General features: G+C 72.0%; 52 protein-coding genes and 1 riboswitch (2 of these 53 running past the window's edge). Of the genes, 23 read left to right on the plus strand and 29 right to left on the minus strand.

From position 1 onward, the window contains the following. Together FF100_RS02655 and FF100_RS02660 are read right to left on the minus strand one after the other, a co-directional pair. Positions 1-580, minus strand: the 5' portion of a protein-coding gene (locus FF100_RS02655) for a hypothetical protein (RefSeq protein ID WP_139033994.1). The gene continues 404 nt to the left of window position 1, outside the view; the window shows 580 of its 984 coding nt (coding positions 1-580); its start codon is at positions 578-580; its stop codon lies beyond the left edge, outside the window. Then, positions 567-1,940: an MBOAT family O-acyltransferase gene (locus FF100_RS02660; RefSeq protein ID WP_139033995.1), complete on the minus strand. Its 1,374-nt coding sequence runs from the start codon at positions 1,938-1,940 to the stop codon at positions 567-569. Before FF100_RS02660 ends, FF100_RS02655 begins: the two co-directional genes overlap by 14 nt. A 365-nt stretch (positions 1,941-2,305) precedes the next feature. On the opposite strand from FF100_RS02660, the gene FF100_RS02665 reads away from it, so the two are divergent. Then, on the plus strand, positions 2,306-2,806 hold the full coding sequence (locus tag FF100_RS02665; RefSeq protein WP_246101882.1) for a Ros/MucR family transcriptional regulator: 501 nt from the start codon (positions 2,306-2,308) through the stop codon (positions 2,804-2,806). A gap of 93 nt (positions 2,807-2,899) precedes the next feature. Here FF100_RS02665 and FF100_RS02670 read toward each other — a convergent pair whose 3' ends face one another. Both FF100_RS02670 and FF100_RS02675 read right to left on the minus strand, forming a co-directional pair. Continuing rightward, complete coding sequence (locus tag FF100_RS02670) at positions 2,900-3,901, minus strand: helix-turn-helix domain-containing protein (RefSeq protein WP_139033996.1); 1,002 nt, start codon at positions 3,899-3,901, stop codon at positions 2,900-2,902. 16 nt (positions 3,902-3,917) lie between these two features. Next, positions 3,918-5,228 (minus strand): MFS transporter, encoded by a 1,311-nt coding sequence (locus FF100_RS02675; protein ID WP_139033997.1) that lies wholly within the window; start codon positions 5,226-5,228, stop codon positions 3,918-3,920. Between the two features lie 308 nt (positions 5,229-5,536). Here FF100_RS02675 and speB point away from each other — a divergent pair, with 308 nt between their 5' ends. After that, on the plus strand, positions 5,537-6,577 hold the full coding sequence (speB, locus tag FF100_RS02680; protein WP_139033998.1) for an agmatinase: 1,041 nt from the start codon (positions 5,537-5,539) through the stop codon (positions 6,575-6,577). 24 nt (positions 6,578-6,601) lie between these two features. Here speB and FF100_RS02685 read toward each other — a convergent pair whose 3' ends face one another. Beyond that, positions 6,602-7,537, minus strand: coding sequence for an SMP-30/gluconolactonase/LRE family protein (locus FF100_RS02685; protein ID WP_139033999.1), 936 nt, complete (start codon positions 7,535-7,537; stop codon positions 6,602-6,604). Between the two features lie 202 nt (positions 7,538-7,739). On the opposite strand from FF100_RS02685, the gene FF100_RS02690 reads away from it, so the two are divergent. The 5 genes from FF100_RS02690 (at position 7,740) to FF100_RS02710 (ending at position 13,819) form a co-directional block, all read left to right on the plus strand. Continuing rightward, complete coding sequence (locus FF100_RS02690; RefSeq protein ID WP_139034000.1) at positions 7,740-8,573, plus strand: NAD-dependent epimerase/dehydratase family protein; 834 nt, start codon at positions 7,740-7,742, stop codon at positions 8,571-8,573. 268 nt (positions 8,574-8,841) lie between these two features. Beyond that, positions 8,842-9,798, plus strand: coding sequence for a TAXI family TRAP transporter solute-binding subunit (locus tag FF100_RS02695; RefSeq protein ID WP_139034001.1), 957 nt, complete (start codon positions 8,842-8,844; stop codon positions 9,796-9,798). A gap of 91 nt (positions 9,799-9,889) precedes the next feature. Then, positions 9,890-10,095: riboswitch (cobalamin riboswitch) on the plus strand. 126 nt (positions 10,096-10,221) lie between these two features. Then, positions 10,222-12,417, plus strand: coding sequence for a TonB-dependent siderophore receptor (locus FF100_RS02700; RefSeq protein WP_139034002.1), 2,196 nt, complete (start codon positions 10,222-10,224; stop codon positions 12,415-12,417). After that, positions 12,417-12,674: a hypothetical protein gene (locus FF100_RS02705; protein WP_139034003.1), complete on the plus strand. Its 258-nt coding sequence runs from the start codon at positions 12,417-12,419 to the stop codon at positions 12,672-12,674. The genes FF100_RS02700 and FF100_RS02705 overlap by 1 nt, the downstream gene beginning before the upstream one ends. Further along, the gene (locus tag FF100_RS02710) at positions 12,671-13,819 is read left to right on the plus strand and encodes an acetyltransferase domain-containing protein (RefSeq protein WP_281287242.1); all 1,149 of its coding nucleotides are present in this window, start codon (positions 12,671-12,673) and stop codon (positions 13,817-13,819) included. The genes FF100_RS02705 and FF100_RS02710 overlap by 4 nt, the downstream gene beginning before the upstream one ends. A 101-nt stretch (positions 13,820-13,920) precedes the next feature. Here FF100_RS02710 and FF100_RS37700 read toward each other — a convergent pair whose 3' ends face one another. Next, a complete protein-coding gene (locus tag FF100_RS37700; RefSeq protein WP_246101883.1) occupies positions 13,921-14,184 on the minus strand; it encodes a DUF2490 domain-containing protein in 264 nt (87 codons plus the stop codon). Between the two features lie 658 nt (positions 14,185-14,842). Here FF100_RS37700 and FF100_RS02720 point away from each other — a divergent pair. Then, on the plus strand, positions 14,843-15,088 hold the full coding sequence (locus FF100_RS02720; RefSeq protein WP_139034004.1) for a hypothetical protein: 246 nt from the start codon (positions 14,843-14,845) through the stop codon (positions 15,086-15,088). A gap of 62 nt (positions 15,089-15,150) precedes the next feature. On the opposite strand, the gene FF100_RS02725 is transcribed toward FF100_RS02720, so the two are convergent. The 14 genes from FF100_RS02725 to FF100_RS02790 form a co-directional block, all read right to left on the minus strand. Beyond that, positions 15,151-15,348 (minus strand): hypothetical protein, encoded by a 198-nt coding sequence (locus tag FF100_RS02725; RefSeq protein ID WP_139034005.1) that lies wholly within the window; start codon positions 15,346-15,348, stop codon positions 15,151-15,153. A 65-nt stretch (positions 15,349-15,413) separates the two neighbouring features. Beyond that, a complete protein-coding gene (locus FF100_RS02730) occupies positions 15,414-15,797 on the minus strand; it encodes a DUF6481 family protein (RefSeq protein WP_171070020.1) in 384 nt (127 codons plus the stop codon). A 4-nt stretch (positions 15,798-15,801) separates the two neighbouring features. Then, the gene (locus tag FF100_RS02735) at positions 15,802-16,023 is read right to left on the minus strand and encodes a hypothetical protein (RefSeq protein WP_139034006.1); all 222 of its coding nucleotides are present in this window, start codon (positions 16,021-16,023) and stop codon (positions 15,802-15,804) included. Positions 16,024-16,110: 87 nt separating this feature from the next. Further along, positions 16,111-16,320, minus strand: coding sequence for a cold-shock protein (locus FF100_RS02740; RefSeq protein WP_139034007.1), 210 nt, complete (start codon positions 16,318-16,320; stop codon positions 16,111-16,113). Between the two features lie 67 nt (positions 16,321-16,387). After that, complete coding sequence (locus tag FF100_RS02745; RefSeq protein ID WP_139034009.1) at positions 16,388-16,624, minus strand: hypothetical protein; 237 nt, start codon at positions 16,622-16,624, stop codon at positions 16,388-16,390. Between the two features lie 85 nt (positions 16,625-16,709). Then, the gene (locus FF100_RS02750; protein ID WP_139034010.1) at positions 16,710-18,092 is read right to left on the minus strand and encodes a TAXI family TRAP transporter solute-binding subunit; all 1,383 of its coding nucleotides are present in this window, start codon (positions 18,090-18,092) and stop codon (positions 16,710-16,712) included. Between the two features lie 15 nt (positions 18,093-18,107). Then, positions 18,108-19,034 (minus strand): DMT family transporter, encoded by a 927-nt coding sequence (locus FF100_RS02755; RefSeq protein WP_246101884.1) that lies wholly within the window; start codon positions 19,032-19,034, stop codon positions 18,108-18,110. 47 nt (positions 19,035-19,081) lie between these two features. Further along, positions 19,082-20,353 carry an arsenic transporter gene (locus tag FF100_RS02760; RefSeq protein ID WP_139034011.1) on the minus strand — a complete coding sequence of 424 codons (1,272 nt, stop codon included), beginning with the start codon at positions 20,351-20,353 and terminating at the stop codon, positions 19,082-19,084. Between the two features lie 166 nt (positions 20,354-20,519). Beyond that, positions 20,520-21,611 carry a metallophosphoesterase family protein gene (locus tag FF100_RS02765; protein WP_139034012.1) on the minus strand — a complete coding sequence of 364 codons (1,092 nt, stop codon included), beginning with the start codon at positions 21,609-21,611 and terminating at the stop codon, positions 20,520-20,522. A gap of 10 nt (positions 21,612-21,621) precedes the next feature. Beyond that, complete coding sequence (locus FF100_RS02770; protein WP_139034013.1) at positions 21,622-22,947, minus strand: MFS transporter; 1,326 nt, start codon at positions 22,945-22,947, stop codon at positions 21,622-21,624. Between the two features lie 101 nt (positions 22,948-23,048). Beyond that, positions 23,049-23,828, minus strand: coding sequence for a hypothetical protein (locus FF100_RS02775; protein WP_139034014.1), 780 nt, complete (start codon positions 23,826-23,828; stop codon positions 23,049-23,051). A gap of 123 nt (positions 23,829-23,951) precedes the next feature. Beyond that, on the minus strand, positions 23,952-25,343 hold the full coding sequence (locus FF100_RS02780) for a sigma-54-dependent transcriptional regulator (RefSeq protein WP_139034015.1): 1,392 nt from the start codon (positions 25,341-25,343) through the stop codon (positions 23,952-23,954). Further along, positions 25,319-26,821 carry a sensor histidine kinase gene (locus FF100_RS02785; protein WP_139034016.1) on the minus strand — a complete coding sequence of 501 codons (1,503 nt, stop codon included), beginning with the start codon at positions 26,819-26,821 and terminating at the stop codon, positions 25,319-25,321. The genes FF100_RS02780 and FF100_RS02785 overlap by 25 nt, the downstream gene beginning before the upstream one ends. Before the next feature lie 577 nt (positions 26,822-27,398). Continuing rightward, positions 27,399-27,755: a cupin domain-containing protein gene (locus FF100_RS02790; RefSeq protein WP_139034017.1), complete on the minus strand. Its 357-nt coding sequence runs from the start codon at positions 27,753-27,755 to the stop codon at positions 27,399-27,401. Positions 27,756-28,083: 328 nt separating this feature from the next. On the opposite strand from FF100_RS02790, the gene FF100_RS02795 reads away from it, so the two are divergent. The 11 genes from FF100_RS02795 to nikR all read left to right on the plus strand — a co-directional run bounded on the left by FF100_RS02795 (position 28,084) and on the right by nikR (position 39,476). Further along, positions 28,084-28,953 (plus strand): GNAT family N-acetyltransferase, encoded by an 870-nt coding sequence (locus FF100_RS02795; protein WP_139034019.1) that lies wholly within the window; start codon positions 28,084-28,086, stop codon positions 28,951-28,953. Positions 28,954-28,984: 31 nt separating this feature from the next. Beyond that, positions 28,985-29,872 (plus strand): GNAT family N-acetyltransferase, encoded by an 888-nt coding sequence (locus tag FF100_RS02800; protein ID WP_246101885.1) that lies wholly within the window; start codon positions 28,985-28,987, stop codon positions 29,870-29,872. Between the two features lie 167 nt (positions 29,873-30,039). Further along, a complete protein-coding gene (locus tag FF100_RS02805; RefSeq protein ID WP_139034020.1) occupies positions 30,040-31,317 on the plus strand; it encodes an NAD(P)/FAD-dependent oxidoreductase in 1,278 nt (425 codons plus the stop codon). After that, entirely contained in the window at positions 31,314-32,771 is a 1,458-nt protein-coding gene (locus FF100_RS02810; protein WP_139034021.1) for an aldehyde dehydrogenase family protein, read from the plus strand. Before FF100_RS02805 ends, FF100_RS02810 begins: the two co-directional genes overlap by 4 nt. Before the next feature lie 13 nt (positions 32,772-32,784). Further along, complete coding sequence (locus FF100_RS02815; RefSeq protein WP_139034022.1) at positions 32,785-33,738, plus strand: ornithine cyclodeaminase family protein; 954 nt, start codon at positions 32,785-32,787, stop codon at positions 33,736-33,738. 357 nt (positions 33,739-34,095) lie between these two features. After that, positions 34,096-35,676, plus strand: a complete 1,581-nt coding sequence (gene nikA / locus FF100_RS02820) for a nickel ABC transporter substrate-binding protein (protein ID WP_139034024.1) — start codon at positions 34,096-34,098, stop codon at positions 35,674-35,676. Further along, the gene (gene nikB, locus FF100_RS02825; RefSeq protein ID WP_139034025.1) at positions 35,676-36,617 is read left to right on the plus strand and encodes a nickel ABC transporter permease subunit NikB; all 942 of its coding nucleotides are present in this window, start codon (positions 35,676-35,678) and stop codon (positions 36,615-36,617) included. Before nikA ends, nikB begins: the two co-directional genes overlap by 1 nt. Continuing rightward, positions 36,614-37,453, plus strand: coding sequence for a nickel ABC transporter permease subunit NikC (gene nikC, locus FF100_RS02830; protein WP_139034026.1), 840 nt, complete (start codon positions 36,614-36,616; stop codon positions 37,451-37,453). Before nikB ends, nikC begins: the two co-directional genes overlap by 4 nt. After that, positions 37,450-38,226, plus strand: a complete 777-nt coding sequence (locus FF100_RS02835) for an ATP-binding cassette domain-containing protein (RefSeq protein ID WP_139034027.1) — start codon at positions 37,450-37,452, stop codon at positions 38,224-38,226. Before nikC ends, FF100_RS02835 begins: the two co-directional genes overlap by 4 nt. Beyond that, the gene (locus FF100_RS02840; RefSeq protein ID WP_139034028.1) at positions 38,223-39,011 is read left to right on the plus strand and encodes an ATP-binding cassette domain-containing protein; all 789 of its coding nucleotides are present in this window, start codon (positions 38,223-38,225) and stop codon (positions 39,009-39,011) included. The genes FF100_RS02835 and FF100_RS02840 overlap by 4 nt, the downstream gene beginning before the upstream one ends. 3 nt (positions 39,012-39,014) lie before the next feature. Next, positions 39,015-39,476, plus strand: a complete 462-nt coding sequence (gene nikR, locus FF100_RS02845; RefSeq protein ID WP_139034029.1) for a nickel-responsive transcriptional regulator NikR — start codon at positions 39,015-39,017, stop codon at positions 39,474-39,476. A gap of 264 nt (positions 39,477-39,740) precedes the next feature. Here nikR and FF100_RS02850 read toward each other — a convergent pair whose 3' ends face one another. From FF100_RS02850 to FF100_RS02885, 7 genes are all read right to left on the minus strand, one after another. Then, positions 39,741-40,586 (minus strand): metallophosphoesterase family protein, encoded by an 846-nt coding sequence (locus FF100_RS02850; RefSeq protein ID WP_139034030.1) that lies wholly within the window; start codon positions 40,584-40,586, stop codon positions 39,741-39,743. 87 nt (positions 40,587-40,673) lie between these two features. Then, a complete protein-coding gene (locus FF100_RS02855; protein ID WP_246101886.1) occupies positions 40,674-41,516 on the minus strand; it encodes a diacylglycerol/lipid kinase family protein in 843 nt (280 codons plus the stop codon). 367 nt (positions 41,517-41,883) lie between these two features. Beyond that, entirely contained in the window at positions 41,884-44,085 is a 2,202-nt protein-coding gene (locus FF100_RS02860) for a 3-hydroxyacyl-CoA dehydrogenase NAD-binding domain-containing protein (RefSeq protein ID WP_139034031.1), read from the minus strand. Positions 44,086-44,107: 22 nt separating this feature from the next. After that, the gene (locus FF100_RS02870; protein ID WP_246101887.1) at positions 44,108-44,629 is read right to left on the minus strand and encodes a hypothetical protein; all 522 of its coding nucleotides are present in this window, start codon (positions 44,627-44,629) and stop codon (positions 44,108-44,110) included. After that, complete coding sequence (locus FF100_RS02875) at positions 44,626-45,834, minus strand: acetyl-CoA C-acetyltransferase (RefSeq protein ID WP_139034032.1); 1,209 nt, start codon at positions 45,832-45,834, stop codon at positions 44,626-44,628. Before FF100_RS02875 ends, FF100_RS02870 begins: the two co-directional genes overlap by 4 nt. Positions 45,835-46,170: 336 nt before the next feature. Beyond that, positions 46,171-47,964: an acyl-CoA dehydrogenase C-terminal domain-containing protein gene (locus FF100_RS02880; protein WP_139034033.1), complete on the minus strand. Its 1,794-nt coding sequence runs from the start codon at positions 47,962-47,964 to the stop codon at positions 46,171-46,173. A 201-nt stretch (positions 47,965-48,165) separates the two neighbouring features. Continuing rightward, positions 48,166-48,624 (minus strand): MerR family transcriptional regulator, encoded by a 459-nt coding sequence (locus tag FF100_RS02885; RefSeq protein WP_139034034.1) that lies wholly within the window; start codon positions 48,622-48,624, stop codon positions 48,166-48,168. 488 nt (positions 48,625-49,112) lie between these two features. Between FF100_RS02885 and FF100_RS02890 the strand changes: the two genes are divergently transcribed. From FF100_RS02890 to FF100_RS02905, 4 genes are all read left to right on the plus strand, one after another. Further along, entirely contained in the window at positions 49,113-52,541 is a 3,429-nt protein-coding gene (locus tag FF100_RS02890; protein ID WP_139034035.1) for an SEL1-like repeat protein, read from the plus strand. Between the two features lie 142 nt (positions 52,542-52,683). Then, the gene (locus FF100_RS02895) at positions 52,684-53,607 is read left to right on the plus strand and encodes a sulfite exporter TauE/SafE family protein (RefSeq protein WP_139034036.1); all 924 of its coding nucleotides are present in this window, start codon (positions 52,684-52,686) and stop codon (positions 53,605-53,607) included. Further along, positions 53,607-54,404, plus strand: a complete 798-nt coding sequence (locus tag FF100_RS02900) for a TIGR02186 family protein (protein WP_139034037.1) — start codon at positions 53,607-53,609, stop codon at positions 54,402-54,404. Before FF100_RS02895 ends, FF100_RS02900 begins: the two co-directional genes overlap by 1 nt. Continuing rightward, a complete protein-coding gene (locus tag FF100_RS02905) occupies positions 54,404-54,853 on the plus strand; it encodes a DUF3429 domain-containing protein (RefSeq protein WP_139034038.1) in 450 nt (149 codons plus the stop codon). The genes FF100_RS02900 and FF100_RS02905 overlap by 1 nt, the downstream gene beginning before the upstream one ends. A gap of 11 nt (positions 54,854-54,864) precedes the next feature. Here the strand turns inward: FF100_RS02905 and FF100_RS02910 are convergent, their stop codons facing one another. Then, a complete protein-coding gene (locus tag FF100_RS02910) occupies positions 54,865-55,308 on the minus strand; it encodes a GNAT family N-acetyltransferase (protein WP_205824742.1) in 444 nt (147 codons plus the stop codon). 289 nt (positions 55,309-55,597) lie between these two features. Continuing rightward, on the minus strand, positions 55,598-56,283 hold the 3' portion of the coding sequence (gene pdeM / locus FF100_RS02915) for a ligase-associated DNA damage response endonuclease PdeM (protein WP_139034039.1). Its footprint extends 28 nt past the window's final position; 686 of the gene's 714 nt are visible here — the last part of the coding sequence; the start codon falls outside the window, past its right edge — the gene reads right to left on this strand; its stop codon occupies positions 55,598-55,600.

Genomic DNA, 56,283 nt, shown 5'->3' on the forward strand with positions numbered 1-56,283 from the left:
TGCGGAACCCCGCATAGGTCCAGGCGCCCGGATCGTCGCCGCCCTCGACCGCGGCGAGCCGGCTGTCGGAGAGCGCGTAGCGGCCGAGCACGCTGCCCATCAGCGCGGTGAGCCGGCCGCTCGGGGTCGCCAGCGCCTCGTCGAGATGGACCGGAACGGTGGGCCGCGAGAACATGTAGTAGTCGAGGCCGAGCGTCGCCCGGGCCGGGGCCCGCGAGGCCACCAAAGCGGCGATCACCGGCAGTTCCGTGGCGATGACCGCCGAGATGCCGGCGTTGAAGACCCGGTCCGCGGCCACGGCGGTGACGTCGGCGGGGTCGAGGCCGTGATAGACCGTCGAGCTGCCCAGGAAGACGAGGTCGTAGCGGCGCGTCAGCGCCTGCAGCACCTTGGCCCGGCGGGTCTGGCGGTCGAGGAGGCGGCTGTTGCCGCCGGTCACCTGGCGCCAGGGCGGGTCGTCGCGGAAGATCCAGTAGGCGTCGAACCCGATCACGCGTCCCGCCACCCCGGCGACGAGGAGCGCCAGGAACGCCGCCGTCAGGGCAAGGAAGCGGCGCGACGTGGCCTCAGAAGCGGGCATAGAGGAAGGCCTGGTTGGCGTCGTTGCCGACCTGGAGCAGGATCGCGGTGAGCAGAAGGGCGGTGGCGGCCGCGGCCCAGGCCCGCGGCACCAGGCGCTCCACCGCCTCGCGGGCGGTGGGGCCGACCATCGCCAGGCCTGCGGCTCCGGCGGCGAGCGGCCAGAAGCCGGCCGAGCCCCCCGCCGCGTCGCTGCCGAAGCCGAGGAGCCCGCGATAGATCGCCAGCGCCGTGGCGAAGTCCGGCGCCCGGAACGGCACCCAGGCCAGGCACACGAAGGCGAGGGTCGCGGCGAGGCCCGCCGCCGCCGGCATCGCGAGGCCAGCCCGGCGCCAGAGCAGGTGAAGACCGAGCGCGACCCCGTGCGCCGCCCCCCAGGCGACGAAGGTCAGCCCCGCCCCGTGCCACAGCCCGCCGAGCGCCATGGTGGCGAACAAGGCCAGGAGCTGGCGCGGCAGCCCGTGCCGGCTGCCGCCGAAGGGGATGTAGAGGTAGTCGCGCAGGAACGACGACAGGGTGATGTGCCAGCGCCGCCAGAAATCCTGGATCGACACCGCCCGGTACGGCGCCCGGAAATTGTCCGGCAGCACGATGCCGAACAGGAGTGCGAGACCGAGCGCCATGTCGGTGTAGCCCGAGAAGTCGAAGTAGAGCTGGAGCGCGTAACCGACCGTCGCCTGCAGCGCCGCGGCGAAACCCGGCTGCCCCCCCGCGGCCGCGGCGGCCCAGACCGGATCGACGACGCTCCCGAGCCCGTCGCCGAGAAACACCTTCTTGGCGAGGCCGGCGGTCAGCAGCATCACCCCGCGGGCCGCGCGGTCGGCGGACGGCTGCTCGGGCCTGCGCAACTGGTCCAGGAACTCGACCGGCCGCACCAGCGGCCCGGCGATCACCCGGGGAAAGAACGCGACATAGACCGCATACTCGCAGAACGTCATCCGCTCCGCGTTGCCGCGCCGCAGATCGACCAGGTAGGCGATGTGCTGGAAAGTGAAGAACGAGATGCCGAGCGGGAAGGCGAGCGACACCGACGGCAGCCCCGAGCCCGTGACCGCATCGATCAGACCGGCGAAGAAGCCGAGATACTTGAACAGGCCGAGCAGCCCGAGATCGAGGGCGATCGCGGCGGCGATCACCGCGGATCGGCCACTGCGGTGGAAGGCCTCCCCGGCGAGCCAGTTGAGCGCGACGGATGCGGCGAGGAGCGGGACGAAGCGCCAGTCCCACCAGCCGTAGAACACGAGGGACAGGGCCGCCAGCCAGGCGGTGCGCCAGCCCGGCTGCCGGGCGACGCAGAGCGCGTGCAGCCCAAGCGCCACCGGCAGGAACAGCAGCAGGAACGGCAGGGAGTTGAAGGGCATGGCGGGGCTCGCCGGTGGTGCCTCGGCGTTATGGCAAGTCCGCGGCGGTGGAAAGGGCGATCGATCGCATTTCGCACCGCGATCCGTCGTCGCTTGAGCGTTTTACGCTCATTTTACCGTGCGCGTCGCGACGATGCGACCTTCGGCGCAGAGTTGGCGGTCGATGAGCCCTCGAACGCCGCAAGGCTTGGGCGAATCTCCGGTGCCGGCATGAAGCCGTTGCGCGATGGGAAGCTTGCACGATTATCAAAAGCATCTGTGGGAAATTCATGGGTGACGTGCCGGCAGTGGGTTGAAACCGCGGCCCGATGCCCGATATCGGGACTATGCCCGTTTATCGGGTGCGTGAATTAGGACGATTATCCGTGTCGCAAGAAGATCTGGCCCCGGAGGTCGATTTCGTCGCCCTCGCCGCCGACGTCGTATCCGCCTACGTGGCCAACAACTCCGTCCCGGCCGCCGACCTGGCCGGCCTGATCGGCACCGTGCACAGCGCGTTCGTCTCCCTCGGCCAGCCGACCGTCAAGGAGGCCGAGAAGCCGGTGCCGCTGATGCCGATCAAGAAGACGGTGACCCCGGACTACCTGATCAGCCTCGAGGACGGAAAGCAGTACAAGTCGCTGAAGCGCCACCTGTCGACCCGCGGGCTCACCCCCGAGGAGTACCGCCGCAAGTGGGGCCTGCCGCACGACTACCCGATGGTCGCGGCCAACTATGCCGCCCAGCGCTCCGAGCTCGCCAAGAGCATCGGTCTCGGCCGCGGTCGCAACGTCGCGGCGGCCGCCAAGCGCGCCCCCTCCGACGCCGTGGTGAAGGCGCCGGTCGAGGCGACGGGCGCCAAGCGGGGCCGCCCGCGCAAGGCCTGAGGCCTGTGGGGATCGCCGCCGGGCCCCGGCCCGGGGCGGTTCCCAGACGATCGCCGGACGATGGCTCTCGGAGATCGTATCCGGGAGACCGTCTCAGATCAGTTCGCTGTGCCAGGCGACGAAGCTGAGCGGCGCTGCCTGCCCGGTGGGGCCGTGCAGCCCCGTCCTGGCGCGCAGGCCGCGGCGATATTCGCCGGGCGGCACGCCGAACGCCCCGCGGAACAGCCGGCCGGCATGGCTCGGCGAGGTGAAGCCCGTCGCGGTGGCGAGCTCGTCGAAGGTACGGGCTTCGTCGGCACGGCACAGGGCGCGGCGCAGCTGCGCCAGCCGTTGCTGCTGCATGAAGCGGGCAACGCCGCCGGTGGACTCGAACAGCCGGTAGAGCACGCTGCGCGACAGGCCGGTCTCGGTGGCGACCGTCGTGGCATCGAGGGCGGGATTCCCGAGATTCTGCTCGATATAGGCCTTCGCCCGCATCCGGGCGCGCCCGGCCGCCAGCGGTGACGCCGCCGTCGTGCTCCGGCCGCGCAGGGCGGTCAGGGCGGCGCCGAACATCAGGCACAGGGACTCGGTCGCGAGGCTGGCGAGATCCGGCGTCAGGCCGGATGCGTGCGCGGCGAGCGAGCGCAGGAAATCGATCGTCAGTCCCGCCTCGCGCGGGCCGAGGACCAGGCCGTGCAGGTCGAGACCGGCGAGGGTGGCCGCCTCGAGGCGGTCGCGCGGGATCGACGCGGTGACGAGGCGCGCTCCCTCGGTCCAGGTGCGCTGCGGCCGGGTGAGGTCGAACAGCGCGACGTTGCCGGCCTCGACCCGGCGGACCGCGCCCGGGACCTCCAGCATCATGCTGCCCGAGAGGACGAGGTGAAGGGCGATGTGGTCGAAGCCGTCGCGCGCGACCCGGCGCGGGCCGCGCGCATGCGCCACCCCGGCGAGGCGCCGGTCGAAGACCAGCATCCGGGGCAGTCGGTGGGCGACGACCTCGGTCCGCAGGGCCCCGCCCAGGCGCTCCACGTCGGTGCCGCCGCTGTAGAGCGCGCGGTAGGCCTCGAAGGTGTCGTCGTCGGCGAGGTCGCGCTCGAGGGTGATGGTGTCCATCGCATCCGTGGGCGGCTCAGTGCTTGGCCCGCACCTGTTGTCCCTTGGTCACTAGGACGTAGTGCGGCCTGAGCAGAAGCGCAACGAGGCCCGCCACGTAGGCGACGAGGCTGGTCGCCAGCAGCGCCTCCCCGAGACCGGCCTCGCCGAAGACGCGGTCGGCGAGCAGCCCGACCAGCGGCGGGCCGAGCCCGAACCCCGCCAGCGTGATGCAGGCCATGAACGGGGCGGTGACCCGGCCGCGCAAGGCGCGCGGCGTCATGATCTGCAGGCCCGCCAGCGTCGCGACCGAGCCGATGCCGAGGCCGAAGACCAGGGCGGCGAGGGCGGCGATTCCGATGGCGAGGTGGCCGGTCAGTCCGACGAGCGCCGCGAGCGGAAGCGTGCCGAGAAGCGCCCCGAGGAGCAGCCGCCCGCCGGGCAGGCCGCCCCGCGGCGAGCGGGTGCGTGGGCCCGAGCGGTCGAGGAGCCGGCCGCCGACGAACTGGCCGAGCGGCGCGGCGAGCGCCACCACGAGGCCGAACAGCATGCCGGCGGAGGAGAGGGGCAGGCCGAAGCGGCGGACCAGCAGCGTGACCGCCCAGGCATTGGTGGTCTGGACCACCAGCGTCACGGCGGCGCCCGCGATCATCATGGCGGCGTAGCGCCCGGCATGCCGGGCGAGCCACGGCCGGAGGCGCAGCCGCGCCGGTGCCCGTGCGCCGCCGCGCCCGGGATCCTTCATTTGCAGCAGGGCCGCCATGAGGACGAGGTTCGGCAGGACGCTCAGCCAGAACAGCACCCGCCAGGCCGCGACCGTGCCGCCGAGGAGCGGCACGAAGGCGGGCAGCAGCGCGAGGAGCCCGCCGCCCACGACCAGCGCGGTGCTGCGCCCGAGCACGGCGCCGGCGGTGTAGAGCGAGACCCCGCGCCCGATCTGGTCCCGCGGCTGCCGCGCGGCGATGAGCGCCAGGGCGGCCGGGGTCAGCGCCGCCTGGCCGAGGCCGAGGCCGAGCCGGGCGAGGACGAGCTCGCCGAGATCGGTCGCCAGCCCGCAGGCCAGGGAGGCGAGGCTCCAGACCAGGATCCCGGCCGCGATCAGGCGCGGGCGGTGGACCCGGTCGACGATCGGGCCGGCGAGGAGCGAGGCGACCGCATAGGCGCCCACGAAGGCGGTACCCTGCGCCAGGCCGACCTCGAAATCGCTCAAGCGGAGGTCGGCCTTGATCGCCGGGGCGACCAGGGCGGCGATGAACCGGTCCGCGAAGGCGAGCAGATGGGCGCCGGCAAGCAGCCAGACGCCCGGCCAGGCGGGAACGAGGGAGAAGCCCGTCCAGGGGGCACGCATCGCGCGGCCGCTCAGGCCGAAGCGGCGCGGCGGCGCGGACGGGCGCCGGTGAGCGTATCGCCGATCAAGTCAGTCGCTTTCGAAACTCGGGGTTGTTCGGGGACCGGGAAGGGTCGCAGGCGACGTCCTGACGGTGGGCGTCCGCCGGGACAACGGGCTTGCCAGCATGGCCGGCCTGCGCTCTTGTCGCGGCGGGTGGCGCGGGCCGAGGGCACGCCGGGCGCGCCGGGGCCCTCCGCGGCCGACCCCCCGAGTGCCGCGCCCGCAAGGCCCGCGCGCCGAGCGGGCCCTCATCTCCGGAGCCTTCCATGGACCAGGCCAAGCTCGCGGCCCTGCGCGCCCGCTACCTCGATGCGACCGGCGGCGACATCGACGACCCGGATTTCGCGACGGCGGCCAAGCAGCAATTCAGCGAGAGCGACCGGCGCAAATGGCCCTTCGCCGATCCGGCGACCTTCCTCGACCTGCCGTTCCACCCCGACGCCGCGACGCAAGCCGATTTCGGCGGCCTCGACGTGGCGCTGATCGGCGTGCCGATGGATCTCGGCGTCACCAACCGGGCCGGCGCCCGCCACGGGCCGCGGGCGGTGCGGGCGGTCGAGCGCATCGGCCCCTATGAGCACGTGCTGCGGATGACCCCGGCCGCCGAGCTGAAGGCGGCCGATATCGGCGACGTGCCGTTCCGCAGCCGCTTCTCCTTGGAGAGCTGCCACGAGGACATCGAGGACTTCTTTCTCAAGGTGGTGAAGGCCGGCGTGGTGCCGCTCGCGGTCGGGGGCGACCACTCGATCAGCCGCGCCACCCTGCGGGCGGTCGGCGCGTCGCGCCCGGTCGGCATGATCCACATCGACGCCCATTGCGACACCGGCGGCGTCTACGAGGGCTCGAAGTTCCACCATGGCGGCCCGTTCCGCCAGGCGGTGCTCGACGGCGTGCTCGATCCGGCCCGCACGATCCAGATCGGCATCCGCGGCGGCGCCGAGTACCTGTGGGAGTTCTCGTACGTCTCCGGCATGACGGTGATCCACGCCGAGGAGGTGCCGGGGCTCGGGCTGCCGGCGGTGATCGCCCGGGCCCGCGAGGTCGCGGGCGACGGCCCGACCTACATCTCCTTCGACGTCGACAGCCTCGATCCCGGCTTCGCCCCCGGCACCGGCACGCCCGAGATGGGCGGGCTCACGCCCCGCGAGGTGCTGGAGCTGCTGCGGGGCCTCGCCGGCCTGAACGTCGTCGGCGGCGACGTGGTCGAGGTGGCGCCGCAATACGATCCGACCAGCAACACGGCCCAGTGCGCGGCGCAGGTGCTGTTCGAGCTGATGTGCCTCGTGGCGGCCGGGCGCCGCCGTTAGGCGTCGCGGAGGCAAGGCCGGGGCTCACCCCCCGGCCACCCCCTGCGCGTCGACATAGACCGCGTAGAGCGACTGGCTCGCCGCCATGAACAGCCGGTTGCGGTGGCGGCCGCCGAAGCAGAGGTTGGCGCAGCGCTCGGGCAGGCGGATGCGGCCGATCAGCGTGCCTTCGGGGTTGTAGACCATCACCCCGTCGAGGGCGTCGTCGCCCATGCCCCAGCCGCACCAGAGGTTGCCGTCGGTGTCGCAGCGGAAGCCGTCCGGCGTGCCGGGACCGGCATCGATGTGGACGCGCCGGTTCGTCAGGCGCCCGCCCGCGACGTCGAAGGCCAGGATGCGGCGGTTCGGCTGCGCCCGCGACTCGACGAGGTAGAGGATCGATTCGTCGGGGGAGAAGCACAGGCCGTTCGGCCCGGCGAGGTCGGTCGCCGCCGCCTCCAGCACGCCGGTCACCGGGTCGAGGCGATAGACGTTCTGCGGCAGCTCCGGCTCGGCGCGCTCGCCTTCGTAATTGCCCAGGATGCCGAAGGGCGGATCGGTGAACCAGACCGCGCCGTCGCGGGCCACCACGACGTCGTTGGGCGAGTTGAGGCGCTTGCCCTCGAAAGCGTCGGCCAGCACCGTGAGGCTGCCGTCATACTCGGTGCGGGTCACCCGCCGTCCGCCATGCTCGCAGGTGACGAGGCGGCCCTGGCGGTCGCGGGTGTTGCCGTTGGCGAAGTTCGACGGCTTGCGGAAGGCAGAGACCGCGCCGGTCTCCTCGTCGTAGCGCAGGATGCGGTTGTTGGGGATGTCGCTCCACAGGAGATAGCGCCCGTCGCCGAACCAGACCGGGCCCTCGCTCCAGCGGCAGCCGGTCGCAAGGCGCTCGACCCCGGCGCTGAACACCCGGTAGCGGGCGAAGGACGCGTCGATGACCTCGATGGCGGGGTCGGGATACCGGGTCGTCGGTGTCCACACGGGCGCTGTCCTCCTGCATCGTCTTCGTGCGCCGGACCTTCGCCGTCCGCGCCGCGGGAGGCAAGCCGGTGGATCGCGTGTCAGGCCTTGACCCGGGTCGGGCCATGACCCCGAATCGGCCCTTGACCCCGGCGCGGCGCACCGCGACGACGGGGCGTGGTGCGCCTTGCCGGGCGCCGCCAACGACGACCGGGAGGGATGCATGAGCGAGGCCGCGGGGATCAGGGTCGCCCTGTCGGGGGCGGGCGGGCAGATCGGGGCGGTGCTGCGGCCGCGGCTGCTGGCGGCCGGCCATGTCCTGCGCTCCGGCGGCGGGCCGACGGCGCTGACGCCGCTCTCGGAGGCCGAGACCGTGACGACCGGCGACTTGCGCGAGGCCGACGCGGTCGACCGGCTGCTCGCGGGCACCGACGTGCTGGTCCACATGGCCGGCACCAGCATCGAGAAGCCCCTGCCGGAAGTGATCGAGAACAACCTCGTCGCTCTGCGGGCGGTCTACGAGGGGGCCCGCCGCCACGGCCTTCGCCGGGTGGTGTTCGCCAGTTCCAACCATGCCTTCGGGATGCACGCGGTGACGGAGCGGCTCGGCATCGATGCCCCGTTCCGGCCGGACGGGTTCTACGGCCTGAGCAAGGCCTGGGGCGAGCTGATGGGCCAGATGTACTGGGACCGGCACGGCATCGAAGGCGTGGCGTTGCGCATCGGCAGCGCCCTGCCTCGCCCGACCGAGTTCCGCCACCTCTCGACCTGGCTCGGCCATGACGACCTCGCCCAGCTCGTCCTGCGCAGCATCGCGGCGGCGATCCCCGGCTACGTGGCGGTCTGGGGCGCTTCGAACAACCCGCGCAGCTATTGGGACAACACGGCGGCGGCCGCCGCGATCGGCTACCGCCCGACCCAATCGGCGGAGGATTGGGCCGAGGAGATCCTGGCGCAGGAGAACCCCCTCGATCCGATCGCCCGCACCCTCCAGGGCGGCAGCTTCACGACGATCGACTACACGCCGGATGCCGAGCGGCCGCGGCGGGACGGGTAGGGTCCTGATGACCGGACCCTGAACCCTGTTCCCTCCGCAGGAAGGATTCAGGATGCGGGGCGGGAGAGCGGACGACGTTTCCGGATGAGGCGGGGCCCTTCCGACGGGCTCCCCCCGGATCGGCGTCGCGCTGCTCCTCTCCCGGCTTGCGTCGCTCGCCGCCCTCCCGCGCGGAGCGGGGAGGGCTTCCGCCCGGCGGCGATCGCCCACCCGTTCACGCTCCGGCTCCCGCCACGGGATCGAGAGCCGATAGATTCTGGACGACCCCATGCCGAAGCACTGGCTCATCATCGCTGCCGCCTTCGTCGGCGTCCTCGCCGCCCCAGCCGCCGTGCGGGCCGAGGACTCGCCGGACCAGGCTCCCCTGCATCTCGTCCTCGCCACCGCGACGCCGGGCGGCGGGTTTCCGGCCTATGGCGCGGCGCTGGCGGCGGCGATCCGGGAGACGAGCCCGGACATCGCCCTGGAGCTGCGCGCCAGCAAGGGCTCGACCGAGAACCTGATTCTCCTGCGCCAGGGCCAGGTCGATCTCGGCCTCGTCCAGGGCGAGTATGCGTACGAGGCCCTGGCGGGGCAGGGCGTGGCGCAGGTGATCACCGTGATCGCACCGGTCTATGCGGCGCCGGGCCTGTTCGTGGTGCGGGCCGACAGCCCGGTGCGGAGCCTCGACGACCTGCGCGGGCGGCCGGTGGCCCTCGGCACACGCAGCTCCGGCCTGACCGCCATGGGCCGGACGGTGCTGCGCGGCGCGCGGATCGACCCCGACCGCGACATCCAGCCGATCCTCCTCGACCATGCCGGGGACGGCCCGGCGATGGTGCGGGACGGACGGGCCGCCGCCCTGTTCGGCGGCGGCACCGGCTGGCCGGGCTTCCGTGCGGTCGCCGAGGCGCCGGGGGGCGCCCGCTTCCTCGGACCCTCCACGCCCGCGATCGACGCGATCCTGACGGAAAGCCCGTCCTTGCGGCGCATGACCGTCCCGGCCGGAACCTTCCCTGGTCAGGACGCGGCGATCGAGACCGTCGGCTCGTGGAGCTTCATCCTCGGCAAGCCCGGCCTCGACCCGGCAGCGGTCGCGCGCCTCGTCGCGGCGATCGACAGGGCCCGGCCGGCGCTGGCCCGCCACCTCCCGCACGAGCGGCCGAGCGACCCGCGCGACCTCGGCGCCGCGGTCCCGGCCGCCTGGCTGCACCCGGCGACGGCGGCCTTCCTGCGCGGCCGATGACGCCACCGCTCCCTGTGCCGTCTGGGACACAGGTGTGGGTAACAGTATTACATTGCGTTTCTGCTCCGTTGCTACCGGTGGGGCAACCTGCCATGGATGGAGCCGTCAAGGTTCCCCGGGCGCGAGCCCGGGGCGAAGAGGGAATCCGGTGAGCTCGACCGAGCGATTCCGGGGCTGCCCCCGCAACTGTGAGCGGAGAGCTTCCGCCGTCGGCGGCCACTGGTGCTCGGCACCGGGAAGGCCAGGCGGAAGCGACGATCCGCAAGCCAGGAGACCTGCCTTGGCCCGCGCCTTGCGGCGCGGTCACGTCCCGCGGGCGGTGAGGCCCGGGGAGCGCTCGGGCTCGATCCGCCGTGCGACAAGCGCGGGGCACGCCCTGCCGCTCGCCTGGACCGCACCGCGCGGCAACCTCGAGTGTCTGTCGTGAAGCGTCGTCCGCCGTCCCACCGCCCCAGCCCCGTCGGCTCCCGCCGCACCGTCGTCCTGGCGACCGCCGTCGCGGTCGGGGTCGCGGCCCCGGTCCGGGCCCAGGAGACGATCGCCCTCGACGAGGTCGTGGTCGAGGGCCCCCGGAATCCGGCGCCCGGCCTGCCGACGGTCCCGACCACCGCCGCCGGCACGATCGGCCTGATCGGCCCGACCCCGGGCTTCCGCGCCGACCGGGCGGTGAGCAGCACGAAGACCGATGTGCCCCAGCGCGACGTGCCGCAAGTGGTCACCGTCGCCCCGCGCGAGGTCATCACCGATCTCGCCGCCACCCGGGTCGACCGGGTGCTGAACTACACGCCCGGCGTCGCGCAGCAGAACAATTTCGGCGGCCTGACCCTGTTCAGCTACGCCATCCGCGGCGTGACCACCTCGGAGATCTACAAGAACGGCTTCCCGCTCAACCGCGGCTTCCCACCCCAGCCCGACACCCAGAACGTCGAGCGGATCGAGGTGCTGAAGGGCCCCGGCGGCGGCCTGTTCGGCCGCAGCGATCCGGGCGGCCTCGTCAACATCATCACCAAGCAGCCGACCGCGGAACGCTTCGTCGAGATGGGCGGGCTGTGGGGCTCGTTCGAGGAGTTCCGCGGCACGGTCGATTCCGGCGGCAAGCTCAACGACGAGGGCACGCTGCTCTACCGCTTCAACGTCGCCGCCGGGCGCCAGAACAGCTTCCGCGATTTCGTCGACGGCGACCGGCTGTTCGTCGCCCCGGTGGTGAGCTGGCAGATCACGCCCGACACGCAAGTGACCGTCGAGACCGAGTTCCTGAGGAACCGCGCGGTGTTCGACCGCGGCGTCATCGCGATCAACAACCGGCTCGGCGCCCTGCCGATCTCGCGCTTCCTCGGCGAGCCGGGCCTGAGCATGAACCAGGCGAGCGATTCGATGCAGGTGCGCGTCGACCACCGCTTCGATGCCGACTGGCAGATGCGGCTCGCCACCTACTTCAACTCGAATTCGCTCGTCGGCGAGGCGGTGGAGGTGCGGGGCATCGCCGCCGACAACCGCACCGTCCTGCGCGACCGCAATTTCCGCAACTACACCGCCGATGTGGCGATCGGGCAGGCCGAGCTGGTCGGGCGCTTCGACACCGCCGGGATCGGCCACACCGTGCTCCTCGGCTTCGAGCGCGAGAGCACCGACGGCCGCTACCAGCAGATCCGGTCGCGCTTCCGCCAGAACCCCTATTCCCTCGACATCTACGACCCGGTCTACAGCCGGGCGGCGCCTCCTTATGCCTTCCAGACCAACGGCTTCGAGCGGGTGACCAACACCGCGCTCTACGCCCAGGACCAGATCGCGCTCTCGCCCGAGTGGAAGGCGCTGATCGGCACGCGCTTCGATTTCTTCGAGCAATCGTTCCGGGAACGGACCACCGGGACCCAGACCGACCAGACCTATTTCGCCGCGACGCCGCGGGCCGGCCTCGTCTACCAGCCGCTGCCGCAGCTCTCGTTCTACACCAATGTCGGCACCAGCTTCCGGCCCAATATCGGGCCCGACGCCGCCGCCTCCGCGTTCCGCGGCCCGTTCGCGCCGGAGACCGGGCTCGGCTACGAGGTCGGCACCAAGCTCGACCTGTTCGGGGGCGCCTTGAGCCTCACCGGCGCCGCCTTCCGGGTCGAGCGCCAGAACGTGCTCACCCCCGATCCCGTGAATGTCGGCTTCTCCATCGCCGCCGGCGCGGTGCGCAGCCAGGGCTTCGAGGTCACGGCGGCGGGTCAGCTCTCGCCGGACGTGAAGATCCTGGCCGGCTACGTCTTCGCCGACGCGGTCGTCACCAAGGACAACGTGCTGCCGGTCGGCGCGCCGCTGATCAACGTGCCGCGCCACAGCGGCAGCCTGCTCGCCGTCCACGAGGCGCAGGAGGGGCCCTGGAAGGGCTTCGGCATCGGCGGCGGCGTGCGCGCCGTCGGGGAGCGGGCCGGCGACGCGAATGGCGGCGCCTTCCGGCTGCCGGGCTACATCGCGGTCGACGCGCTGGCCTATTACCGCTGGGAGAATGTCCGCTTCGGCCTGAACGTCGAGAACGTCTTCGACTCGACCTACTACGTCTCGTCGCTGAGCGCCCTGCGGGTCTATCCCGGATCCCCGCGCCGGTTCACCGGCACCGTGTCGGTGCGGTTCTGATGCTGCGCACCGTCCGCAGGGACGCGTGTCGCCGCGGCGATGCCGGCCGCGACGCGGCCGCGGCCCGCGCCCGGCGCTACCGCCAGGGGCTCGCGCCGGTGCTCGCCGCCATCGCCGGGGAGGCGGGAGGGACGCCGGAGGGCATCGCCGCCTCGCTGACCCGGAAGGGGGTGCCGAAGCCCCGGGGCGGCCGGGTCTGGACGCCGCCGGACGTGCGCCGGCTGCTCTCGCGCCTCGCCGCGGAGACGACGCCGTGACCGTGCCGGACCTCCGCGTCGGGCCCGTCCGCATCGGCTCGATCGATGCCCTGCGCGGCCTCGTCATGCTGCTGATGCTGGTCGATCACGTCCGCGAGTTCTTCTACTACCACGCCCAGGTCCGCGACCCGATCGACCTCGCGGTCACCGCCCCGGACCTCGCGGCGACGCGGCTCACCGCGCATCTCTGCGCGCCGGTCTTCCTGCTGCTCACCGGCCTCTCGGCCTGCCTCTATGCCGGCAAGCACGGGCGCGCCGCGGCCTCGCGCTTCCTCCTCACCCGCGGGCTGTTCCTGATCCTGCTCGAGCTCACCCTGGTGAACCTCGCCTGGACCGGCACGCTCCTGCCGCCGGTCCTCTACCTGCAGGTGATCTGGGCGATCGGCCTCAGCATGGTGGCTCTGGCCGGGCTGATCCGGCTGCCCCGGCCCGCCCTGGCGGCGGTCGCGCTCCTGATCATGCTCGGCCACAACCTCCTCGACGGGATCGTGCTCGCGCCCGACCAGGCCGGCTACACCCTGTGGTCGATCCTGCACCAGCGCGGCTTCCTCGGTCTGCCCTGGGGCGTCGCCCGCACCTCCTACCCGGTGCTGCCGTGGATCGGCGTCGCCGCGGCGGGCTACGCCCTCGGGCCGTGGTTCTCCCTGGCGGCGGAGGCCCGGCTTCGCCGGCTCCTCGCCCTCGGGGCGGCGGCGCTCGCCGGCTTCCTGGTCCTGCGCGGCCTGAACGGCTACGGCGATCCGACGCCGTGGCAGGAGGGGGCGACGCTCGGCGGGACGATCCTGTCGTTCCTGAACGTCACCAAGTATCCGCCCTCGGCCGACTTCCTGCTCGTGAGCTTAGGCATCGGCCTCTGGCTCCTCGCCCTGTTCGAGGTGCTGCCGGCCGCTCGCCTCGGCTGGCTGCGGGTGTTCGGCGGCGCGCCGTTGTTCTTCTACCTGCTGCATCTCTGGCTGGTGCGCGGGCTCTATCACCTGCTGCTCGCCCTCGGCCTCGCGATCGGAGGCTCGGGCCGGGTCGAGGCCGGGGCGCCGGCGCAGCTCTGGCTGATCGCGGCGCTCGTCAGCGTGCCGCTCTTCTTCGCCTGCCGGTGGATGGTAGGGCTGAAGCGGCAGGCGCGGTACCCGGTGCTGAGCTACCTGTAGGATCGGCGTCACGTCCTATCCCCTCGCGCCTTGGCAGCGACGTGTCGATGCCAAGGCGTCCGGCGCCTCAGCGGCGACGCCCGTTCGACGGCGCCGCGGTATCACTGGCGCAGGACCAGGTTCAGCGACACGATGTGATCCATCGTGACCCGCGCGGCCGGCGCATTCACCGTCTGGTTCGTGGAGCCGACCTCCATGGTCGATCGGCCCGCGAGCGGCAGCGACAGCCCGACGACGGGGCGCACGCGGTCGAAGCGCGCCCGCGCTCCGCAATCGGTGCCGTTGAGCGCCACGGAGGCCTCGGTCCAGGCGACCGCCGCGACGCCGTCCTTCGTCGCGGTCAGCGGCACGGAGGCCCGCAGCATCTGGCGCAGGCGAAAGCCGGTGTCGCGTCCGTTGTGTCTGGAAGCGCTGCGCGAACCGCGTGCGGGACGACAAAGCCACGCGGTCGAACGGGCCGATCTCCCAGCCGATGGCGGGCCGCACGATGAGCTGGTCGAGCCGCGAGATGCCGTCGCCGAAGCGCGGCTGCACCTCGGCGAAGGAGACGAACGACCCGATGCCGCCGAAGGCCGTGGCGTTGATCCAAAGCTGGCTGTCATGGCCGACCTGCGCCGCCGCCGGCGCCGCCGCCGTGAGCCAGAGGGCCGACAGCAGGAGAAGCGAACGGCCGGCCACGGTCATGCCGCATCCATCGGGGGGGAGGCCGCGACGGCGTATGACGGTCGGGAGGATTGTCCTGACGGTAAGACGCGCGGCCCAAGGCGATCCATCGCCGGCTCTCGTCGAGGTTTCGTCTCTGCTGCCGGCTGGTCACATCCGGACGACGATGCGTCCGGTCCCGGCATCTTGCGTGCGGGAAAGTCGATCGGCCGGTGGCGCCCGATCAAGTCGACCGCACCCGAGCATCCCGCAGAAGGAATGATTTCTTATAGGCTATTTGCATCCCGGAGGCTTCGCATTTCCGGAACCCATACTCTCGGATCGGTGTTGTTAGCGCTATAAGAACTGAGGAGAACACCAATGCGGACTGTACTCGTCGCCGGTGCGGCTGCCGTCATCATGGCTGCCTTCTCGGGATCGGCCATGGCCGAGGAGACCACGGTCATCCATCGCGACCGGGCGCCCGGCATCGCGGTCGAGCGCCGCGAGGGCGTCGTCGAGCATCGCGACATCACCACCGGCAGCGTCGATTGCGGCTCGAAGACCGTCCACAAGGAGGACGGCATGGGCAATTCCAAGACCGTCCACAAGGAAGGCTGCAACTGACCTGACGTCGGTCGCTCTCGCGAGAGGCGGCGAGCCGCGGGCCGGCCCGCCGCCTTTCGGGCTCAACGCAGAGCGACGATCTCGCTCTCGCGGACCGCGCGCTCGCCCTTGGGCGACCGGATGCGGTAGGCGGCCTCGCCGCTGCGGTCCTCCGGCATCAGCCGCACCACCTCGAAGACGTCGATGTCGCTCGCAAGCGCATCGGACGATCCCGAGCGGACCATCTGCACCCGCTGGTGGATCTTGAACTTGTGCATCATCGCGCGATCCTTTCGGGTATTCTAGCGAGGCCATTCACGCGCGAACGACCCGCGCCGCCGTCGGCTCAGCCGCGCTGGCGGGCCTTGCGTGCCGCGTAGCGGGCATCGCGGGCGGCTTTCTGGTCGGCGATGCGGGTCTCGGCCGCCAGCGCGGCCTCGGCGGCGCGCTGCGTTGCCTCGGCGGCCGCGGCCTCGTCCTGGCGGGCCTGCTCGGCCCTCATCTCGGCGTCCTCGGCAAGGCGCAGCGCCGCTTGCGCGGCACGCTCGGCCTCGCGTTCGGCGAGCCGCACGTTCCGCGCTTCGGCGACGGCCTGACGCTCGGCGCGCCGTGCCACGACGGCCGGATCATCGGCGGTGCTGCGGGCCTGGAACCGGCCGAGCATGGCCTGCCGGGCGGCTTGCGCCGAACCCAGCCGGTCACCGAGGGGGGCTTCCTTGAACTTGCCCATTCGGTCAGACCCGGCTCAGGGCGAGCGAGCGCACCGGACGCGCGAAGCGGTCCGCGAGGTGCCAGTGCAGCTCCCGGATCGAGTGGTAGCGGTAGCTGCGGTCGATCAGGTGGCTGACGTCGCGGTGCTGGTCGTCGACCTGCTGCCAGATCCGGGCGACCTGGAACGTGGCCGGTTCGACCGCCGGCGCGGAAGGAGAAGACTGCGAACTGAACGTAAAATTCACTCAAATAATCCGTGTGAGATCGCTCCTGCACGACAGGCGCAGGGCGAGAGATGCGGACGGTTCGATCCGCATCCCGATCGCGTCGGCTTACGCGGCGCGCAGGTCGCCGGCGGATTGCTTGCCGCTGCGGCGATCGGTTTCCATCTCGTAGGAGACCTTCTGCCCCTCGGCCAGGGTCTGCATGCCGGCCCGCTCGACGGCGGAGATATGCACGAACACGTCCTTGCCGCCGTCATCCGGTTGGATGAAGCCGAAGCCCTTCTGGACGTTGAACCACTTTACGGTACCGATGCTCATCGTCGTATCCATCGTCTGCAAGCGTCTCTGAGAGCTCGGCGCGCCATCCGCGGTGCCGAGACTCGATTCAATCGACAGAATTGGAGAGAGTGGCCGAGCGTGCGCCAGCGTGGAAGCGGCGGAGAGGCTCGGTAATCAGGCCAAAAATCGACCCATCATCTGTAGGCCGAAAGATCTTCGACCGCAAGCGAGGCTGCAAAATATTCTGATAATATTTTTTATTTATCGCGCCGGCGGAAGAAAAATTGGGACCGACGAAGCGGATATCGGCACGATACGCGCAGGCTAAGGCGCTGGCCGCCATCTGTTATCGCGGGCCGGTCGGGGGCGGCGCATCGGCCCTGTCCGTCTCGCTCGTGGGCCGCGATTCCGCCCGGTTGTGCGGCCCCTCAGGACGCCGTCGGCATCGCCGTCTCGCCCGCCACCACCCGGCAATCCGCCACCGTCGCCCGCGCGGTCTCGATGGCGATCGACACCGCCGACAGCGTCCGCGCGTCCAGCTCGCGCCGGCGGATGTCGCGCACGACCTCGATGGCGAGCTTGTCGATCTCGACCGACAGAGCGGCGATCGCGTCCGGGTCGCGCAAGGACCGCGCCTCGTCGGTGATCTCGAGCAGCCGGTCGGTGACCTCGTCGAGGCGCTCGCGGCGCAGGCTTGCCAGGCGCTGGCGCAGCCAGGCCAAGGCCGAGGCGAGGCCGCCGGCGAGTGCGGCGAGCAGGTAGAGCGTGTCGCCGTAGCGCTCGACGAAGCCGTGCTGCTCGCGCTCGAAATAGTCGATGGCGCCGGGATGGATCGGGATGCGGGCGCTCGTCGCCGCCACCGTGGTGTCGTAGGCCGGGGCCTGGACGTATTCGGCGGCGTCGGTCTCCTCGGCGGCGGCCGTGCGCAGCTCGAACAGGTGCTGGGTCACGTCGGCGGCGACGGCGCGGCTGAGCGAGGTGCGGGCCATCAGCCGGTAGGAGGCGCCGACCGTCTTGACGTCGTCGGCCGGCAGCTTGGGCCGCCCGCCGAACAGCCCGGCCGGGACGGTGACCGCCTGGAGCCGGGGGAAGCGCTCGATCACCGCGTCGCTGTCTTGCACGTCGACGAGGTCGAGCTTGCCGGTGCGGCTGAGGCCGCGCACCGAATCGACCAGCGCCCGCGCCTTCGGGGCGGACGCCGCGATGATGCTGACGAAGGCGTCGATCCGCTTGTCGCGGATGGCCGTGGCCGCGTCCGACCCGTCGATGGCGACGAGGCGCACCGTGTTGGCCGGCACCGCGGCGCTGGACGGCAACCCCTCCTGCGCGTCGAGCTTGAGGTCGTAATAGCCCAAGATGTTCTTGAGCAGCCAGAAATCGGCGCTGCGATGGGCCGCGATGCCGAGGCGCTTGCCGGCGAGCTTCGGGAAGGCCGTGATGCCGGAGGCGTCGGGCGAGACGATCAGCATCGCCTGGTCGCGCAGGATCGCCAGCGTCAGGCCGTTCTTCGGCAGGAGCACGTCCGGCCGCACCACCGCGAGGTCGGCCCGGCTGTCCTGGAGGGCGGCGGCGCTCTCGCGCACGTCGTCGAAGGACAGGATCTTGAGCCGGATGTTCTCGCGCCCGGCCTCCAGCGCGTCGGCATAGGCCTTGATGAGAGCCGGCTCGGTGCCGTCCCGGGGTGCCACCGCGATGGTGAGCGTCGTCGCCTGGCTGAAGTAGAGCGCGGCCCCGATCGCGGCGGCGAGGCCCGCCACGATGACGGCCGCGAAGGTCTCGCGCCGCAGGACCCAGTCCGGAAGGGCGGGCATCGGCGCGGGATCCGGTCAGAACACCGAGATCAGCACGATCCCGCCGACCATCAGGGCGGCGCCGAGCAGCCGCGGCGGGCCGGCCTTGACCTGGCGCATGCCGAGCCAGCCGAAATGATCGAGCGCCACCGAGGTCAGGAGGTTGGCGGTAATCAGCAGCCCGTTGAGGGCGCCGGCCCCGACCTTGTCGACGAAGAGCAGGCCGGCGAAGACCGCGACCGCCCCGGTGATGCCGGCGAGCGGCATCCACCAGCGCACCCCGGCCAGGTCCTCGCGGGTCGGCAGCGGCGTGGGCTTGAGCAGGACCATCAGCGCGAAGGCGAAGACCACCGGCACGAACGACACGGTGGCGGCGAGCCACGGATTGACCAGCGCGCCGCGCAGCTGCGAGTTCCACACCACGCCGATCGCCATCAGCGCGCCGGCGACGAGGATGAACGGATAGAGCAGCTTGCCGCTCATGCCGTGGCTCTCGCCCTCGTCCTTCTTGCCGGCCGTCTTGGCGATGAACACCACGCCGGCCGCCATCATGAGCCCGCCGAGCCAGGGCAGCGGCTTGAAGCCGGCGGCCTGGAGACCGAACAGGCCGAAGGCGTCGAGGGCGAGCGAGGTGATGATGTTGGCGGTCAGCGTCAGGCCGTTGAACGGCCCGGCCCCGACCTTGTCGATGAAGGCGAGCCCGCCGAACACCGCGACCGCGCCGGCAAGACCCCCGAGCGGCGCGTACCAGGGCATTTTCCCCAAGGTCTCGAGGCTCGGCAGCGGCGTCGGCATCACCAGGAACAGGGTGAGGAAGACGAACACGATCGGCAGGAACGACACCGTGGCGGCGAGCCACGGATTGACCATCCGGCCGCGCAGCTGCGCGTTCATCGCGTTGCCGAGGGCCTGCAGCGCACCGGCCACCAGGATGAAGGGATAGAGGAGCGCGGCGATCGACACGGGGGCCAGCCTTCCTGTGAGAGGGGGACGTCGGACGAGGAGAAGGCTCAGACGAGGAGGAGTCCCGCGAGCGCCAGCGCGAGGGCCGGCGGCATCACCAGCGCGCCGAGCTTGAGGAAGCTCCAGAAGCTCACGTCCTGGCCCTCGCGCCGGATGGCGGTCAGCCACAGGATGGTGGCGAGCGAGCCGGTGACCGAGAGGTTCGGCCCGAGATCGACGCCGATCAGCACCGCACCCGCCACCTTCTCGGGCACGTGGGCGGCCTGCACCGCCGCACCCGCGATCAGCCCGGCCGGCAGGTTGTTGACGAGGTTGCAGGCGACGGCGATCAGCGCGCCGGCGCCCCAGGCGGTCTCGGTGGGAGCGGCGGTGGCGGCCTGCTTCAGGGCCTCGGCGATCATCGCCAGCACGCCGGTCTTCTCCAGCGCCTCGACCAGCACGAACAGCCCGGCGACCAGCGGCAGCACGCTCCACGACACGTCCTTGACCACCTCGACCGCGCCGCTGCCCTTGCGGAGCGCCAGGACGATCAGCGTCGTCGCGAGGCCGGCGATGAAGGTCGGCAGGCCGAGATCGCGTCCCAGCGCCGAGGCGCCGATCAGCACCGCGCCGGTCGCCACGATGCCGAGGCCCGCGACGATCCCGGTGCGGGAGAGCGAGGCGGTCTCGACCTCGGTGGCGACATCCTGCTGGCGCAGGGTGCCGTTCTGGGTCAGGCGCAGGACGAGGTAGGTCGCCCCGATGGCCAGCACCGACGGCAGCGCGAACAGGCCGAGCCACCGGGTCAGCGGCGGCATGTGCTCGGCGAAGACCACGAGGTTCGCCGGATTCGAGATCGGCAGCACGAACGAGGCGGCGTTGGCGATGAAGGCGCAGATGAACAGGTAGGGCAGGGGGTTCTCGACCTTGGCGGCACGGGTCGCGGCATAGACCGCGGGCGTCAGCACCACCGCGCAGGCGTCGTTCGACAGGAACACCGTGACGACGGTGCCGACGAGGTAGACCAGGGTGAAGAGCCGCGTCGCCGAGCCCTTGGCGGTGCGCACCGCGATGCCGGCGAGCCAGTCGAACAGGCCCTCCTTCCGGGCCACTTCCGACATCAGCATCATGCCGACGAGAAACAGGTAGACGTCGGTGCCCTTGAGCACGCCCTCCCAGGCGGTGCCGGCCGGGAGCAGGCCCAGGAGCACCAGCGCGAGGGCGCCGGCCACCGCCCAGATCGCCTCCGGCCACGAGAACGGGCGCACGATCACGCCGAGGGTGGCGAGGGCGGCGATCGCCCAGGTCGCGAGGTTGGGGCTGAGCGTCAGCGCGGCCATGGGGGGAGAAGTCCTGTCGTCGGGATCGAAGGGGGTGGTGCGAGGCTGATCGATGGGTCAGGCGGGCTTTTCAACCCTCCGTGTCGCCCGGGGCCGCGCTGCGGCACCGGGCGACACGGAGGGAAAGAGTTCGTTGGATGGTCGACCGGTCCGGTGAGGTCCGCGCTCACCATTGCCGCCCGTTGCGGTTCGGACCCAATTGGGTGCCGAGCAACCCCCGACGCTCCCAGGCCCCGATCGCATCGGCGTCGCTGCCGATGCCGCGGGAGGTCGGCAGGCCGTTCGCATCGCTTGTCGGCTCGACGATGTCGGTATCCTCGCCCCCCGCGCCCGTCGCCCGCACGGCGATCGTCCGGGCGGTGTCCGGCCAGTCCACCTCCGCCTCGTGGCAGCGCGCGCCGTCCGGCCGCGCCATCGGCTGCCACGATCCATCGTCGATACGGAGTTCCACCCTCTCCGCCGGCCCGAGCACCAGGGCACGCACGGTGACATGCTGGCCGACGATGTGACCGGCATCATGCGCGAGCCGCCGGTCGGCCGGGGCGGTGATCAGCACGAACGGCCAGGGCCGGGCCAAATCCTTGAAACGCCAGCTCACCACGCCGCCATCGAGGGCCGCGACCGCGTAGCCGACCGGCCCCTCCTCGATCTGCCCGGTGGAACGGGTCGCCGCGTAGACGGTGCGGCCGTCATTGGCGAGCTCGTTGTAGTGGGTGTGCCCCATCTCGACGAGGCGGACCGGCCCACGGTGGACGAGGTCGGCGACCCGTGCCGCCTCGCCGTCGCCCTTCAGGTCGGCGGGGTAGCTGTGCATGAACAAGGCACAGTCCCGGGATCCCGCCCGCTCCAGCTCCGCGGCGAGCCAGGCGACCTGATCGGCGCCGAGGCGGAAATCCGGCCCGCCCGAGCCCGGCCCGCACATGTCGAGGAACAGGCAGCGCACGCCCCGGACATCGACGGCGTAGGGCAGGCGGGGCGGCCTCAGCCCGGCATAGAAGGCATCGAGGCTGCCGCCCTCCATGTCGTGGTCGCCGGTGATGACGTGGACCGGCAGGCGGAGGCGATCGAGGCCGGCCTTCACCAGGGCGTATTGCTCGGGGCGGCCATTGTCGGCGTTGTCCCCGGGGACGAAGACGAAGTCGAGCCCGTCGGTCTCGTTCAACTGGTCGATGATCGACGCGAAGTCGCGGGCGTTCCCAGCCTCCGCCCCGGTGATGTGCAGATCGCCGATATGGGCGAAAGCCAGGGGAATCGTCATGGTCCGGCCCTCACGCGGTGGCGAGCGCTGGGCGGCCGGTCGGGTCGGACGGGGTGCCGGCCTGCTCCGGCTCGAAGCCCCGGGTCTCGGGCATCACCAGGAGGTAGAGGGCGAAGCCGACGCCCGCGATTCCCGCCAGCGTCAGGAACGCCGCCGAGTAGCCGGCCGACACGATGATGAGCCCGGCGAGCGTGGCGCTCAACGACGCGCCGAGCCCCTGCGCCGTCGCGACCGCGCCCTGGCTGACGTTGAACCGGCCGGTGCCGCGGGTGAGGTCCGCCACGACGATCGGGAACAGCGCGCCGTAGACGCCGGCGCCGATGCCGTCGAGGAGCTGGACCCCGACGAGGTAGAACGGGTTGTTCGAGAAGGTGTAGAGCACGCCGCGCAGGGCCAGCACGCCGAAGGCCGCGAGGAAGATCGGCTTGCGGCCGATCGCGTCGGCCTTGTGGCCGACGAACATCGCCACCGGCACCATCACGCATTGCGCCGCCACGATGCAGATCGCGATCAGCGAGGTCGCATTGTCCTTGCCCGCGAGGTGGGTGAGGAGCTGGCCGACCGAGGTCAGCATCGCGGCGTTGGACAGGTGAAAGATCGCCGCCAGCAGCGCGAACAGCATCAGGTACTTGTTCTGCAGCAACGCCGTCAGGCCGGAGGGCTGCTCGTCCCCCTGGTCCTCGGCGGAGTCGAGGCCGCGGGCGAGGTCGTTGTCGATCGCCTCCGACGGCACCATCAGCATCGCGCCGATCGACAGTGCCGCCAGGATGCCCATCAGCCAGAACACCACGATCGGCCCGAACACGTAGGCGAGGCCGCCGGCGAGAGCCGCCGAGACGGCGTTCCCGGCATGGTTGAAGCCCTCGTTGCGGCCGATGCGCTTGGAAAACAGCTTCGGGCCGACCACCCCGAGGGTGATGGCGGCGAGCGCCGGCGGGAAGATCGCCCCGGCGATGCCGGCGAGCGATTGCGTGGCGGCGACGGCGTAGAAATTCGAGATGAACGGCAGCACCAGGCAGCTCAGCGTCACCGCGAGGGCTGCCGCGATCACGATGGCGCGCTTGTGCTGCGAGCGGTCGATCAGGGCGCCGGCCGGCGTCTGGGCGATCAGGCCGGCGATGCCGGCGATCGTCATGATCATGCCGGTGGTGGCCTCGTTCCAGCCCTGGTCGGGACCGCGCACGGCGATGAGATAGATGGCGAGATAGGGCCCGAGCCCGTCGCGCACGTCCGCCAGGGTGAAGTTGAGCGCGTCGAGCCCCCGCAGCGCCCGGGTGGACGGCTGCCTGTCGGGCGTGGCGGACGCAGAGGCAGTGACGGAGGGTGCCGTGCTCACCGTGATGTCTCCCAGAGGAAGGACAGGCCGATCCGGGCCGAAAACCGGCCAAATCGCGGAAAGTTGCGATTTGGCAGGGATTAATTACCTGTGACGGCCGCTCAAGGCCGGCGCGGCGGCGGAGCCCCGGGCGGCGGGGGCGGCGGAGGGGCCGCACCGGGGCCGGGCGGGGGCGGGGGCGCGGCTCCCGGAGGCGGCGGGGGCGGTGCGTCGGGACCGCCGGGCGGGCCGGCCTCGGCCCGGGGGCCGGGCGGGCGCGGCGGGCGTCCGCCGACCTCGACCAGGCTGTCCGGGCCCGTCCCGAGGGCGCGCAGTTCCACCACCGTCCCGAGCGGGCTCTTCGTCACCGCTCCGCGGAAGGAGACGGTCTGGCCCGCCCGCAGGGTCGCCCCCAGGCGTACCGCCTCGTGCGGCGGCAGGCGCAGGATCGTGCCGTCGTCGAGGAGCGCGCCGTTCACCTCGCCGCGGCGCCCGTGCAACAGGGCGGCGATGCGGCCGCTCGCGACCGCATCCTCGGCCGCCGGCTCCGGCGGGCCGAGGGTAACGAGCGTCGCGCCCGTCGCGTCGTTGCGGATCGAGGCCCCGTCGACCATCGGCAGGGCGCGGGCCCGCATGCCGCGCACCGACACCGCGTCGCCCGGCCGGACCGTGAAGACCAGGGCGGTCGACAGCCGCGGCGGCAGCTTCACCTCGGTCCCGTCGGTGAGGATCAGCCCGTCGACGTCGCCGCGCGGGGTCAGCGTGTACTGCTTCACCGTCCCCTTCGTCTCCGGCAGGGTGGCCGGATCCCAGACCGAGGCGTCCTGCGCCGCGGCCGGACCGGCCGCCAGGATCGCGCAGGCGAGGCTCGCCGCCCGGAGGCGGTGCTTGCCCATCGTCATGGATGTCCTCTTGGCTGTCGCTCGTCGGAACCGGCGGAGGGCCGGTCCGGGGAGAGCCTGTCAACTCCCGTGCCAACACCCAAGTCACTGGTGAAGCTCAATAATCCTGTGGGATGCCGACGGTCAGGCGTCGGGATTCGCGACATCCGCCGTCGGGTTTTCCGACAACCCCGCCTCGTGCAGTCGGTAGCGGTCGATCTTGGCGTAGAGGAGCTGGCGCTGGATCCCGAGGCGCTTCGCCGCCCGGGCGCGGTTGCCGCCATTCTCCATGAGGGCCCGGCGGATCATCGCCTCCTCCAGCCGCGCCACCGCACCCGGCAGATCCTCGCCGGGCCAGTCCGGCCGCACCAAATCGGGCGGCGGCTCGGCCCCGTCGGCGAGGCCGAGATCCGCCGGCCCGATCGCCGGGCCGCGGGCGAGCAGGGCCGCCCGCTCGATCACGTTGCGCAGCTCGCGCACGTTCCCGGGCCAGGGGTGGCGCATCAGGGCGGCGGCGGCCTCGGACGTCAGGCGTTTCGCGGCGCCGCCGCTGAGCCCCAGGAAGTGCTCGGCCAGGATCAGGATGTCGGCCAGGCGCTCGCGCAGGGGCGGGAGCGCGATCGGCACCACGTTGAGGCGGTAGAACAGGTCCTGGCGAAAGCCCCCTTCGGCGACGAGGCGCGGCAGGTCGCGGTGGGTCGCGGCCACCACCCGGACGGTGACGGGAACCGGCTGGCCGCCGACCGGCGTCACCACCCGCTCCTGCAGCGCCCGCAGGATCTTGGCCTGCATGGCCGGGGGCATGTCGCCGATCTCGTCGAGGAACAGCGTGCCGTCCTGCGCCTCCCGGAAGGCGCCGGGCCGGTCCCGGACCGCCCCCGTGAAGGCTCCGCGCAAGTGGCCGAACAGCTCGCTCTCGAGGAGTTCCGCCGGAATCGCCGCGCAGTTCACCGGCACGAACGGCCCGGCCCGCCGGCGGCCATGGGCGTGGAGCGCGCGGGCCGCGATCTCCTTGCCGGTGCCGGTCTCGCCCTGGAGCAGCACCGTGGCGTCGCTGTCCGCGGCGAGGCCGACCGCCTTCTGCACCCGGCGCATCGCCTCGCTGGTGCCGATCAGGCAGGAATCGCCCGACGCGGGCGCAGGCGGGGCCGGCTTGGCCGTCGGACGGGCCAGCATGCCGGCGAGGAGCCCGGCGAGTTCCGCCCGGCCGACCGGCTTCGTCAGGTGGTCGTAGGCGCCGAGCCGCATCGCCTCGATGGTGTTCTCGGCGCTGGCATAGGCCGTCAGCACCGCCACCGGCGGCGCCTCCGCCCGCGCGCGCAGGCGCTGCAGCACCGCCATCCCGTCGAGGTCGCCGGGCATGCGCAGATCGAGGAGCACGGCCGCGATGGCGGGATCGGCGGCGACCCGCTCCAGCGCCTCGCGGCCGGAGGCGGCCAGGACCGGGCGATGGCCGAGGTCGCTCACCGTCTCGGCCAAGCCCTCGCGCAGGGCCGGCTCGTCGTCGACGATCAGGATGTGGGCGGCGGGCGCCATGGCAGATCGAGCTCGAAGGTCGCGCCGGGACCCGGGTCACCGTGGAGGGGGCTCGTGGGAGGTGGGGCGGCGAGGCCCACCTGTCCACCATGGGCGCGGGCGATCTCGCGCACGATCGCGAGACCGAGCCCGGTCCCGTCCGGCCGGGCGGTGACGAAGGGCTCGAACAGCCGCGCCCGCAGGGCGTCGGGCACGCCGTTGCCCTCGTCGCTGACGCGGATCCGCACCATGTCGCCCTCGCGCGTGCCGGAGAGCCGCACCGTGCCGCCTGCCGGGCTGTGCTGGATCGCGTTGAGCAGCAGGTTGTCGAGGGCGCGGCGCAGCTGCGCCTCGTCGAGGAGCGGTCGCCCGGCGGGCACGTCGCCGAGGGCGATCCGCACGCCCTGCGACCGGGCGAGGTCGTCGTGCAGATGGGCGCACTCCGCCAGCATCCCGGCGAGGTCGGTCGGGGCGAGGGCCGGCGCCCGCGGCTGGGTCAGGCTGAGGAGGTCGCGCAGCAGCCGGTCGAGGCGGGCGACCTGGGCCAGCACGAGGTCGAGGGCGGCCCGGGGCCGGGCCGGGTCGGCGCTCGCCAGCGCGTTCTCGGCCTTGAGCCGCATCGCCGCGAGCGGGTTGCGGATCTCGTGGGCGATGCCCGCCGCGAGCTGGCCGAGCGCTGCGAGACGCTCGGCCTCCGCCGCGCGGCGGCGGGCGGTGGCGAGGCGGGCGCCCGCGGCGTTCAGGGCTTCGACCAGCCGGTCGAGCTCGCGCAGTCCGGTCGGGGCGAGATGGAGGAGGTCGCTGTCGGGGGCGTCGCGGCCGAGCTGCCCTTCGAGCCGGGCGATCCGCCGGCCGAGCACCAGGAGCAGCCGCCCGAGCAGCAGGGCCGAGCCGAGCACGGTGGCGCCGAGGAAGCCGAAGCCGGCGAGGAGCTGGCCGTAGGCCCGGCCCTGGTCGGTATAGACCCGCGCCATGGTCCAGCCCGTGGCGCCCTGGACCGGGCCGCGCAGCGGGCAGCCCTGCACCACCAGGGTCTGGGTCCGGGCGGCGCGGCGCGCCGCCACCGGACGGTCGGCGCTCAGGGCCTCGGCGTTGATCCGGCGGATCGTGTCGATCTCGGCCGCCGGCAGGTCGGTCTTCGGTCCGGTGCCCTCGTAGGTCGGGAAGGCGTAGGCCGCCGATCCCCCGGACGCGGTCCAGATCCCGCCCTCGACGCCGGGATGGCCGGCGAGGGCCGTCACCACCACGTCGGCGAGCTGGTCCTTGAGGGTGTCGTCGACGTCGGCGACGCTGCCGCTCCAGCCGGCGCTGAAGAACGCGAACCGGTCGCCGATGTCGCGGCAGGCGCGGGCGACCTCGACCTCCGCCTGGGCGACCTGCACGGCAGCGGATTGGGCGTAGACCTCGAACAGCAGGTAGGCGGTCGCCGCGGCCGAGGCGAGGAGCAGGACCCAGAGGGCAAGGAGATGGGCGCGGAGCGAGTGCAGGCGGGAGGCCATGGGACGGGTCGTGCGGGACGGCGTGCGGCGTTCTCCCATGGGGGCGGGGAGGGGCGCAAATCGGCGGGGCGGCTGGTCGTCGCTCGCCCGCACGGCGGGGCCGGCCTGACGAGGCTGCGCGCGGGTCTTCTCCTCTCCCCGCCCGCAGCGATTGGGTCCCTATGTCGTGCCTGATACCGCCGCGCCGTCGAACGGATCGGTTCGACGGCGCAAGGCAAGCCCGAACGGGCGCCGGCGCCGATGCGCCGGACGCCTTGGCATCGACGTGTCGATGCCAAGGCGCGAGGGTATGAGGGGCAAATCCTCATGGGGAAACGGACTTTCCCCTCCCCGCAAGGCGGCGGGGAGGTGCGTTTCCTGCGAGGGGGCGGCTCGTCGGACCGCCCGGCATGGACACGATCGCCGCCCGTCCGGAGACGAGGCACCCGCGTCGGTCTTGTTCGCGACGCGGTTCTTGCGAGCCGATCCGCAGATCCGTTCGGCGCGGACCCCAAACAAAACAAGGCGGCCACCTGGCCGCCTCGGCGAAGACGTCACCGCTCCTCCACGCCTCGCGCGCGCGAAGGCCCCGCCACGATCACTCGTAGACGCAGACGTAGATCTTGCGGACGGTCTCGATCGTGCGCCAGATGCCGACGAAGCCGGGCTTCATGACGAAGCTGTCGCCGGCCTTGTAGGTCTTGGTCTCGCCGCCCGTCTCCTCGATCTCGACCAGGCCGGAGAGGATGTGGCAGAACTCGAAGGTCGTGCCCTTGATCGAGTGGGTCTCACCCGGGGTCGCCTCCCAGACGCCGCTCTTGACCATCCCGTCGCGGGACTCGTCCTGCGCCCAGGTCTTGAACTCGGGCGCGCCGGCGATCAGGCGCTCGGGCAGCGGCAGGCCCGGCTTCGGCGCGAAGGTCGGGTTGGGGTCGAGTGTGATCAGAAGCGACATACCGGTTTCCTTGGGCGTGGGGCGCATGGCGGTTCGGCCGATCGGCCTCGGCGCCGGGCACGACCCCGTGCCGGGTGGGCGGCCGTGGAGGATCGTGAGGCGACGCGGCGTCCCGGCGGCCTCCATCGAACCGGCCCGACGATAGAACCGCTCGAACCGGCATTCCTGCCGTAGAGCGGGGGAGTTCGGTCGAAAATTTCGAAAACCGCCCGATCCTCGGCAGAAACCACGGACGGGCCCGGGTCATCTTGCGGGGCATGGCGAGGCGGCGCTACGGGCCGGATCGACTGGCGTTCCAGCCGGTGCCGCCGGAGAGGATGCGGTGACGATGTCCCAGAGCACGATGCGCCTGCAATCCTTCGATCTCGCCTCGCAGGATGTCGCCTCCGTCGACGTCGAATGGCTGCATGGCCTGTCCCTCGGCGTCGAGTGGCCGCACCGGCCGAGCGACTGGGACCTGCTGCGCTCCGTGGGGCATGGCTTCGTCGCGCTCGACGAGATCGGTCGTGTGTTCAGCTCGGCGATGTGGTTCCCCTACGGCGCGGATTGCGCGACGATCGGGATGGTCATCACCTCGCCGCGGGTGCAGACCCATGGCGGCGGACGCTGGATGATGGAGGGCATCCTCCGGCAATGCGGCGAGCGCCGCCTGATCCTGAACGCCACCCGCGCCGCCTACAGCCTCTACGTCTCGCTCGGCTTCGAGCCGCAGGCGACAGTCTACCAGTGCCAGGGCTACGCGCGGCCGGTCGTGGCGCAGGGCGACGCGGTCGAGACGATCGCGGCCGACGGCCTCGCCGCGGTCGCGGCCCTGGACGCGGCCGCTTTCGGCGCCGACCGCTCCGCCCTCCTGGCCCGTCTCGCCCCGGTCTCCGAGATCCGCGGCCTGCGGCGCGGCGGGCGCCTCGTCGGCTACGCCATGCGCCGCCCCTTCGGGCGCGGCAGCGTCATCGGGCCGGTCGTCGCCGCGAGCGAGGAGGAGGCGGTGCAGCTCGTCACCGCGCTCCTCGACGGCCAGGACGGCCAGTTCGTCCGCCTCGATACGCGCCAGGCGGGCGGCGCGCTGCGCGCCGTGCTGCACGCCGCCGGCCTGCCCCTGCACGACACCGTGACGACGATGACCCGCGGCGCGCCCCTTCCCAAGGTCGAGCCCGGATCCCCGGGGGTCTACGCCCTGGCGGCGCATGCGCTGAGCTAGGCCGCCCGCCCCGTCCTTTTCGCCGATCGACATGAAGCCCGTCCCCGCCATGGAAGCCGCCACTCCCCAGGACCTTCGGAGCGGGACCGATCCCGTCGCCCTGGTGCCGTTCGCCCCCGCCCATCGCGACGGCGCCCTGGCGCTGTCGCGAGAGATGGCCTGGCCCTACCGGATCGAGGACTGGGACTTCGCGCTGGGCCTCGGCCGAGGCTTCGTGCTGGAGCGCGACGGCGCGGTGATCGGGACGGCGGCGTGCTTTCCCACCGGCGAGGGCCACGCCACGGTCGGGATGATCATCGTCGCCAAGGCGGCGCAGGGGCGGGGCTATGGGACGCGGCTGATGCAGGCCCTGCTCCGGGAGGCCGGGCCGCGCAGCATCCTGCTGAACTCGACCGCGGAGGGGCGTGCGCTCTACGAGCGCTACGGCTTCGTGCCGGTCGGCACGCTCCTTCAGCACCAGGGGCCCTACACTGCCCGCGCCGCATTCGTGCCGGATGACCGCGTCCGGGCGGTGGTCCCGGCCGATCGCGATGCCGTGCTGCGCCTCGACACGGCGGCGACCGGTCTCGACCGGCGCCACCTCGTCGCGCGCCTGATCGCGGCCGGCGAGGGCCACGTCCTGCTGCGCGAGGGCGTTCCCGTTGGCTACGCGATCACCCGCCTGTTCGGCCGCGGCCACGTCATCGGGCCGGTGGTCGCCGAGAGCGAGCCCGAGGCGCGCATTCTGATCGAGGCCGCGCTCGCGCGTCTCGATGGCCGCTTCGTGCGCATCGACACCGCCGCCGCATCGGGGCTGTCGCCCTGGCTCGCCGAGATCGGCCTGCCGCAGGTCGGCGACGCCCTCACGATGGTGCGCGGCACCCTGCCACCCGCCGGTCGGGCGCGCGTCTTCGCGCTGTCCAACCAGTCTCTCAACTGAGACGATACTGTCGATCCGGCTCGAGCACGCCGGCTTGAACCGACGATGTCTGGCCGGACCTCTCACCGGTCTGGCCATCACCCCGATGAAACCTGCCGAGGGTGGATCGCGCCGCGATCCGCCCGGGGCCGTCGCGCCCGCTCGGCCTTGCGAGTCCCGGAGCCGCCATGAAGCTCACCTCCTATTGGCTCGACACCTCGACGCCGTTCGCGAGCGGTGCCCCCGGCCCGGTCGAGGGCACCTGCGACGTCGCGGTGATCGGCGGCGGGCTGACCGGCTCCTCCGCCGCCCTGGCGCTCGCCAAGAAGGGCGCCCGCGTCGTGCTGCTCGAGGCCGGGACGATCGGCAACGCCGCCTCGGGCCGCAACGGCGGCATGTGCAACAACGGCTTCGCGCAGGATTACGCGACGCTGTCGGGCAAGCTCGGGCCGGAACTCGCCAACACGCTGTATCGCGCCTTCGATGCCGGGGTCGACACGGTCGAGCGGATCGTCCGGGAGGAGGGCATCGATTGCAGCTTCGCCCGCGTCGGGAAGATCAAGCTGGCGGCGAAGCCCGAGCATTACGACAAGCTGGCGCGCAGCCAGGAACTGCTCGCCGCCACCGTCGATCCCGACACCGCGATGGTGAGCCGGGCGGACCTCGCCGCCGAGATCGGGTCGGAGCGCTATCACGGCGGCCTGATCTACCGGAAGAGCGCCGGGATGCATGTCGGCCGCTTCGTGCGCGGCCTCGCCGAGGCCGCCGCCCGCCGCGGCGTCGCGATCCACGAGCGCACGCCGATGACGAGCCTCAACGCCGCCGAAGGAGGCGGCCACCTCGTCGGCACGCCGAAGGGCACGGTCCGGGCCAAGCAGGTGCTGCTCGCCAGCGGCACCTCCCAGACCGGGCCGCTTGGCTGGGTGCGCCGGCGCATCGTGCCGGTCGGTGCCTTCCTGATCGTCACCGAGCCGCTGCCGGTGGATGTCCTCGACCGGCTGACGCCGCGCCGCCGGATGGCGACCGATACCAAGAACCTCGTCAACTACTTCCGCACCACCCCGGACAACCGGCTGCTGTTCGGCGGCCGTGCCCGCTTCGCGGTCTCGAACCCGGCCTCGGACGAGAAGAGCGGCGCGATCCTGCGCGCGGCCCTGCACGACGTCTTCCCCGAACTGACCAACGTGCGCATCGACTATTGCTGGGGCGGCATGGTCGACATGACCCGCGACCGGCTCCCGCGGGCCGGCGAGCGCAACGGCATCTACTATTCCATGGGCTACAGCGGCCACGGCACCCAGATGTCGACTCTGATGGGCACGATCATGGCCGAGGTCATGGACGGGCGCGCCGAGCTGAATCCGTGGAAGGACTTCGCCTGGCCGGCGATCCCGGGCCATGTCGGCCCGCCCTGGTTCCTGCCGGTCATCGGCGCGTATTACCGGCTCAAGGACCGTTTCCAATGACCGATCCCCTTCGGCACCTGACCGAGGCCGGCCGCCTCGGCCGCTTCTACGTCGACGGGGCGTGGCGGGACCCGTCCGGCCGCGAGGGCGCGGCGGTGATCAACCCGGCGACCGAGGCGGCGATCGCCGAGATCGCGCTCGGCGACGAAGCCGATGTCGAGGCCGCGGTCACTGCTGCCCGCCGCGCCTTCCCGGCCTGGTCGCAGACGACACCGTCCGAGCGCGCCGCCCTGCTCGACCGCGTCCTCGCCCTCGTCACCGAGCGGCTGGAACTGTTCGCGCAGGCGCTCACCGCCGAGATGGGCGCCGCCATCACCTACGCGCGCACCGCGCAGGTGCCGCTCGCCCTCGCGCATCTCCGGGTCGCCCGCGACAACCTCGCGACCTTCCCGTTCCTGTCGCAGCGCGGCACCACCGCCATCGCCCGCGAGGCGATCGGCGTCTGCGCGCTGATCACGCCGTGGAACTGGCCGCTCTACCAGATCACCGCCAAGGTCGGCCCGGCGCTCGCCGCCGGCTGCACCGTGGTGCTCAAGCCAAGCGAGCTGTCACCCCTCAGTGCGCTGCTCTTCGCCGAGGCGATGCACGATGCCGGCTGCCCGGCCGGCGTGTTCAACCTCGTCAACGGCGCCGGCCCGGTGGTCGGCGAGGCGCTCGCCACCCATCCCGAGGTCGACATGATCTCGATCACCGGCTCGACCCGGGCCGGCGTGCTGGTCGCGCAGGCGGCGGCACCGACGGTCAAGCGCGTCGCCCAGGAGCTCGGCGGCAAGTCGCCGAACGTCGTTCTGCCGGATGCGGATCTCGCCCGTTGCATCCCGCTCGGCGTCGCGGCGGCGATGCGCAATCTCGGCCAGTCCTGCAGCGCGCCGACCCGGATGATCGTCCCCCGCGATCGTCTCGCCGAGGTCGAGGCCCTGGCGCGCCAAGCCGCGTCCGAGTTCCGGGTCGGCGATCCCTCGAGCGAGGCGACCACCCACGGCGCCATCGCCAACCGGGCGCAGTTCGACCGCATCCAGATGATGATCGGTGTCGGCCTCGCCGAGGGCGCCACGCTGATCGTCGGCGGCCAGGGCCGGCCCGAGGGCCTGACGCGCGGCCTCTATGCCCGGCCGACGGTGTTCTCCGGGGTGCGCCGCGACATGGCGATCGCCCAGGAGGAGATTTTCGGGCCGGTCCTCGCGATCCTGCCCTACGACACGGTCGAGGAGGCGGTCGCGATCGCCAACGACACGATCTACGGCCTCGGCGCCCATGTCCACGGCGCCGACCTGGAGCAGGCGCGCCGGGTGGCCGGGCGGATCCGCGCCGGCCAGGTCCATCTCAACGCGCCCGACTGGGACCCGCAGGCGCCGTTCGGCGGCTACAAGCGCTCGGGCAACGGCCGGGAATACGGCCGCGAGGGCATGGAGGAATACCTGGAGACCAAGGCGATCCTCGGATACGACCGGTAGGACGGAGACGACCATGGTCACCTTCATTCCGGAACACGTGTCCTCCCGGTTGATCTCGCACGAGGCCGCCTTCGAGCCGATCCGGCGGTCGCTGGTTGCGGCGGCGTCCGAGGCGGCGCGGGTCTACCCGGCGGTCATCGCCTTCGCCTCGGACCCGCGCGACCGGTTCTCGATCAAGTCGGGCGCGACGGCGGAGCTTGCCGGCCTCAAGGTCGGGGCGTTCTGGCACAACAACCCCGCCCGCGGCCTGCCGCGCCACAACTCGACGATCCTGCTGATCGACCAGGATTGCGGGCGGATCGGCGCGGTGGTCGAGGCCGCTGCCGCCAATGCCTACCGGACCGCCGCCGCCGACGCGGTGGCGGCGAAGGCGCTGGCCCGGCCCGACAGCGAGACCCTCGCGATCTTCGGCGCCGGCAACCAGGCGCTCTACGAGGTCGGGGCGCTCGCCCGCATCCTGCCGCTCGCGCGCCTCCACGTCGTAACGCGGGACCATGCGAAGGCGGAGGGCTTCGCGGCCCGGCTGGCGGAGCAGGGGGTGCGTCTCGACGTCCGGGTCTCGGAGGCCGAGGCGGCGTGCCGCGCCGCCGACGTCATCGTCACCGCGACGCCCTCGCAGGCGCCGCTCTTCGCCGCGGAATGGGTCCGCCCCGGCACCCATGTCGCCGGGATGGGCTCCGACGGTCGCGGCAAGCAGGAACTGCCGGTCGCGCTGTTCGAGGGCGCGCGGCTGTTCTGCGACCTGCCGGCGCAATCGGTCGAGATCGGCGAGTTCCAGCACGTCCGCGACCGGATCGCCAGCGGGGCGCTGACCCTGACGGCGATCGGGGCGGTGCTCGACGGGCGTGAGCCGGGTCGCACCAGCCCGGAGGAGATCACGGTGTTCGACAGTTCCGGGATCGCGCTGCAGGATCTGTATATCGGTCAGTTCCTCGTCGATGCGGCGCAGGCCGCTGACCTGTCTTGAGCCAAGGGCCGATCGACGCCGGAAGAACGGATACCCTCAACGTCACCCCGGGGCTCGGCGAGGCCGAGGATCCAGGATCCACATTCGCCGACGGGGTCAGGACAGGGCGGCCAGCGTCCCGCTCCAGTGTGGAGCATCAGCGGTGATGGATCCCGGGTTCCGCTGCGCGGCCCCGGGATGACGATGGAGGGTTCCAGCTCCGCCGGTCGCGCTGACGCGCGGCCGCGTGCAGCCCCGATCCAAGCCCCAGCCACCCCCCCCCCCCCCCCCCCCCCCCCCCCCCCTCTGGCCTCGCGCCCGCCACTCCCGTACAGAGCGTAAGCGCTTTTCTTGCGTTCCTCATACCGGGGCGGCCCGATGTCCAAGCTGGCGAGCCTCGCCGTCGCCGTTTTCCTGGCTTTCGCCGTCGCCCCGGCGGCGAGCCAGACGCTGACCTATTCCTGGCCGACCAATGTCGGTCCTCTGAACCCGCACCTCTACGCGCCGAACCAGATGTTCGCCCAGGCGAGCGTCTACGAGCCGCTGGTGAAGTACCGGGCCGACGGCACGATCGCGCCCTGGCTCGCCACCGCCTGGACGGTCTCGGCCGACGGCCGGACTTACGACTTCACCTTGCGCCCCGGCGTCACCTTCAGCGACGGCACGCCGTTCGACGCGGCCGCCGTGAAGGCCAATTTCGACGCGATCCTCGCCAACCGCGCCCGCCACGACTGGCTCGACCTCACCCGCCAGATCGACCGTACCGAGATCGCCGGTCCCCTGGCGTTCCGCCTGGTGCTGAAACACCCCCACGACCCGACCTTGCGGGAACTGGCGCTGCCGCGTCCCTTCCGTTTCGTCTCGCCGGCCGCGATGGGGGAGGGCGGCACCACCGCCGCCGGCCTCAAGGCGCCGGTCGGCACCGGGCCCTGGCGCCTCGTCGCGACCCGGCTCGGGGTGTCCGACACCTTTGCGGCGAACCCGAGCTACTGGGGCGGCAAGCCGGGCTTCGAGCGCCTGGTCGTCAAGGTGATCCCCGACCCCAACACCCGCGCCATCGCGCTCCAGACCGGCGAGATCGATCTCGTATACGGCGCCGCCGGGCAGATTCCGTCCGAGGCCTTCCTGCGCCTGCGCGCTCAGGCGCCGGCCTTCTCGGCCGCCGTCTCGACGCCGCTCGCCACCCGGGTGCTGGCGCTCAATTCGGCCCGCTCACCCACCGACGACCCCGCTGTGCGGCTCGCGATCAACCGCGCGGTCGACAAGGACACGCTGGTGCGCACGGTACTGGACGGGATCGAGCCGCGGGCCGATTTCCTGTTCGCGCCCAGCGTGCCCGACGCCGATCTTGGGCTCGCCCCCCACGGCTTCGATCCGGCGGCGGCGGAGACGCTCCTCGACGCGGCCGGCTGGGTGCAGCAGGCCGACGGCGTGCGGGCGAAGGGCGGCCGGGCCCTGGCGGTCGAGCTCGACTTCGTCGGCACCAACGCCCAGCAGAAGGCGATCGCCGAGGTGATCCAGGCCGATCTCGCGCGGATCGGCATCGCGGTCCGCCTCGTCGGCGAGGAGGAGAGCGCGATCCTCGCCCGCCAGAAGGACGGCCGCTTCGGCCTGATCTTCGGCGAGACCTGGGGCCCGCCTTACGATCCCGCCTCCTTCCTCAGCGCGATGCGCGCCCCGTCGCATGCCGATTACCAGGCCCAGAAGGGCCTGCCCGACAAGGCCGGCATCGATGCCGCCATCACGGCGGCGCTCGCCGCCACCGATCCGGCGGAGCGCAAGCGCCTCACCGCCAAGGTCCTGACCGCGCTCCACGAAACGGCCGTGTACCTGCCGATCTCCCACGCGGTCGCGATCGAGGTGCACCGCTCCACGGTCGCCGGCGTGGCTTTCGGCGCGACGCTGAACGAGATCCCGTTCGCCGGCATGCACCCGGCCTCGGCCACGGCCGGCCGCTGATGCTGCGCTTCGTGCTCGCGCGCCTCGCGCTGATCCCCCCGATGCTGCTCGGCGTCTCGCTCCTCGTCTTCGTGGTGCTGCGGCTCGGGCCCGGCGACCCGGCGCTCGACTACCTGCGCCTGTCGCAGGTGCCGCCGACCGACGCGGCGCTCCTCGACGCCCGGGCGATGCTCGGCCTCGACCGCCCCTTCGCGGTCCAGTACCTCGATTGGCTGTGGCGGGCGCTGCACGGCGATTTCGGCCTGTCCTACGCCACCCGCCGGCCGGTCCTGCCGGACCTCCTCGGCTACCTGCCGGCCACCCTCGAACTCGCCGGCACCGCGCTCGTCGTCAGCCTCGCCTTGAGCCTGCCCCTCGGCGCCTGGGCGGCCGCGCATCGCGGCCTCTGGCAGGACCGGCTGGTGCGCGGCATCGCGGTGCTCGGCGTCTCGCTGCCGAATTTCTGGGTCGCCTTCCTGCTCGTCGTCGTCTTCTCGGTGACCTTGGGCTGGCTGCCGGCGATGGGCAGCGGCACAATCGCCCACCTCGTGATGCCGGCGCTGGCGATCGGTCTGATGTCGCTCTCGGTCAACGCCCGGCTCCTGCGGGCGAGCATGCTGGAAGCGGCCGGCGGACGCCACGTGCTCTACGCGCGGCTGCGGGGCCTCTCCGAGCGCGCGGTGACCCGCCGCCACGTCTTCCGCAACGCCCTGGTGCCGGTCGTCACCGCGACCGGCATGCATGTCGGCGAATTGCTCGGCGGGGTGTTGGTGGTCGAGACGATCTTCTCCTGGCCGGGGGTGGGGCGCTACGCGGTCTCGGCGATCTACGACCGCGACTATCCGGTGATCCAGTGCTTCACCCTGGTGATGACCGTGGTGTTCGTGCTCTGCAACCTCGCGGTCGACGTCGCCTATGCCTGGCTCGATCCGCGCATCCGCCTCGGGGACGACGCCGCATGATCGCCGCCCATCGGCTCCCCCGGTCGGGATCCATCACCGCCGCGGGCGCGCTCGCCGCCGGCTTCGTCGTGCTGGCGCTCGTCGGGCCCCTCGTCGCCCCGCACGACCCGCTGGCGGTCGATCTCGCCCACCGCTTCGAGGCGCCGAACCTCGTCCATCTCCTCGGCACCGACCATCTCGGCCGCGACATCCTCTCGCGCCTGATCGCCGGGGCGCGCACGACGCTGGGCTCGGTCCTCGTCGTGCTCGCCCTGGTGCTGGCGCTCGGCCTCTCGGTCGGGGGGCTGTCCGGGATGGTCGGTGGCCGGCTCGACGCGGTGCTGATGCGACTGTGCGACGTGTTCCTCACCGTGCCGACCTTCGTGCTGGCGCTGTTCATGATCGGCGCCCTCGGCACCGGCCTCCTCAACGTCGTGGTGGCGATCGTGCTGTCGCACTGGGCCTGGTACGCGCGGATCGTGCGCGGCCTCGTCCTGGAGCTGAAGACCCGCGACTACGTGCTGGCGGCGCGGATCGCCGGGGCGCCGCCGCGGGCGATCTTCGGCGAGCACGTGCTGCCCGGCGTGGTGCCGCCCCTCGCCGCGCTCGCCACCCTGGATATCGGCCACATGGCGCTCCATGTCGCCGGGCTTTCGTTCCTCGGGCTGGGCGTGCAGCCGCCGACGCCCGAATGGGGCGTGATGATCAACGACGCCCGCGCCTTCTTCTGGACCCGGCCGCTCCTCGTCGTCTGGCCGGGGCTGGCGATCGCGCTGGCCGTGCTCGCCTTCAACCGCCTCGGCGACGCGTTGCGCGATCGCCTCGACCCGACGCTGATCGCGGGGCGCGGCCTGTGAGCGCGCGGGTTCTGCGGGCCGAGGGCCTGTCGGTCGAAACTTGGCGCGGCCGCGAGCCGGTGCCCCTGGTCCGTGACGTCGGTCTGGAGCTGCGCACCGGCGAGGTTCTGGCCCTTGTCGGCGCGAGCGGGTCCGGCAAGTCGCTCGCCTGCGCCGCGCTCCTCGACCTGCTGCCGCCGGGCACCCGGCGGACGGGCGGGCAAATTGTCCTCGACGGCACGGAGACCGAGCCGGCAGGTCTGCGCGGCCGGGCGGTCGCCAGCGTGCTCCAGGCGCCGCGTACCGCCTTCAACCCGCTGCGCACGATCGGCGACCACGCCGCCGAGACACCCGGCAAGCCCGGCCGGGCGGCGATGGCGGAGGCCTTCGCGGCGGTCGGGCTCGGCGACGATCCGCGCGTGCCGGAGCTCTACCCGTTCCAGATGTCCGGCGGCATGCTCCAGCGGGCGATGATCGCGCTGGCGCTCCTCTCCCGGGCGCCGTTCCTGATCGCCGACGAGCCGACCACCGATCTCGACCTCGTCGCGCAACGGCGCATCCTCGACCTGCTCGCCGGGCTGGTACGGGCGCGGGGCCTCGGCCTTCTCGTCGTAACCCACGATCTCGGGGTGGTCGCCCGCCTCGCCGACCGGGTCGCGGTGATCGAGGCGGGCCGGATCGTCGAGACCGGCCCGGTCGCCTCGCTTTTCGCGGATCCGCGCCAGCCGGCGACGCGGGCGCTGCTCGCCGCCCACCGCGCCCTGCACGAGATCCCGGTGGAGGTCGTCGCGTGACCGCTCTCCTCGCTGCCCAGGGCCTCGGCAAGGCCTATGCCCAGGGCGGCTGGCGGCGGGTGCCTCCGCGCCCAGTCCTCGCGGGGATCGACCTGGCGATCGCGGCGGGCGAGTGCGTCGCCCTGATCGGCCGCAGCGGCTCGGGCAAGAGCACGCTCGCCCGCCTGCTGATGGGGCTGGAGGCGCCCGACGAGGGCACGGTGCTGTTTCGCGGCGCGCCCCTCGCCGGGCTCGATCGCGGCGGCCTGACGACCTTCCGGGCGGCGATCCAGATGGTGCTGCAGGACCCGCTTTCGGCGGTGAACCCCCGGCATCGCGTCGGGCGGATCCTCGCCGAGCCGCTGCGCCATCTCACCGACCTCCCGCCCGCATCGCGGGCCGCCCGCGTCGCAAAGCTCCTCGAGATGGTCGGCCTCGATCCCGAGGCCGAGAGTCGGCTGCCCGGCCAGCTCTCCGGCGGCCAGGTTCAGCGGATCGGCCTCGCCCGGGCGCTGGCGACGCGGCCCGCCCTGGTGATCCTCGACGAGGCGGTGTCGAATCTCGATGCGCCGCGTCAGGTCGACATCCTCGACCGGCTCGCGGATCTGCGCCGCCGCCACGGCACGGCCTTCCTGCTCGTCACCCACGACATCCGCCTGGCGCGCCGCTTCGCCGACCGGGTCGTGGTGCTCAGCGAGGGCCGGATCGTCGATGCCGCGCCGTGCCGGCCCGGCCTCGCCCTGTCGCACCCGGCGGCGCGCGAACTCCTCGACGCCGTCCTGCCGTCCGGTCCGGGAGGACCCTGAGCGATGCAGCGGATCACCGTCACCCTCGATCCGGATCTCGTGGCGGAGGTCGACCGGACGGTCGAGCAGCGCGGCTATGCCGGGCGCTCGGAGGCGATGCGTGACCTGCTGCGCCGCGGGCTCGCCGAGACCCGCCGTCGCCTCGACCCCGACCTGTCCGGCGTCGCGACCTTCACCTTCGTCGCCGAGGCCGGCGTGCGGGAGCTGGGCCAGCGCCTCGCCGAGGTGCAGCAGCGCCGCCACGACCTCGTTATCGCGCAGGTGCAGGTGCCGCTCGACCACGATGCCACCCTGCACACCCTCCTCGTCCGCGGGCGGGTGCGCGACATCCTCGCCTTCGCCGACGAGGTCGCGACCCAGCGCGGCATCCGCCACGACAGCTTGTCGCTGATCCCGGCGCGGATCGAGCTGGGGGAGCATGGGCACGGCGAGGAGCCGCATCCGCACGAGCATATCCGGACGTGATGCGGCTGCACGTGAGAATCCTCCCCCTTCTGCGGGGAAGGGTTCCCCGCGGATGCGGGGCGGGAGAGGGGAACCCCGCTCCCGGTTATGGCGGCACTGGCCTGAGGGGCGCTTCCTGGGATCGGCGGCGCGCTCACCCTCTCGGCGGGACTTCGTCCCGCTCCGCGCGGCACCCTCCCCCGCGGAGGGGGGAGGGTACGGGCGCGGCGACCGTCGCACCCGCACCGCATACCCGGCTCGGTCAGGAACCGCGGGGTCGGCCCCTCACTCCTTCGCCGCGCATCGCGCCGCGCCCGATTCCGACGCGTCGCACCAGTCGGTGCCTGTCCACAGCCGCACCTGCACGGTGGCGACGCCGTCCGCGACCGTGATCCGGTTATAGGCGTTGGGCTCGTTGCCGCGCAGCCGCGTCGAGGTGGCGGAGCCGGCCTGGACCGCGAGCAGGCGCCGGCCCGTCGCTTTGGCCTCCGGCCGGTCGATCTCGGCCTTGTGGCCATCGGGCGTCGGCTCGGCGAAGCGGGAATAGCCGCGGTGGAGGTGGCCGGCGAGCGTCAGGCCGACGCCATGGCGCTGGAAGGCGTCGAGCGCCTCGTCGGCCCGGCCGACCAGGCGCGCCTCCTCGTCCCAGGGCGGCGGCATGAACGGGTGGTGGCCGACCACGATCCGGAACAGCCCGGGCGGCAGGGCATCGAGCTTGGCTTCGGTGCGCCGGATCTGCTCGCGGGTGATCTTGCCCTGCGACCAGTCGGTCTCCGGCGCCCAGGTCCGCACGGTGTTGAGGCAGACCACCGCGATCTCGTCGTCCTGGAACACCGGCTCGGTCTCGGGCGCGACGTAGCGGCGGTAGCGCCGGAACGGATGGAAGAAGCGCTGCCAGAGCCGGAACGGCGAGATGTCGTGGTTGCCCGGCACGGCGATCCAGGGATGCGGCAGCCGATCGAGGAAGGCCTTCGCCTCCAGCCATTCCCGGGTGCGGGCGCGCATCGTGAAGTCGCCCGAGATGATGATCAGGTCCGGCTGGTCGCGGGTCAGCTCCGCCACCAGGCCTTCCACCACGGCCGGGTCGGTCCGGCCGAAATGCAGGTCGGAGATATGGGCGATCCGCCTCATTGCCCGGTCTCCGCCGGCACGAGGACCCGGAGGGCGGCGGGGCGGATGCGGTAGCGCAGGGGTGGGGCGATCAGCACGACCTCTCCGTCATTCATCACCCGCAGGGACGCGCCTGCGGGCATCGAGGGTCAGCGCGCCGGCCTCGTGCCGCTCCAGGTCCGGCAGGCGGCGCCATTCGCCGACCGCGAAGCCGAGCCCGAGCCGCACGAGCCGCGCCACCGACAGGGTCTCGACGAGGTAGAGCGTGAGGTGCCCGCCGTCGACGCCCGCCCGCGACAGAACCTGTCCCAATCCTTCCCGATAGTCACCGCAGACGATGGCGAGCGTCCGGAAGCGGATTTCCCGGGGCCGGCCCCCAAGGATGAGCACGGCCCGCTCGCGCGGGGTGCGCCCGAGATGGCGCAGGAGGCTCGTCCCCATGCGCAGCAGGTCGAGAAGCCCCATCCGGCCGCGCGTCGCCTCGCGGTGGCGCGCCATCCGGGCCGGCATCCCGAGCACCGAGTTGATCAGGAAGAGGTGGCCGTTGACCTCGCCGGCATCGATCGGGCGGACGCGGCCGGTCGCCAGGACGGCGATGGCGCCGTCGAGGTCGAGGGGGACCCTGAGATCCTTGGCCAGCAGGTTCATGGTGCCGAGCGGCAGGATGCCGAGGGGAATGGCCCGGCCGGCGAGGATATGGGCCGCGCAGGCCAGCGTCCCGTCGCCGCCGGCCACCGCCACGGCGTCGATGCCCGGAAGCGTGGACGCGGCCTCCAGCCGTTCGGCCAGGGATGCGTCCGGGCGCGGCTCGGCCACGACCGCGAGGCCCGCCGCTTCCAGGCGCTCGCGCAGGACCTCCGGCGTCGGGCCACCATCGACCAGGGCGCCCGCCGCGACATTCGCCACCAGCACGACCCGGCGGGCCGGCCCCTCATCACTGTGCTTCGTCACGCGATCGTCCCCGGCGGCGACGGCGCCGCCCGGGCAGAATGCCGGTCCTGCATCTCAGGACGATGGCGGGGCGGCAGCGTCTGGCCGCCCGATCGCGGGCCCTGCCGGGAGGTCCAACCCGCTCCGTCAGTTCGGGGCCACGCCATCGAGCCCGCACGTCAGGTGCACGGGCGGAAGAGGATGAGGGGAGAGTCCACGCGCCGTGTTGGAACCCTCGGCGGATCTCGGTTCCAGGCCCTGGCCTTCGGCGAACCCCGGCATGAGGCGGAGGCTGCGAAAGCGACTCAGCCCACTCAGCGGTCCCACCCGCAACCTCGTCCTGAGGGTGCGGGTGGGATGAACCGGCAGGATCGGAGCGATCAGGCCCTTACGCCGCCCGCTTCGCCGCCTCGCCGTAGAAGGTCCCGCCGGTTTCCGCCATCGCCACGACGTTCTGCGGCGGGGTGAAGCGGGCGCCGTGCCTGGCCTCCAGCGTCCGGCACAGCTCCACGAACCGGGCCGCGCCCATGAAGTCGATGTAGGACAGGGCGCCGCCGGTGAACGGCGCGAAGCCGAAGCCGAGGATCGAGCCGACATCGGCCTCGCGCGGGTCGGTGACCACGCCCTCGCCGACGGTGCGGGCCGCCTCCAGCGCCTGGGTGACGAGGAGGCGCTGCTTCAACTCCGAAAAGTCCACGGCATCCGGATCGAGGCGGGTCTCCTGCAGGTCGCGCAGGCCCGGCCAGAGCTTCTTCGCACCCTGCTCGGGATAATCGTAGAAGCCCTTGCGGTTCTTGCGGCCGAGCCGCCCCTCGCCCTCGACGAGGGCGGTGAGCAGGCGCTCCTGGTGCGGGTTCACCGCCGCCTCGCCGACCTGCGCCTTCGTCGCCTTGACGATCTTGAGGGCGAGGTCGACGCCGACCTCGTCGTTGAGCGACAGCGGCCCCACCGGCATGCCGGCCTGGCGCCCGGCATTCTCGATCATCGCCGCGGGTACGCCCTCGGCCAGCATCAGGTGGCCTTCGAGGATATAGGCGCCGACGCAGCGGTTGGCGAAGAAACCGCGGGCGTCGTTGACGACGATCGGGGTCTTCTTGATCGCCCGGACATAGTCGAGGGCGGTCGCCAGCGCCCGCTCGCCGGTCGCTTTCCCCATGATGATCTCGACCAGCATCATCTTCTCGACCGGCGAGAAGAAGTGGATGCCGATGAACTGCTCCGGCCGGCTCGAGGCCTTGGCGAGCCCGCTGATCGGCAGGGTCGAGGTGTTGGAGGCGAAGATCGCGTCCGGCCCGATCACCGCCTCGACCTTGGCGATCACCTCGGCCTTGACCTTCGGGTCCTCGAACACCGCCTCGACCACGAGGTCGCACCCGGCGAGCGCGGCGTAATCCCCCGTCGCGGTGATGCGCGACAAGAGCGCGTCGCGGTCGGCGGTCTTGGCGCGGCCCTTCATGATCTGGTCGGAGACGAGCTTGTGGGCGTAGGCCTTGCCCTTCTCGGCCGCCTCCACGGATTGATCGACCAGCACCACCTCGAGCCCGGCATTGGCCGAGACGTAGGCGATGCCGGCGCCCATGAAGCCGGCGCCGACGACGCCGACCTTCTTCAGGGCCACGGCGCCGACGCCCTTCGGCCGGCGGGCGCCCTTGTTGAGCTCGCCCATCGACAGGAACAGGGTGCGGATCATCGCCGCCGCTTCCGGCGAGCGCAGGATCTTGGCGAAGTACCGGCTCTCGACCCTCAGCGCCAGGTCCATCGGCAGTTGCAGGCCCTCGTAGACGGCGTGCAGGATCGCCTTGGCGGCAGGGTAGTTGTCGTGGGTCTCGCGGCGATAGATGGCGTTGGCCGGCGGCCAGGTCATCATGCCGGCCGGCGAATAGACCTTGCCCGACGGCGCCTTGAACTTCGGCTGGTCCCACGGCGCCACGGCGGAGCCGCCGGCCTTGATCCACTCGGCGGCCTTCGCGACGATCTCCGCCCGCGGCGCGACGGCGTGGACGAGGCCCATGTTGCGGGCCATCAGCGGGCGGATCTGCTCGCCCTTGAACAGCATCTGCAGGGCGTCGCCGGTCTGCATCAGGCGGGCGACGCGCTGGGTGCCGCCGGCGCCGGGAAACAGGCCGACCTTGATCTCCGGCAGGCCGACCCGGGTCTTGTCGTCGTCCGACAGGACCCGGTGGTGGCAGGCCAGCGCCAGCTCGAAGGCGCCGCCGAGGCAGGTGCCGTGCACGGCGGCCGCGAACGGCTTCCCGCAGGTTTCGAGCTTGCGGTAGAGCAGGGTGAGCCGGCGCGATTCCTCGAAGAAGAAGGTCATCGCCTCTTCCTCGCCGCGCTCGCGGGAGAGACGCGCGTATTCGGCGCCGAGGCCCTGCAGCATCGTCAGGTCGGCGCCGCCCGAGAAGGTGTCCTTGCCGGACGTGATCACGCAGCCCTTGATGGCCGCGTCAGCCACCACGGCGTCGATGATCTGGTTCAATTCGTCCATCACCTCCGGGGTGACGACGTTCATCGAGCGGCCCGGCATGTCCCAGGTGGCGAGCGCCACGCCGTCGGCATCGGTCTCGAAGCGGAAATTCGTGAGGTTCATGGCGAAGGCCTCGTGAGATCGATTACGGCTTTGCCGGTGCAGGCACCGGGGCAGGCGCGGGAGATGGCGCCGGGGCACCCTGCGACGGCGTCTGGCCGTTGCCCTGCTGCGACAGGGCCGCGAGCGAGAGCAGGTTCATCATCTTGGTCACCGTGTCCTTGGTGATCGTGGTGACCATCGAGGTCGGGTCGGCGTTGAGCGCCTGGAACTTCTGGTAGACCGGGTCGTCGTAGATCCCGGCGAGCCGCTTCAGTTCGCCTGCGTCGAACTTCTGGGCGTATTCCTTCGAGAGCTGATCGACGAGGGTGTCGCGCTCCTGGGCGAAGGTCTTGTCGAGGTCCGGGCGCAGCTTGGCGGCCTGCTCGGCGGAGAGGCCGGAGAGCGTCTTCTCCTCGGCCTGCTTGAACGCCACCGTGAGGTTGCGGGCCACGGTCTTGTTGACGATGTCGCGGGCGAGCGACAGCCGCTCGTCGTCGGCCCGGGCCGGGCCCGCGAGGACGAGGGCGAGGGCCAGGAGGGAAAAGGCGAGACGCATCATGCTCATACCCGCTCGATGATGGTGGCGGTGCCCATGCCGGCGCCGATGCAGAGCGTCACCAAGGCCGTCTGCTTGCCGGTGCGCTCCAGTTCGTCGAGCACGGTGCCGAGGATCATCGCCCCGGTGGCGCCGAGGGGATGGCCGAGGGCGATGGCACCGCCATTGACGTTGACCTTCCCCGGATCGACGTCGAAAGCCTGGAGGAAGCGCAGCACCACCGCCGCGAAGGCCTCGTTGACCTCGAACAGGTCGATGTCGCCGATGCTCATCCCGGCGCGGGCCAGCACCTTGCGGGTGACGTCGACCGGGCCGGTCAGCATCAGCGCCGGGTCCGAGCCGATATTGGCGAAGGCCCGGATGCGGGCGCGGGGCTTCAGGCCCGCCGCGGACCCGGCACCCTGCGAGCCGATCAGCACCGCGGCGGCGCCGTCGACGATGCCCGACGAGTTGCCGGCATGGTGGACATGCTCGACCGCCTCGACGTCGGGATGCGCATCGACCGCGACGGCGTCGAAGCCGCCCATCTGGCCCATCTGGACGAAGGAGGGCTTGAGCGCCGCCAGCGACTGCATGTCGGTGCTCGGCCGCATATGCTCGTCATGGGCGAGGAGCGTCAGGCCGTTGACGTCGCGCACCGGCACGACCGAGTTCTTGAACCGGCCGTCCTCCCAGGAGCGGGCGGCGCGCTTCTGCGATTCGACCGCGTAGGCGTCGCACTCGTCGCGGGTGAAGCCGTACTTGGTGGCGATCAGGTCGGCCGAGACGCCCTGGGGCATGAAGTACGACTTGATGGCGATCGCCGGATCGACCGGCCAGGCGCCGCCCGACGCCCCGATGCCGATGCGGCTCATCGATTCGACGCCGCCGCCGACCGCCATGTCGTGCTGGCCGCTCATCACCTGGGCGGCGGCGAAGTTCACCGCGTCGAGGCCCGAGGCGCAGAACCGGTTGATCTGCACGCCCGGCACGTGGATGCCGTAATCGGCCACCAAAGCCGCCGCGCGGGCGATGTCGCCGCCGGCCTCGCCGACCGGATCGACGCAGCCCAGGACGACGTCGTCGATGCGCTTGGTGTCGAGGGCGTTGCGGTCCTTGAGGGCGCGGAGCGCCGTCTCGGCGAGCCGCAGCGCGGTGACCTCGTGCAGCGAGCCGTCGGGCTTGCCGCGGCCGCGGGGCGTGCGGACGTGATCGTAGATGTAGGCGTCGGGCATGGGGCGTCTTCCCGGAATTGTCGTGCGGCGGCCCTCATCGGGGCGCCGGGAGGCGGGCGATAGCTCTTGATGCGGCTTCCGCGGGATCATCCCGATGAAGCAGGAGCGCGCTCCCCGCTCCCGTTTGGGAGAGGGGCCGGGGGTGAGGGGGGCCCGGTTTCCGCGATGACCCCGAACCGTCGAGCTGCGCAGCCTGACGGTCGACGGCTCATCCCGAACCCGAGCCACCCTCACCCCTGCCCCTCTCCCGCACGGGAGAGGGGATCCCGCGCCTTTGTCGGATCTGTGTCGGTCTCGCGGATGACGCGCGAGGCGGACCTTGCCTCGGAGACGAACCTAGAACAGCTCCGCCGGCACCGCCATGACGGCGTCGGAGCCGGCCGAGATCCGGGCGAGCCGGGTGCCGGTCTCCGGCAGCACGCGCTCGACGTAGAACCGGCCGGTGGCGAGCCGCGCGTCGAGGCGCTCGGCGATGCCCTCGCCGGACGCCTTCTTCTCGGCCGTCGCCTTGGCGATCCGGCCCCACATGTAGCCCATGGCGACGAGGCCCATCAGGTGCATGTAGTCGGTCGCCGCGGCGCCGGCATTGTCGGGCTTCGCCATGGCGTTCTGCATCAGCCACATCGTCGCCTGCTGCAGGTGGCCGAGGCTCTTCGTCAGGGGCGCGCAGAACACCGTGAGGCTCTCGTCCCCGGCATTCTCCTTGCAGAAGCCCTCGACCTCGGCGAGGAAGCGCATCATCGCCCGGCCGCCGTCGCGCGGCAGCTTGCGGCCGACGAGGTCCATCGCCTGGATGCCGTTGGCCCCCTCGTAGATCTGGGCGATGCGGGCGTCGCGCACGAATTGCGACATCCCCCATTCCTCGATGTAGCCGTGGCCGCCGAACATCTGCTGGGCGTCGACCGCGTTGGAAAAGCCCCGGTCGGTCAGCACGCCCTTCACCACCGGGGTGAGCAGGCCCATGTGGTCCTCCGCCGCCTGGCGGGCGGCCGGGTCCTCGGAGCGGTGGGCGATGTCGGCCTGGAGCGCGGTCCAGATGACGAGGGCCCGCGCCGCCTCGTTGAAGGCCCGGATGGTCATCAGGGTCCGGCGCACGTCCGGGTGGACGATGATCGGGTCGGCAGGCTTGTCGGGCGCGGCCGCGCCGGTCAGCGCCCGGCCCTGGAGGCGGTCGCGGGCATAGGCCACGGCGTTCTGGTAGGCGACCTCGGACTGGCCGAGCCCCTGGATGCCGACGGCCAGCCGCGCCTCGTTCATCATCACGAACATCGCGTTGAGGCCGCGATTGGCCTCGCCGACGAGCCAGCCGGTGGCGCCGTCGTAGTTCATCACGCAGGTGGCGTTGCCGTGGATGCCCATCTTGTGCTCGATGGCGCCGCACGACACCGCGTTGCGAGCGCCGACCGCGCCGTCGGGGCCGACGAGGAACTTCGGCACCACGAAGAGCGAGATGCCCTTGGTGCCGGCCGGCGCGCCCTCGATCCGGGCGATCACCAGGTGGACGATGTTCTCCGACAGGTCGTGCTCGCCGGCCGAGATGAAGATCTTGGTGCCGGTCAGCGCGTAGGAGCCGTCGCCGTTCGGCACCGCCTTGGTCTTGAGCAGGCCGAGATCCGTGCCGCAATGCGGCTCGGTCAGGTTCATCGTGCCGGTCCAGGTGCCGTCGACCATCTTCGGCAGGTAGGTCCGCTTCTGCTCCTCGGAGCCGTGCACCAGGAGGGCCGCCATCGCGCCCTGCGTCAGGCCCGGATACATCCCGAGCGCCAGGTTGGCGCTCGAGGCGAATTCCTGCATCACGCTGTTGAGGGTGTGGGGCAGGCCCTGGCCGCCATACTCGGCCGGCATCGACAGGCCCATCCAGCCGCCGCCGGCATAGGCGTCGTACCCGGCCTTGAAGCCCTTGGGCGTCGTCACGCTGCCGTCGGGGTGACGGGTGCAGCCCTCCAGGTCGCCGACCCGGTTGAGCGGGGCCAGCACCTCCTCGCAGAGCTTCGCGCCCTCGGCGATCACCGCCTCGACCACGTCGGGCGTCGCCTCGGCGAAGCCGGGCAGGTTGCTGTAGCGCGCGATTCCGAACACGTCGTTGAGGAGGAACAGCACGTCCTCCACCGGCGCCTTGTAGCTCGGCATGTTTCCCCCGCTCCCAAGATCCGATCCAGATCCGTCCGCGGAGGTTGCCGCGGCGAGATAGTTCATATGTAAACTATCGCGGTTCGGAACGAAAGGGGGGCCCGTGCCCTCGGCCGAGGCGTCACGGGTGAGGTCTTCGTCGAGATGGGTTCCGGGCGGCGCCCGCCCCCGCAGGGTGCCGCCTGGGAGAATCGTGCGCCGTCAGGCGCTCGCGACGGCCTTGCCGTAGCTCCGCAACGCCTCGAGCGCCCGCTCGATCTCCGCCTTCTGGTTCTCCAGATGGGTGATCTGCTCGGCGACCTGGGCCGGAGAGAGGGACAGGGACGCGCCTGCGCCGGCCTCGGCGATCTCGTCGCCGTCGACCATCGCGGCGATCTCACGCAGGGTGAAGCCGAGCTCCTTGCCGCGCAGGATCGTCGCGAGGCGCGAGCGGTCGTCCTCGGTGTAGAGCCGGGTGGTCCCGCGGCGCTGCGGGTGCAGCAAGCCTTTCGCCTCGTAGAAGCGCAGGGCCCGCAGCGTCACGCCGAATTCCTCGGCGAGGTCGCCGATCGTGAGCGTCGCGGGCGCCGTCGAGCGGCCGGCCGGCCGGCCGGTGCGCGCGGCGGGTCCGCCGGGACGGGCGGGCGCCCCCCTGCTCTCGGTCTGCCGATCATAAGCCATGCCGTTCCCCCGTTCAGACACGCATCACTGCGGAACCAGCGACGCCCTCAGGACGTCCTGTGACACAAAGAAGGTCAAATGACCTACCTAAGGGAAAGGTAACGTCAACTTGAGCGTGTGTTACTTACGGTAAAATTTGTACCGTGTCAAAGGCTTACAGTGGAAATCACATAACCGTTACGCGGTGGGCCGGGGCGCAAATGGGCCGAAAACGCCCTTCTTGCGTGCGCATATTCACGTAACGGTTGTGAACATAAATCGTCCAGTAGCGAGTTGCGCCCGCAACGATCGCGGCCGTCCTGGCCCTGCCGGCCGACCGAGGGGAAGGCTTAACCCCTTGTTTACCGTGTCGATTGAAAGTGCCCTGAGAAACCTTTCAGGCGGCAGCCACTGACTGGATCTTCACGATCGAGCGGGGCGCGGGGTTTCCGTCGGGCCACAACCGGCGCCTTTCGTGTGATCCTCAGGCCCCTTGCGCAGAGCCCGCTATGAGACGGACCGCTCCCACACTCGATGCCTTCGATCCGGAGCTGCGCGACGCTGCCCGCGAGGCGGCGCGCCGCGCCGGTTTGTCGGTCGACGAGTGGCTCGCCGAGGCGATCAGCGAAGGTTCGGCCCGCGCCGGCGTCCGGCAGCAATCCCGCCGTGCCGCCGGTGGCTCCCGCCGGGCCCGCCAGGACGCATTCCAGGCGAGCGCCCTCCAGAAGCCCGACCTGACCGAGGGCCGCCGGTCCGATCGGGGCTGGCAGCCCGAGCCCCCGCGAGCCCAGCGTCCGCGCCCGAACCGCCCCGCCGGGGAGCCGACCGCACCCGCGCCCGTCGAGCCCGCGGCCGACGCGCGGCTGATGGAGGCGGTGGCGGCGATCGGCCGTCGCCTCGATGCGATCGACCGGCGCATCGTCGAGACCCGCGAGGCCACCGACGATGTCGTCGCCAAGGCCGTGCAGGGCATCGAGACCCGCCTGGCCGAGACCGGCCCGCGCGAGGCGGTGACGCGGGCCGGACGCCGCGCCCGCCCGGCACCCGACAGCCTCGCCGCCGCCGTGGCGGAGATCCGGCAGCGCCAGCAGCAGCTCGACGACGGCAGCCCGGACGAGGAGAAGGACCTGCTGGTCGACGGCCTGCGCCGGGACCTCGCCCGGGTGATGGAGACGACCGAGGCCGCCGCCGGCTCGCTGTCGCCCGCGATCGCCGGGTTGCAGGCCGAGACCTCGCGGCTGCGTGAATCAATCGGGACCCTCGCCACCAGCGGCGACCTCGTAACCCTCGAACAGGCGGTCCGCACCCTGGCCGACGAGGTCCAGCGCGCCCGCGATCCGGCCGACCTCGTCGCCGTCGCCGGGCCGATCGACCTGATGCGGGTCCAGGTCGGGCGCCTCGCCGAGGACGTCGCCGCCAACGTGCATGCCCGGGTCGCCCAGGACGTCGAGCGGCTGGCGCAGCAGGTCGGCGGGGCGCTCGGCTCCGACCGGGCCGGGCTCGCCGATCGCGACGCGGTCGCCAAGCTGTCGAGCGAGATCGACGAGATCCGCGGCCAGATCGCCGTCCTCGCCGAGCCGGCCCGGGTGCAGAACCTCGCCCGCTCGGTCGACGAGCTGACCGAGACCGTCGCCCGGCTCGGCAACGGCATGTTCGACAGCCCCGCTCTGATGAGCGAGCTGCGGCCTCTCCTTGAGGAGATCCGCCAGGGTGTGCGCGCCCCGGCCGCCGACGCGCCGGCGCTCGCGCAGGGCATCGCCGATCTCGACCGCAAGCTCGACGACCTGCGGGCCGAGCGGCGCGAGCAGCCGGCCGCGGCCGGCGACATCCTCGGCCGCATCGACGCGCTCTCGGCCAAGGTCGACCAGGTCGCCGCGGTGAGCACCGTCGGCGATGTGATGGAGCGGCTGGAGCAGATCGGCGTGGCCCTGCGCCAGCCGGCCCTGCCGAGCAGCGACCTCGCCTCGATCCACGGCATGCTGCGCAACCTCGCCGACAAGCTCGACCGGGTCGGGCAGGGGGCGGGCGGCGAGACCCTCGACGGTCTCGAGCGCCAGGTCCTGGCGCTGGCGAGCCGCATCGATACCCGCGGCAGCGATCCGGCCCTGGCGGGCCTCGAGCGCACCATGGGCGACCTCCTGGCCCAGGTCGCGCTGCTGCGCGACGAGGCGCCGATCCAGGCCGCGGCCGAGCGCGCCGCCCGCAGCGTCGCCGATTCGATCGGCGCCGAGCGCAAGGGCGCCGCCGCCTCCGAGGGTCTGGACGGGGTCCAGGCGGCCCTCGCCGACATGCGGGCGCAGCAGGCCGCCGCCGACAAGCGGCTCCAGGCCACCATGGAGGGCGTGCATTCCGCCCTCGAGCAGCTGGTCGCCCGGCTGACCCATCTCGATGCCCGCAGCGAGGCCGCCGCCGCGGTGCCGGTGCTCGCCGCACCGGCGCCCCGCGCCGCCCGCACCCTGCGCGACAACCTCCGCGAGACCACCGCCGCCGCGGCGGAGCGCCCGGCCCGCCGGCCCGAGGCCCCGCGGCCGGACGCCATGAGGCCCGCCGCCCCGAGCCCGGCCGACGAGATGCTCGAGCCCGGCGCGGTCCGCCCGCGTCCGATGCAGGGCGAGGCCGTCCTGTCCTCGGCCCCGCCTCCCGCCCCGGAGATGCCCGCGGGCGACATCAAGGCGAGCTTCATCGCGGCCGCCCGTCGCGCCGCCCAGGCCGCCGCGGCGGAAGCCGCGGGCGCCGGACCGGCGGCGCCGGCGGCCGAGCGGAGCGTCGAATCCCGCGGCAGCCTGGTCGAGCGCCTGCGGGCGACGATCGAGCGCCGGCGCCGGCCGCTGCTCCTCGGCCTCGCGGCGATCGTGCTGGCCCTCGGCACGCTGCAGGCCCTGCACGGCTCCGGCGCCCGGACGAGCGCTCCGACCGTGTCGCAGGCAACCGCGCCGGCGGATCCCGCCACCACCCAGGCCGTCGCCGCGCTGCCGGCCCAGAAGAGCGTGCCGCCGGTCGTCGCGCCCGCCGGCCTGGCGCCCGAGGCCAAAGCCGCCGCCAGACCCGAGGCGGCCAGATCCGAAGCCGCCAAGCCCGAAGCCGCCAAGCCCGAGCCCGCCAAGCCCGAGGCCGCGGTCGAGCGCGCACCGGATGCGGTCAAGGACATGGTCAAGCCGTCGCTGGCGGGGAAGCCGGTCGCTCCGCGGGTCACCGACATGGCGTCCTTGAGCACCGAGCTCGCCGGCATCCCGTCGGGCGCCTCCTCCCTGCGCCAGGCCGCCCTGGAGGGCGACGGCGCCGCGGTCTACGAGCTTGCCAGCCGCACCGTCGACGGCCGCGGCCTGCCGCGGGACGCGGCGCTCGCCGCCAAGCTGTTCGACCGCCTGGCCGGTGCCGGCTACGCCCCGGCGCAGTACCGCCTCGGCAGCCAGTACGAGAAGGGCCTCGGCCTTGTCCGCGATCAGGACAAGGCCCGGCTGTGGTACGGCCGCGCGGCGATGCAGGGCCATGTCCGGGCGATGCACAACCTCGCGGTGATGCTGGCCGAATCCGGCGCTGCCGGCGGGAAGCCCGATTACGCCTCGGCCGCCAACTGGTTCCGGAAGGCCGCCGAGTACGGCGTGCGCGACAGCCAGTACAACCTGGCGGTGCTGCTCGCCCGCGGCCTCGGCATCAACCAGGATCTCGGCCAGGCTTATGGCTGGTTTGCTGCCGCCGCCGCCCAGGGCGACGACGATGCCGGCCGCAAGCGCGACGAGGTGGCGGGCAAGCTGGCGCCGAAGGACCTGGCGGCGGCCCGCGCCGCGGCCGAGGCCTGGAAGCCCAGGATTTCCGACCCGGCGGTGAACGACCCGCCGCCGGCCCGGACCGAGACCGCCTCCAATCCCGGCGCGATGTCGCTGATCGGCGCGCCGCCGCCCCTCAGCGTCGGCAAGGCGGGCACCGGCAAGGTCTAGGCGGGTCACTTGCATCGGGACAGGCCGACGGGCGCGGATCGGAGGATTCGCGCCCGTCCTGCGTTCGGTGGCGGGCGCGGTTTCCCTTACGGCGAAAACATGGTCTAGATCGCGGCGCCCGCCGCACCGGACCGTCCCGTCGTTGCAGATCTACCTTCCGATCGCCGAGATGCCCGTCAGCGTCCTGCTCCTCATCGGGCTCGGCGCCGCGGTCGGCTTCATCTCCGGGCTGTTCGGCATCGGCGGCGGCTTCCTGATGACGCCGATCCTGATCGTCATGGGCATCCCGCCGGCCGTGGCGGTGGCGACCCAGACCGCCCCGATCGTCGCCTCCTCGACCACCAGCGTGCTGGCGGCGCTCCGCCGCAACGCCCTCGACCTGCGGCTCGGCCTCGTCCTGGTCCTGGGCGGGTTCGTCGGCACCAGCCTCGGCGTCTGGTTCTTCGCCGCGATGCGGCGGGCCGGCCAGCTCGACCTCGTCATCACGGTCGCCTACGTCACCTTGTTCACCATCGTCGGCGGGCTGATGCTCGCCGAGAGCGTCCGGAGCTTCTGGGCCCGCCGGCGCGGCAAGGCGCGGCCGGCCCGGCTCGGCGGCGACCACGCCGCTTACCTGGCCTGGCCGCTGCGGATGCGGTTCCCCCGCTCGCGCCTCTATGCCAGCGTGATCCCGATCCTCGGCCTCGCCCTGTTCGTGGGCTTCGCCGGCGCGGTGCTGGGAATCGGCGGCGGCTTCATCCTGGTGCCGGCCCTGCTCTACCTGATGCGGGTGCCGACCGGCGTGGTGGTCGGCACCTCGCAGTTCCAGATCCTCTGCACCAGCTTCGTCGCGCTGGTGCTGCACGCGGTGCAGAACCAGGCGGTCGACATCGTGCTGGCGGTCATCCTGATCGTCGGCGGGGTGTTCGGGGCGCAGTTCGGCGCCCGGGCCGGCCGCAACCTGCGCTCGGACTATTTCCGCTTCCTCCTCGCCATCCTGGTCCTGGCGGTGGGCCTGCGCTTCGCGGTCGAGTTGGCCTTGCGCCCGGCGGAGCCGTTCTCGATCATGGTGCAGGAGGCGCGCTGATGCGCGTCATCGTCCCACTGCATGCCGGGGCGCTGATGCGCGCCGTTCCCGCCCTTCTTCTCTGCTGGGTGGCCGCAGGAGGCGTGCGAGCGGAATCCCTCGTGGTGAGCCTGTCGTTCAACCGGCTCGCCGTCACCTCGACCTATACCGGCACTTCGGTCGCGGTGTTCGGCGCCATCGAGCGCGACGGGCAGGTGGCGGGGCGCTCCGGCGGCTACGACGTGGTGGTGACGATCCGGGGACCCCGACAGGCGCTGACGGTGCGCGAGAAGGAGGCGCCGGGCCCGGTCTGGGTCAACCGGGCCCAGCAGAAATTCGCCGAGGTGCCGAGCTTCCTGACCGTCCTGTCCTCGCGGCCCCTGGCCGATATCGCCGATCCGGCGACGCGCCGGCGCCTGCGGCTCGGCCTCCAGGCCATCGTCGCCGCCCCCGACCTGACCCTGACGGTTCCGAGCCCGGACGACCCATTCCGCGAGGCGCTGCTGCGCCTGCGCCGGCGCGACCGGCTGTTCACCGAGAGCGAGGCGGGGGTGCGGTTCCTGTCGCCCTCGGTGTTCCGCGCCACCGCGCCGCTTCCAGCGACCGCCCCGGTCGGCGCCTACGACGTCGAGGTGGCGCTGCTCGCCGGCGGCGTGCCGCTGGCGCGGCACGAGGGCCGCTTCGACCTCGTCAAATCGGGGGTCGAACAGGGACTGGCGACGCTCGCCCGCGATTGGTCGCTGGCCTACGGGCTTGCCGTCGGCGTCGTCGCGCTCATCTCCGGCTGGCTCGCCAGCGTGATCTTCCGGAGAGATTGATGCCTCGTACTACGCCTCCTGCCGCTCTGATCCTCGGCGGCGCGGGCCTGATCCCGTTCCTGGGGCTGAGCGCCTTGGTGATCCTCGGCCATTCGCCGTTCGGGCTGGCACCTCGCCCGCTGCTGGCGGCCTACGGCGCCGTCATCGCGTCGTTCCTCGGCGGCCTGCGCTGGGGCGCGGCAGCCGCCTCGCCGGATGGGCGGGGCGCGGATTACGTCGTCTCGGTCGTGCCCTCGCTCATCGCCTGGGCGGCCCTGTTCGCGCCGGCGCCGTGGGACCTGCGGGCGCTGGGCGCCCTGGTGCTCGCCTGGGGCCTCGTGGACCAGGACCTGCCGCGGCGCGGTCTGGTGCCGGCATGGCTCGGGCGGTTGCGGCTGGTCCTGTCGGGGGTGGCCGGGCTGGCATTGCTGGCGGCGGGATTTCTTGAGAACAGCCTCATCTCGGGATGACAACTGATTGGTCAATGTTCCCCGACCTTGCCACGGAATATCGACGGGTGGTCGTTGCCTTCGTATATCCACATCGAGACAGTTTCCCCGGCCCTTGAAAAACCAACGGACCGATAAAAACCAACCGCATCGGCATCCGCTATGATCATGTGTTGATGAAAATCCTCATATCGGGCCTTCATCTGCCGAATGATCTCTTTCCCCACGCCGATGCCATGATAATCAGGCAAAACCAACAAATGAGGGTAGTACACCACGAGGAAGCCATCGGAAATTGCGTTGCCCAAGCCGATCAACTTATCTCCGTCCCAAGCGGAGATGACGTTTTCGGAGCGCCTCAGAGCCTTCTGCAACAATTCCGGCTTTTGCGCCGAAGACCACCCATTTGCTTTGTAAAAATGAACAATATCGCGAATAACAAAATCTTTGGTCGATCGGTAGTCGATAGCGCCCACTCGCCTGCTCCTGACGGCTGGCTTGCCCTCGAGGCACAACGATCATCCGCATCGTCGCCACGTTGGCGGCCGGTCGCGAGAGATCCGATCGCGGAGGACCGCGAGATATCTGCTTCGATGATCGCCGCCCCGAGGCGGACGGGACGCTGTCGCGCCCATTCCTGCCAGTGGCCTCAGATGCCGACGCATCGGACCATTTGCTTCCCGTCGAATTGTCGGTGGCAAAATAAGGATGCGGCGACACTTCGAGAACGGGATCAACGGTCGTCTGCGACGACCGTTGGCGTGTTCAGTCGCGCGTCAGCATCGTCCGGCTGATCGCGAAAACCCGTCCGTCGCCGATCAGGTGCGCGGTGAAGCCGCCGGGGAACAGCTCGTCAAAGGCCTTGTCGCGCACGTTGAGCCCGCCGGTCAGCGATCCGAAGGCCGGCATCACCAGCCGCGTCGCGTCGAGGACGAAGCAGCGGCGGCGCACGGCGCGGCCGCGCATCGCCACCTTGCCGACCGGGTGGAAATGGCCGGCGACCTCGCCCGGCTCTGGTTTCGCCAGAGGCTCGTGCCGGAGCGTCAGGCCGCCGATCGTCAGGGTATCGGCGAAGCGGCCGCCGATACCGTCCTGCACCGCCCGGTCGTGGTTGCCGGAGATCCAGATCCAGTCGCGGCCGTCCTGCAGGGCGGCGATCAGGGCGCGGTCGGCGACGTCGAGGCGGGACGGGCCCTGCGCGTCGTGGAACGAATCGCCGAGGCACACCACCCGGGCCGGGTCGAGGCGGGCCACCGCCTCGTGCAGGCAGGCCAGGGTCTCGCGGGTGTCGTAGGGCGGCAGGAACTGGCCCGAACGGGCGGCGAAGGCCGAGCCCTTCTCCAGGTGCAGGTCGGAGACCACGAGCGTGCGGTGCTCCGGCAGCCACACGCCGCCGCTGAGATCGAGGGCGAGGGTTTCTCCGGCCAGGGTCACGCCAGGGGTCTTGTGGG

Origin of the sequence: Methylobacterium terricola (genome assembly GCF_006151805.1) — a bacterium.
Taxonomy (GTDB): Bacteria; Pseudomonadota; Alphaproteobacteria; order Rhizobiales; family Beijerinckiaceae; genus Methylobacterium; species Methylobacterium terricola.

What these genes read in the sequence shown, in the direction of transcription:
- FF100_RS02760 (WP_139034011.1), bottom strand. Translation starts at nt 20,353, where the DNA reads ATGGCCGCGCTGACGCTCAGCCCCAACCTCGCGACCTGGGCGATCGCC.
- FF100_RS02810 (WP_139034021.1), top strand. Translation starts at nt 31,314, where the DNA reads ATGACCGATCCCCTTCGGCACCTGACCGAGGCCGGCCGCCTCGGCCGC.
- FF100_RS02705 (WP_139034003.1), top strand. Translation starts at nt 12,417, where the DNA reads ATGCTGCGCACCGTCCGCAGGGACGCGTGTCGCCGCGGCGATGCCGGC.
- nikA (WP_139034024.1), top strand. Translation starts at nt 34,096, where the DNA reads ATGTCCAAGCTGGCGAGCCTCGCCGTCGCCGTTTTCCTGGCTTTCGCC.
- speB (WP_139033998.1), top strand. Translation starts at nt 5,537, where the DNA reads ATGGACCAGGCCAAGCTCGCGGCCCTGCGCGCCCGCTACCTCGATGCG.
- FF100_RS02785 (WP_139034016.1), bottom strand. Translation starts at nt 26,821, where the DNA reads ATGGCCTCCCGCCTGCACTCGCTCCGCGCCCATCTCCTTGCCCTCTGG.
- FF100_RS02695 (WP_139034001.1), top strand. Translation starts at nt 8,842, where the DNA reads ATGCCGAAGCACTGGCTCATCATCGCTGCCGCCTTCGTCGGCGTCCTC.
- FF100_RS02660 (WP_139033995.1), bottom strand. Translation starts at nt 1,940, where the DNA reads ATGCCCTTCAACTCCCTGCCGTTCCTGCTGCTGTTCCTGCCGGTGGCG.
- FF100_RS02900 (WP_139034037.1), top strand. Translation starts at nt 53,607, where the DNA reads ATGCGCGTCATCGTCCCACTGCATGCCGGGGCGCTGATGCGCGCCGTT.
- FF100_RS02720 (WP_139034004.1), top strand. Translation starts at nt 14,843, where the DNA reads ATGCGGACTGTACTCGTCGCCGGTGCGGCTGCCGTCATCATGGCTGCC.
- FF100_RS02690 (WP_139034000.1), top strand. Translation starts at nt 7,740, where the DNA reads ATGAGCGAGGCCGCGGGGATCAGGGTCGCCCTGTCGGGGGCGGGCGGG.
- FF100_RS02730 (WP_171070020.1), bottom strand. Translation starts at nt 15,797, where the DNA reads ATGGGCAAGTTCAAGGAAGCCCCCCTCGGTGACCGGCTGGGTTCGGCG.
- FF100_RS02805 (WP_139034020.1), top strand. Translation starts at nt 30,040, where the DNA reads ATGAAGCTCACCTCCTATTGGCTCGACACCTCGACGCCGTTCGCGAGC.
- FF100_RS02780 (WP_139034015.1), bottom strand. Translation starts at nt 25,343, where the DNA reads ATGGCGCCCGCCGCCCACATCCTGATCGTCGACGACGAGCCGGCCCTG.
- FF100_RS02850 (WP_139034030.1), bottom strand. Translation starts at nt 40,586, where the DNA reads ATGAGGCGGATCGCCCATATCTCCGACCTGCATTTCGGCCGGACCGAC.
- FF100_RS02670 (WP_139033996.1), bottom strand. Translation starts at nt 3,901, where the DNA reads ATGGACACCATCACCCTCGAGCGCGACCTCGCCGACGACGACACCTTC.
- FF100_RS02745 (WP_139034009.1), bottom strand. Translation starts at nt 16,624, where the DNA reads ATGGCGGCCAGCGCCTTAGCCTGCGCGTATCGTGCCGATATCCGCTTC.
- FF100_RS02725 (WP_139034005.1), bottom strand. Translation starts at nt 15,348, where the DNA reads ATGATGCACAAGTTCAAGATCCACCAGCGGGTGCAGATGGTCCGCTCG.
- FF100_RS02870 (WP_246101887.1), bottom strand. Translation starts at nt 44,629, where the DNA reads ATGAGCATGATGCGTCTCGCCTTTTCCCTCCTGGCCCTCGCCCTCGTC.
- FF100_RS02765 (WP_139034012.1), bottom strand. Translation starts at nt 21,611, where the DNA reads ATGACGATTCCCCTGGCTTTCGCCCATATCGGCGATCTGCACATCACC.
- FF100_RS02675 (WP_139033997.1), bottom strand. Translation starts at nt 5,228, where the DNA reads ATGCGTGCCCCCTGGACGGGCTTCTCCCTCGTTCCCGCCTGGCCGGGC.
- FF100_RS02890 (WP_139034035.1), top strand. Translation starts at nt 49,113, where the DNA reads ATGAGACGGACCGCTCCCACACTCGATGCCTTCGATCCGGAGCTGCGC.
- nikB (WP_139034025.1), top strand. Translation starts at nt 35,676, where the DNA reads ATGCTGCGCTTCGTGCTCGCGCGCCTCGCGCTGATCCCCCCGATGCTG.
- FF100_RS02875 (WP_139034032.1), bottom strand. Translation starts at nt 45,834, where the DNA reads ATGCCCGACGCCTACATCTACGATCACGTCCGCACGCCCCGCGGCCGC.
- FF100_RS02790 (WP_139034017.1), bottom strand. Translation starts at nt 27,755, where the DNA reads ATGTCGCTTCTGATCACACTCGACCCCAACCCGACCTTCGCGCCGAAG.
- FF100_RS02800 (WP_246101885.1), top strand. Translation starts at nt 28,985, where the DNA reads ATGAAGCCCGTCCCCGCCATGGAAGCCGCCACTCCCCAGGACCTTCGG.
- FF100_RS02880 (WP_139034033.1), bottom strand. Translation starts at nt 47,964, where the DNA reads ATGCCGAGCTACAAGGCGCCGGTGGAGGACGTGCTGTTCCTCCTCAAC.
- FF100_RS37700 (WP_246101883.1), bottom strand. Translation starts at nt 14,184, where the DNA reads ATGCTGCGGGCCTCCGTGCCGCTGACCGCGACGAAGGACGGCGTCGCG.
- FF100_RS02775 (WP_139034014.1), bottom strand. Translation starts at nt 23,828, where the DNA reads ATGACGATGGGCAAGCACCGCCTCCGGGCGGCGAGCCTCGCCTGCGCG.
- FF100_RS02860 (WP_139034031.1), bottom strand. Translation starts at nt 44,085, where the DNA reads ATGAACCTCACGAATTTCCGCTTCGAGACCGATGCCGACGGCGTGGCG.
- nikC (WP_139034026.1), top strand. Translation starts at nt 36,614, where the DNA reads ATGATCGCCGCCCATCGGCTCCCCCGGTCGGGATCCATCACCGCCGCG.
- FF100_RS02885 (WP_139034034.1), bottom strand. Translation starts at nt 48,624, where the DNA reads ATGGCTTATGATCGGCAGACCGAGAGCAGGGGGGCGCCCGCCCGTCCC.
- FF100_RS02905 (WP_139034038.1), top strand. Translation starts at nt 54,404, where the DNA reads ATGCCTCGTACTACGCCTCCTGCCGCTCTGATCCTCGGCGGCGCGGGC.
- nikR (WP_139034029.1), top strand. Translation starts at nt 39,015, where the DNA reads ATGCAGCGGATCACCGTCACCCTCGATCCGGATCTCGTGGCGGAGGTC.
- FF100_RS02750 (WP_139034010.1), bottom strand. Translation starts at nt 18,092, where the DNA reads ATGCCCGCCCTTCCGGACTGGGTCCTGCGGCGCGAGACCTTCGCGGCC.
- FF100_RS02740 (WP_139034007.1), bottom strand. Translation starts at nt 16,320, where the DNA reads ATGAGCATCGGTACCGTAAAGTGGTTCAACGTCCAGAAGGGCTTCGGC.
- FF100_RS02815 (WP_139034022.1), top strand. Translation starts at nt 32,785, where the DNA reads ATGGTCACCTTCATTCCGGAACACGTGTCCTCCCGGTTGATCTCGCAC.
- FF100_RS02795 (WP_139034019.1), top strand. Translation starts at nt 28,084, where the DNA reads ATGTCCCAGAGCACGATGCGCCTGCAATCCTTCGATCTCGCCTCGCAG.